The organism is Saccharomonospora sp. NPDC046836 (genome assembly GCF_040645195.1).
Lineage (GTDB): Bacteria > Actinomycetota > Actinomycetes > Mycobacteriales > Pseudonocardiaceae > Prauserella_A.
Genome location: NZ_JBEYXW010000007.1, coordinates 1 through 54,247, shown reverse-complemented (window position 1 = coordinate 54,247; position 54,247 = coordinate 1). Strand labels below are relative to the sequence as shown.

Sequence of the window (54,247 nt, the reverse complement as noted above, 5' to 3'; positions counted from 1 at the left end):
CTGCCGGATCTCGACCACCCCGGTGCGCGGGCGTCGAAGCTGCTGGGACCGGTCACCGGCGGGCTGTCCTGGCTGCTGCGCAAGGCCTCCGCGGGCCTGTACGCGATCACGAAGGGCCCGCGGGACGAGCGGCGCGTGGGCAGCCATCGCCACCTTTCCCATACCGTGCTGTTCGCTGCCGCGCTCGGTGCCCTGACCTCGGCGGGCACGGCGGCGGGCGGGCCGTGGGCGGTCGCCGGCGTTGTGGTGTTCGGACTGCTGCTGGCCGAGGACGCCCTCGGTGACTGGCTGCTGCCGGTGTCCGGTGGCGCGATCATCTGGTGGGTCTACGAGAACAGTCCCGACCCGCTGGCGCAGCTCGACGGCGTCACTGGCCTGCTCGGCATCGCGGTCGCGCTCGGCTGCGTCACGCACTGTCTCGGCGACGCGCTCACCGAGTCCGGCTGCCCGTTCCTGTTCCCGCTGCCCATCGCGGGGGAGACCTGGTACGAGCTGAGGCCGCCGCGCTGGCTGCGTTTCCGTACTGGTAAGCGGGTCGAGAACGGACTGATCTTCCCGGTGTTCACGGTGCTCGCCGTCCTGCTGGTGCCGGGCGTGTGGCCCGCGCTCGTCGGTTTCGTGCAGGACACCTTCGGCGGTACGACGCTCGAAGCAGGCCACTAGTCCAGATAGGACAGTGTGGTCATCATGCCGGCCTGTGCGTGGTAGGCGTTGTGACAGTGCAGCATCCAGTCGCCGGGGTTGTCCGCCACGAAGTCGATGTCGAGTACCTGCCCCGGTAGGACGAGCACGGTGTCCTTGCGCGGGCCCGGACCGCTCGGGTGCGCGAGTTGCCCGCTCGGGTACGCGAGTTCCCCGCCCAGGTCGGCGAGTTCCCCGCCCAGGTCGGCGAGTCCCCCGCTCGGGTGCGCGAGTTGCCCGCCCAGGCCGGCGAGTTCCCCGCCCAGGTCGGCGAGTTTCGACTGACCCACCCGGCTCCGCATACGCGAGTCCCGCGGTCCGGTCCGCGAGTCCCCCGGTCTGGACGGTGAGTTGCCCGGTCTGGACGGTGAGTTGCCCGGTCCGGCACACGAGTCTCCTGGTCCGGCGGGCGAGTTGCTCGGTCTGGACGGCGAGTCCCCAGTTGCGGTGGCCCGGGCGGGTTGCCCGGTGCGGTCGCGCCCCCGGCTACCTGGGCGGGCATTTCGCGCGCTCGGGTGGGGTATTCGCGAGCCCGAGTGGGGGACTGGCGTGCCCGAGCGGGCCACTCGTGCGCCTGGGTGGGCAACTCACGTGCCTGGGTGGGCAACTCACGTGCCTGGGCGGGCAACTCACGTGCCTGGGCGGGGGACTCGCGAGCTGGAGTGGGGGACTCGCGCGTGGAAGATGTGGTCGGGGTGGGGGTGGCTGAGGAAGTCGTGGTGGGAGATCTCCCAGCCGTAGGCTCCGGCGTAGGGGAACTCCAGGACATCGCCGGCCCGCAGCCTTTCGACCACAACGTCCCGGGCAAGGACGTCCTTGGGGGTGCACAGCTCCCCGACAACGGTCACCGGTTCGCTACGCACGTACGGCCGGGGGAGATCGGCAGGCCATTCGTCAACGGCACGAACACTGAACGGGTGGCTGTGCTGCCATGAGGCGGGTAGCCGGAAGTGGTGCGTCCCACCGCGCACCAGTACATAGTGGACACCGTGGTTGCGCTTGACGTCCAGCACCTCGGTCAGGTAGCTGCCACACGCCGCCACGAGGAACCGGCCGCATTCGAAGTCCACCTCGCGCCAGTGCGCGGGAAACGTCCGCACCAGCTGCTCGAGGCCCGTGGTGAAGCGCGCCCAGTCGAACTGGGCAGCGAGGTCGGCGTAGTTGACGCCGATTCCACCGCCGACGTTCACCACCTCACAGTGCACCCCGAACTGCGCCTCCCAGCGAACAACGGTGCTGCGGTACAGCTCCAGCAGGTCGAGATGCGCCTCGGCGGAGAGGTTGTTCGACAGCGAATGCAGGTGGAAGCCGGTGAACCTTACGCCAGGAAGTTCCACCGCGGCCCGTACCGCCTTGGGCAGCTCGGACTCATCGATGCCGAACTGTGTCGGCTTGCCCGCCATCGCAAGCGTTGCCGGTGGAAACGGGCCGGCGAGGTTGACCCGCAGCAGCACATCGGCGACCTGGCCCGCACGGGTGGCCGCCGCGGAGACACGGTGCAACTCCAGCACGCTCTCGACATGCAGCCGCGTCACGCCCTGCCGCAACGCCTGCGCGATCTCGCTCGGCGTTTTCGCCGGGCCGCCGAACAGTACGGGTATGTCGGCGGACACCGCACGGGCTTTCGCCAGTTCGCCGCCCGAAGCGACCTCAAACCCAGCCACCAGCGGCGCCAGCGTGCGCAGCACCGGCTGCGCACTGTTGGCCTTCATCGCGTAGAACATGCGACAGCGCTCCGGCAGCGCCGCGACGACTTTCGCAACGTGGCCGGCAAGCGCGTCGAGGTCGTAGACGTACCGGCACACCGGCTCCCGGCCGTTCATGACCGGGACAGTGGGTTCGGCACCTGGTGCACCCGCAGCTCGGTGTCCGGCAGCAGGCGGCGGCTAGTGAGCTTCTCCACCGCGACCGTCGGTGCGAAGACGTCGAACAGCGGATCGGGGAACCGCTCCAGATAGGCACGGATCGTCCTGCGCATGATCGCCCAGAAGTCTTGCTCTGCCAAGCCGTATGCGTCGGCGAGAAAGATCGCCAGCTCGCCGATGTTGATGAAGAAGAACGCGTCCAGCATGAAATCCGCCACCAGAGCGGGATCGTCGGTCTCGACGAAGGAGTTGCGATTCTGGTGGTACGCAGGCGTTTGTCGTAGCGGTGGGCAACGGTGCGGCTCGGCAAGGTGTGTGCGGGAAAACCTGATGCCGTCATGAAAATCGCGCAACGCCACCCGGCTCGGCCAGCCGTCACGGTGTAGCAGAACCATGTTCTGCGCGTGCGCTTCGAGTGCGAAACCATGCCAGCACAGTAGGTGCACGATCGGGACCACGGCCACCTCGGCGAGCTGCGTAACCCAGTGAACGAGCCCGTGCTGCTGTACCCAGCCGTCGATGAGCGGGGTGCCGTCGAGTTCGCGTGCGGTGAGCCCGGTGAACGGCACGGCGCCCTCATCCGGGTCCAGGTGTGGATGCAGGCTTTCCCGCCAGATGCACGCGAGCGTGCCGTAGGTCTCCTGCCGCAGCAGGTCAGCTGTTGGTGGCGGGTTCGCTGCGACGCCAAGCACCTCGCCGAGCAGGACGGTACGTAACTCGTTGCGCAGGAACGGGTCCTCGCCAACGAGGCCGCGCAGCCAGTCGGAGATCAACGGTGCGTTGTGGACGGTGTGTGGTGCAAGTACCCGGCTGGTCGAGGTGTTCACCAGCGACATCGCGAGCTTGAGGTACGGCCGCCGTGGATCGTCCACACACGACAACGTGCGGATCGACTGCTGCGCACGGAACTCGTGCGGGTCGGTGCCGAGTACCACCAGCTCGCCGGAGCGCAGCTGCTCGGCGAAAGCACGTGCCACATGTTCACGCCACTGCCACGGATGCACGGGCAGCAACGTGTATTCGGGCGCTGGCGCGGTGAGTGCACCGCCGAGCTGACGCTCGAGGAAGTCCGTCTCGCGAATGCAGGCAGAAGCGGTGACCTCCGCGATGTCGCGGTGCACGGCGAGCCACAGTGGACGGATGGGATGTGCGAACTCCGGGCCGTAGGCGAGATTGTCGGTGAGGTCGAAACCGATGCGCGACTTGTAGGCCGGGTGGTAGGGGTGCCCGTCGGTGATCGCTCCTTCCAGTGTGTCGAAGTCGGCGTCGGCCAGCGTGCCGCGGCGGGCGTACTGCGCGATCGTGTCCTTGACGAGCGTTTCCTCCAGTTCACGCGCGAAACGTGCCAGGAGCTCCGCGTCGGCATCGAGACCGTCCCGGATCTCGCCGAGGAAACCGGTGATCGATGACGGCTCCACCCCTTCTCGCAGCACCTCGTCGACGGTGATCCTGTCGAATGTGTACCGTCGGCGGCTGGTGACGGTGTACCGCACGCCCTCCTTGCACTCGATGACATTCCCGTTCGGCGCCCGGAGCGCACCCTCGTAGAGCAGCGATTCGAGCAGTTGGCGGAACACCCTGCGGCGGACGTGCCGGAAGCTCGGTGCCGTGAGGGCCCGCTGGAGGAGGTCTGGGGTCATGGCAGCTCCCGCAATGGGTTGGGGACGTCGACGTACAGCGGCCGCTCGCCGTGGCCGGCGAACCGGCTGATCAGGTTGGCCTTGGCCGGCAACACCGGCGCTGCCAGCAGCTCTGCCGCCTCCGGCCAGCTGGAAGCGACCTCGCGTGCCACCGCCCACAACTTCTCCTCGCCGGCCGTGGTGTACCGGCCGAGCACGTGGATCACGTGACCGAGCTGGTTGGTGACAGCGTGGTACTGCAGCCGCAGCCACGCCTCGGCGTCGTCGTAGAGGGCAGGGCTGTGAGCGGCGAGCAGGTCATGCGCCAGTCGTGTCCGGCTGACCGCCGCGCCCTCCAGGTCACGTACCCAGAACTGCACTGGCCAGCCGCCGTCAGTGCACAGCAAGGAGTTCTGCACGTGTGCCTCGAAGCTCATGCCGTCACTGGCGAAGACGGCGAGCAGCGGCCGTAGCGCGATGTGAAGGTAGCGGCGCAGCCACTCGAGAACGTCACCAGCTTGCTGTACACAATGGATCAGCTCGGCTGGATCGTCGAGTAGACCGGCGAGTACGCGCGGTGAGGAACCATTGTGGACAAACGGGTTCTCCCGGTAGAGCACAGCGAGCTCCGCGGCGAGCTCCGCGCCGACCACGCGTGGATCCACCGTGCGGTAGCCGGTCTCGCGCAGCACACCGAAGCCTGGGTGAGCCGGTAGGTGCCCGGCGAGCAGGCTTGCGTCGGTGGCGCGGCGCAGCTGCTCGGACGGGTTGTTGCGGATGAAGTTGGTGACGCGTACGTGCAGGGGCAGCTTCCACGCGGTCGGGAACTGGGGATCGCACACGGTACGCACCGAGGACGTCGGGTAGACGGGTCGGCCGAGCGGCCCAAGCGGCACCAGACCGCCCTCCCGAACCAATGCCGTCACAGCCGGCCGGCGAAGCAGGTGCGCGGCCTGCCACGGATGTGCGGGCAGCGCCGCGTATCCGTCCGGTATGGACGTTGCGACCTCGTCCGGCACCCACGGGCCCGGTGTCACCCGCACCTCGGCGACCAACTCGCCAGCCACCGCGAAGTAGTGCGGTACGAACTGTGCACCCAGTTCCGGCGCGTAGCGGTCGAGATCGTTGTCCGCGAAACCCTCGGCGCTCTTCGGCGTGGGATGGAACGGGTGACCGAACAGGACGTTCTGCTCGGCGCGCCGGGTGATCGCGTGCGGAGTGATTGCCGGGGCGGGCCTTCCGTGCGCGAGGTAACGGGCGGTGCGGTCGACGCTGTTGCGGATCGCGCCGGTGAGCTCGGCCGCGCCCGGATATCCGGTCGTGGCCTCCAGTTCGGCCAGCAATGCCCTGATCAGGTCCTCATGGCCGGGGACGGTGACATCGGCGTAGGCATGGTGGCCGAACGGCGATCGGTGGCACACCTGGACGATGACCGTCTGCCCCGTCGCCGGCAGCAGGATCGGGAGTTCGCCGAGTGGCACGTCGTGCACCCCGGTCTCGCGCAGGTAGGCATTGAGCAGGCGCTGCCGCGCCGCGCGCTGGGCAGCGGCCAGTGCACTCACGGCAGGAGCGGGTTCGGAACCCGGCCGCTGCCCGCGGGCATGCTCACGCCCGCCGAGCGGCCCTGGCGCAGCAGCGGGCCGAGGACGTGCCGGCTGGGCCACGTCGGGGAACGCAGCAGCAAATGTGCCACCTCCGCCGGCAGCTCGATGCGGTCCAGGCAGACGTCCAGTGCCAGGCGAAGTTGCGTCCACAGCACGTTCTCCGTGATCCCGTAGTGCAGGGACAGCGCATCGGCGATCCCGTAGAGGTTGACCTGGAAGCCGAGCGTCTGCAGGTAGCCGACGAGCTCGGCAGGCTCGTCGAGGCGCAGTGACTGGCGGGTGCCCGGCTTCACGCGGTAGCCGGGGTCCGGAATCCCCGCCACGTCCATCCACTGTGGAGTGATGCGAAGCGTGTCGTGATCCCGCAACACGAGCCGATCGGGCATTCCGTCCCGTAGCGTCACGGCGACATTCTGGCCGTGTAACTCGGGAAGGACGCCGTAGCGCAGAAAGCCCAGCGCCATGGCGCAGAACCGCTCAGCCAGCCGCCGGAAGAACGCCACGGGTGCGCAATGCCAGCCGCTCGCGTAGAGCACGGGCGCGGCGAAGGCGCCCATGGGCACCGGATCGCCCGCATCGCGCGGGTAGTCGCGGACCTGCGCGGCAAGGTGCCCAGGCCGGTCGGCGAACTCGTCACCTGCCCAGCCGCACCAATTGCGTTCGTCGCAGATGGCCACCAGTTCGGCCAGTGCCGCGTCGCGCGCGAGGATCGTGCGCATCGTCCGCTCGGCACGTGCACCATTGTCGAGGTAGCGCGGCGGCAACAGCCGTGCGGCGCCGAGGGTGGCGATGCCCAGCGGGAGCTTGACATGCCGTACCGGGTCGGCGCTGACGAGTGTGCGCAGGGATGCCGTCGGCCAGAACCGGCCTACCCCGCGTGCGACGGGGCGGATCACGTCGGCCGACAGCTCGTCGGCGAACTCGCGCGGAAGTACGTGCTCGAACTGCCACGGGTGCACGGGTAGCACGCGGTACGCCGGGTCCAGCCCGGCGGTGACCCGCGCCCGGTCCGCTGGGGAGAGCAGGAGCGTCGGCAGATCGCAGTGGGTGTCCCCGAATCGCAGCCGTTCGGCGGGGACGGCGACCCAGTCCAGGCCGAGCGGTTCCCTGCGTGCTGTGCCGTACCGCGCGAGCTCGGCCGCCGTCCAGCCGACAGCGGCCCGTGAGGTCGGGTGGAACGGGCGATTTCTGGTGGCAGCCAGGCGTTCCCCGGCGAGCAGGCCCAGCGGCTCGCCGGGGAACGTGGTGGTGACCACGGCCGCATGCTTGCTCGCCGTGTGCACGTCGGCGGCTACCTGTGCCGCGTACGGTTCGTCACTGGCGACGAGCCGGACCAGCTCCTCCGCCGTGACCACGCTGTTCCGATGCCGCACCTCGCCGGCGAAACGTACTCTCTGCAGTGCACCGCCGTCTCGCACGCGGACCCGGATCTCGCCGACGCGGTACCACTCGCCTTCCAGCACCCCGTCGCCGAACCCGCACAACCCTTCCCGGATCAGCGCGTCGACCAGGTCGCCCAGCACCTGATCGGCAAAGTCGGTACCTAGTAGAGGTTCAGCCATGTGCCGATGCCCCTGGCCTTGGCACGGGTGTAGACCTCGGCGGCGCACGCGATGTCCTCCACCGCCATGCCCATCGGGTTGAGCAGGATGATCTCGTCGTCGCTTTCTCGGCCAGGACGGGTACCGGCTAGCACCTCGCCGAGCTCGGCATGCAGCTGCTGACGTGAGAAGGCACCCTCCAGCACCAGCTGGTTGATGATCTTCTTCTCCCGGTTGCATTGGTCCCAGTCGTCGACAACGACCTTGTCCGCGTTCAGGAACACGTCCTTGTGTACGTCCATGATGGACACATTGGATAGGAAGGCGCCAGGTTTGAGCCAGGAGAAGGCAAGGTAGGGCTGGTCGGTCACCGTGCACGGAACGACGACGTCGCCTGAACGGACAGCGTCCTCCGCGCTCGGCGCGATGCGGACGTCAGCTCGGTCACCGATCCGTTCGGCGAGCGCGTGAGCTGCCTCGGGGCGTTGGTCGTACAGGTGAATGGTCGCGATATGGGGGAACAGCTGCAGCAGCGCGGTGAGTTGTGTGCTGCCGATGACGCCGCAGCCGATCAGCGCCACGTCGGTGAAGTCGCGCCGCGCCAGGTGCCGTGCCGCCAGGCAGGTCACCGCGGCGGTGCGCCAGGCACTGATGAGGCTGCCCTCGAGAATGGCGATCGGGTAGTTCGTGGCGGGATCGTTGAGCACGATCACGGCGCTGGCCCGCTCGCGCCCGGACGCCGGGTTGGCTTGCTTGCTGCCGATCCACTTCAGACCGGAGATGCCGGGATCCCCGACGTAGGCGGGCATCGCGATGATCCGGTCGGCGATATGGCCCTGGCCGACACGCAGATACGGCTTGAGCGGTTGTACCGTCCTGCCCGCGGCATGGGCAACTAGCGCGGTGTGCAATGCGCCGACGTAGAGCTCGGCGTCCGCGCCGCCGACGGCGGCGACGTCGCCGCGGGTCAGGTACAGCAGGCGGGGATCGTTGTCAGGCAACGGTTTCTCCTTGGCGGTCGTCCCGGCGGGCACGGGCGGCGGCCAGCCAGTCGTCGTCGTAGACCAGGTCGAGGTAGCGATCACCGCGGTCAGGGAAGATCGCGACGATCCGGCACGGCTTCGGCAGGTCGGGCAGTGTTCTGGCGATCGCGGCGACCACCGAGCCCGTCGAACCGCCCGCGAAGATCCCTTCCCTGGCGAGCAGTTCCCGGCAGCCCAGTGCGGCGTCCACGTCGTCCACGTGTACCACCTTGTCGATCTCGGACGGCCGGCACAGTTCCGGTATCCGGCTGGAGCCGATGCCGGGAATGTCGCGCCTGCCCGGCTTGCCGCCGAAGATGACCGAACCCGCTGCGTCGACCGCGACCACACGCAGCGCCGGGAACCGTTCCCGCAGCCTGCGTGCACAGCCGAGGATGCTGCCGGTGGTGCTGACGGCGGCGAACAGGTAGGCAGGCGGGCGCACGAGCTGGGCGGCCAGTTCCGCGCCGGTTCCGTGGTAGTACGCCTGCCAGTTGCGGTCGTTGGCGTACTGGTTGATCCAGACGGCGTCCGGGTCAGCGGCGAGCAGTTCGCGCACCCGGCGGATGCGGGTCTCCAGGTAGCCGCCCGCCTCATCGACCTCGGACACCTGTTCCACCTCGGCGCCGAGCCTGTGCAGCAGGGCGAGGTTGGCGGTGGTGGTCTTGGGATCGACCACGCACGTGAACCGCAGCGCGTGCACCCGCGCGGCGATGGCGAGCGCAATCCCGAAGTTGCCCGAGCTGCTCTCGATCAGCCGGGTTCCCGGCCGGATCGAACCGTCCCGCAGGCCGCTTTCGACGATGTAACGGGCCGATCGGTCCTTCATGCTCCCGCCGGGGTTCATCAGCTCCAGCTTGGCGATGACCTCGACGTCCGGGTCGGGAAACAGGCGCCGCAGCGCCACGACGGGGGTGTTGCCGACACAGTCGAAAACGGATTCGCCGACGGACTCGGTCACGGACGGGGCTGCGGTCACTGGACTCCTCGGCTCGGCAGCGCACACTCTATAAGGCAAGTCTTACCTTACTGGCGGGCTCACTGTCGATGAAAGGCTCGACACAGACTGTCACCAGATCAAGCGCGGACGCGGATGCCGTCGAACGCGATCCGGGCAACGGCTTCGGCGATGTCGGAATCGCCCCGGCCCGGCCGGTACCACTCGATCAGCGAGTTGACCATCCCGAAGAGCAGCCGGGCGGTGACCGCCGGGTCGACGTCCGGCCGGATGTCGCCGTCGTTCTCGGCTTCCGTCACCAGGTTCGCGACGATCCGGTCGAACTCCCGCCTGCGGGCCAGAGCCGCACGTTCCACCTTCGTGTTGCCGTGCACGCGCAGCAGCAGCGTGACGAACGGCAGCTGCTCGACGAGCACCGCCACGCTGCCCCGCACCAGGTACTCCAGCCTCTCGATGGCGCGCCCGTCGATTGCCTCGGCCCGCGCGACGACACCGAACAGCCGGTCCAGGGCCCGGTCGACCGCGAGCCGCAACAGCTCCTGCTTGCTCGGAACATGGTGGTAGATGGCCGACTTGGTGATGCCGAGCTTGCGGGCGAGGTCCTCCATGCTGGTGCCGTCGTAGCCGCGCTCGTTGAACAACCGCACCGCGATCTGCAGCACCGACTCCAGGTCGTGGCCCGGTCTGCCTCTGCGAACGGTCCTGGCCTGCGGTGTGGTGGTCATGTGCGCGGCAGTTCAGTCGCCCCGCAGGTCGATCACCCTGCGTATCTTGCCCACGGAGCGTTCGAGCGTTTCGGGGTCCACCACGGCGACGTCGACGGTCACCCCGATTGTCCCCCTGACCACGGTGACGATCTCGGCCGCGGCCTCGCGCCTGCGCTCCGGCGGGGTGTGCTGCTCGGACTCAACCTGCACCGTCATGTGGTCCAGTCTGTCACGTTTGGACAGTACTAGTTGGAAATGCGGGGAGAGGCCCTCGATGCGCAGCACGATCTCCTCGATCTGGGTGGGAAACAGGTTGATCCCGTGCAAGATGATCATGTCGTCGGAGCGGCCGGCGACCTTTTCCATGCGCCGGTGCGCCGGGCGTGCGGTGCCGGGCCGCAGCCGGGTCAGATCGCGGGTGCGGTAACGGATGATCGGCAGCGCCTCCTTCGTGAGCGAGGTGAACACCAACTCGCCGTGCTCGCCGTCGCCCAATATGTTGTCATCCAACGGATCCACGACCTCGGGCAGGAAGTGATCCTCCCAGATGTGCAGGCCGTCCTTGGTCTCCACGCACTCCTGCGCGACGCCAGGACCCATCACTTCGGACAGTCCGTAGATGTCGACGGCATCGAGCGCCGCGCGCTGCTCGATCTCCAGCCGCATCAGCTCGGTCCACGGCTCGGCGCCGAAAATGCCGACCTTGAGCGAGCTGTCACGCGGGTCGATGCCTTGCCGCTCGAACTCGTCCAGCAGCGTGAGCATGTAGGACGGCGTGACCATGATGATCTCGGGGCGGAAGTCGGCGATGATCTGCACCTGGCGAGCGCTCATGCCGCCGGAGGCGGGGATGACGGTGCAGCCGAGCTGCTCTGCACCGTAGTGTGCCCCGAGCCCGCCGGTGAACAGGCCGTATCCATAGGCGACGTGCACCTTGTCGCCTGGCCGCCCGCCGGCCGCGCGGATGGACCGCGCCATCAACGCGGCCCAGTTGCCGAGGTCGCCTTCGGTGTAGCCGACGACGGTGGGCTTGCCCGTCGTGCCGCTGGAGGCGTGTATCCGGCGTACCTGGTCCTGGGGTACCGCGAACATGCCGAACGGGTAGTTGTCCCGCAGGTCGTTCTTGGTGGTGAACGGGAACTTCGCGATGTCGGCAAGCTCCCTGCAGTCGTCGGGATGCACACCGGCGGCGTCGAACTTCTTCTGGTAGCTGGGCACGTTCTGGTAGGCGTGCCGTAACGTCCACTGTAGACGGCGAAGCTGCAGTGCCCGCAGCTCGTCGATGCTCAGCCGTTCGCCGGCATCCAGCTCGGTCATGAGGATTCCCTGTCGATGACGCGGCTACGGCCGCGAAACTCGGCGATCACGGTACGACCCTGCTCGTCAACGCGGTGGACAGTGACGTCGTAGATTCCGTTACGCCCGAAGCGGGTGCGTTCCTCGGCGGTCGCGACGAGCCGGTCGCCGAGCCGGGCGGAGGTGACGAAGGAGATCTCGGCGCCCGCGGCGACCGTCACCGGCCCATGGCTGTTGCACGCGCATGCGAACGCGGTGTCGGCGAGCAGGAACACGTAGCCGCCGTGGGCGATGTCGTGCCCGTTGACCATGGTGGGCGTGACCCGCATCGTGGCGACTGCCCGGCCGTGGCCTGCCTCGGTGAGCTCGATCCCGAGCGCGCGAGACGCCTCGTCGACGGCGAACATCCTGTGAGCAGCGTTGCTTGTCACCGGCTCCACCCTGCGAGCTGACCGATCGGACGGTTAATACTGGGTTCGCTTCGCAGGCGATGTCAAGGGGAGACCCTTAGGGGACGCCCGGGTCCATCCCCGATGTCCAAAACAGTCGCACTCTGTCATGGTTTTCCCATGTCGATCGGTCTGTCGTCACGGGCCCGGGATGCCGGCCTCGTACTCGGGGTGGGCGTGGTCGTCGTCGCAGGTACGGCGGTGCAGCCCGGGGCCGCCGGGCTGTCCAGCGTGTGGTCGTGGGTGCTCGTGGTGGGTGCGTGCGCCGCGCTGGCCGTCCGGCGGCGCTATCCCGTGACCGTCGCGGCCACCACGCTGCTGTCGTGCGTCCTTGCCTACGGCGTCGTCGGCGCGGACGGTCCGATCTTGTTGACATTCGTCGTTGCGCTCTATGCCGTCGCCGCGCGGGGCCGCACGGTGGTCGCCGCCGCGCTCCTGCTGCTCGCGCTCGGTGCCGTGGTGCTGGGCGAGACGGCCAGCCCGCAGCGGCACATCGACGATCCCGGGTTGCTGATGCTCACCGGGTGGCTCGTCGCGAGCATCGGTCTCGGCCGTGCCCGGCACACTCAGCTGGCCTACGCGCGTGAAGCCGAGCAGCGTGCCGCGACGGAGGAGCGGCTGCGGATTGCCCGCGAACTGCATGATGCGCTGGGCCATAACCTGTCGCTGATCAACGTCCAGGCCGCGGCGGCCCTGCACCGCCTCGACCAGAACCCGGAGCAGGCAGGGACGGCGCTGGGGGCGATCAAGCAGGCCAGCAAGGAGTCCCTGCGGGAGCTGCGTTCGACGCTGGGCGTGCTACGCGAGGTCGACGCCCAGCTGCCCGGCCTCGCCCACCTCGACACTCTCGTCGAGCAGGCCCGTGCGGGTGGCCTCGCCGTGGTCACCGAGGTGGCCGGTGAGCGCAGGGAGCTCGCGCCGGAAACGGACCTCACGGCGTACCGGCTGGTGCAGGAGGCGCTTACCAACGTGCGCAGGCACGCGGGCGCGCGCAGGGCGACCGTGCGGATCCGGTACAAGCCGAAAGAACTGCGCGTCGAGGTCATCGACGACGGCAAGGGGGGCCAGGCCGAGGCGGGATACGGCATCGCGGGGATGAGCGAGCGCGTGCGGGCGCTCGGCGGCGATTTCACCACGCACAGCCAGGCCGGCGGCGGGTTCCGGGTGAGTGCCCGGCTGCCGCAGGGGGTTGGCGCGTGATCAGCGTCCTGCTGGCCGACGATCAGACCCTCGTACGCGCGGGCTTCCGGTCCATTCTGGACGGTGAGGGTGACATCGCCGTGGTGGCAGAGGCCGCTGACGGCAATGCGGCCGTCCGGCTCGCCCGCGAGTACCGCCCCGACGTCGTGCTGATGGACATCCAGATGCCCGGTGTCGACGGTCTGGAAGCCACCCAGCGCATCGCCGTCGACGAGCGGTTGGCGGGGGTAAAGGTCGTCATCCTGACCACTTACGACGTCGACGACTACGTCTACGGTGCGCTCCGGGCCGGTGCCAGCGGTTTCCTGGTCAAGGACACCGAGCCCATGGAGTTGCTGCATGCGGTGCGGGTGGTCGCGCGCGGGGACGCGCTGCTCGCGCCATCGGTCACCCGCAGGCTCATCGCGGAGTTCGCCGGCCGGGTCGCGCCGCCGGCGCCGAGCCCGAAGCTCAACTCGCTCACCGAGCGCGAGCGTGAGGTCATGGTGCTGGTGGCCGCCGGGCTGTCCAACGACGACATCGCTGCGCGCCTGGTGCTCTCGCCCGCGACCGCGAAGACACACGTCAGCCGCATCATGACCAAACTGCAGGTCCGTGATCGCGCACAGCTCGTGGTGCTGGCCTACGAGTCGGCGATGGTGACGCCCGGCTGGCTGTCCTGAGCATGCGGCGTCAACTACGGGCTTACGGGATGGTCCCCAGGGGACAACTCCGGTCGTAGCGCGGATCGGTACCCGCGCGGGACGCGGCCGGGCGGACCGGCGCCGCACGCTACCCGGCATGGATACACGCATCACGCCCCAAAGCCGCCTGCATCGGGTAGCTGCCTGGGCGCAACGGCGGCATTGGCTCGCGCTCGGACTGTGGATTGCCGTGCTCGCCGCGATCACCGTCACCTCACAGGCCCTCGGCACCGACTACCGCGACGACCATTCCTTGCCTGGTACCGAATCCCAGCGGGTCATCGACACCTTCGCCGAGCGGGCGCCCGCGTCGCAGGGCGAGACGGTGCAGCTGGTCCTCGCCCATGACGGCGGCGTGGAGCAGGTACGCGGGCGAGTCGACGCGCTGCTGGCTGAGGTCGGCACGCTCCCGCAAGTCGTGGCGGTGCAGAGCCCGTACGACACGCCAGGCGCCATCGCGGAGGGTGGCGGCATCGCCTACGCCACGGTGGCGCTCGACGCGGACACCCCGGCCGAGGACGTCCGGCGGCTCATCGACGTTGGGCAGGCCGCGCAGGGGGATGGGCTGCGCGTCGCGCTGGGTGGTGATGTCATCCGTGCGGCCGAGGAAGGTGGCGGCGGTGCCGCCGAGGGAGCCGGAATCCTTGCCGCACTCGCGATCCTGGTCCTCATGTTCGGCTCGCTGCTCGCGGCGGCCGTTCCGGTGCTCACGGCGATCTTCGCGGTGGGCAGCACGATCGGCGCGATCGCGCTGGTGTCCTTCGTCGTGGACATGCCCTCTTATGCGCCACCGCTGATGATGCTGGTCGGCCTCGGTGTCGGCATCGACTATGCACTGCTGATCTTCTCCCGGTACCGCGGCGAACTGCTCGCCGGTCGCGACCGTGACGAGGCGGCCAGGACCGCACTCGATACGGCGGGCAGGTCGGTACTGTTCGCCGGCTGCACCGTCATCATCGCGTTGCTGGGGCTACTGGCGCTCGGGCTCGGCTCGCTGCGTGGTGTGGCGTTCGCGGTCGCGCTGACCGTCCTGGTCACGATGATCGCGTCCCTTACCCTGTTGCCTGCGCTGCTGACCGTCTTCGGGCGCCATATCGAGCGCGTGGTCCGGAAGCGGGCCGCACGCCGGGCCGAGGGTGAGCGGTGGCGGCGGCTCGCCGCCGCCGTGCAGCGCAGGCCGTGGGCACCGCTGGTGGTGGGCGTGGCGGCGCTGGGTGCGCTGGCGCTTCCGGCGCTCGACATGCGGCTTGGTTTCGCCGATGCCGGAACGGAAGCCGAGTCGTCGACCACCAGGCAGGCCTACGACCTGCTTGCCGAGGGGTTCGGCCCCGGCGTCAACGGGCCGCTGATCGTGGTGTCCGAAGGGGACAGTGGGCAGCTGCGGGAGGCCATCGAGGCCACGCCCGGTGTCGCGAGCGCGACGCGGCCGCAGCCCGTGTCCGACGACCTCGCCACCGTGCTGGTGTTCCCGGACAGTGCCCCGCAGGACGCGGCAACGCATGACCTGGTCGACAACCTGCGTACGGACGTATTGCCGACGCTCGCCGCGCAGACCGGGGCCACCTACCTCGTGGGCGGTTCGGTCGCCGCGGCCGACGACTTCGCCGCCGCGGTCAGCGACCGGCTGCCACTGTTCATCCTGGTCGTGGTGGGGTTGTCGGCGTTACTTCTCGCCGCGGTGTTCCGCTCGTTGCTGATCCCGTTGAAGGCGGCTGTGCTGAACCTGCTGAGCATCGGCGCGAGCCTCGGTGTGGTGACGCTGGTCTTCGGGCAGGGACTGTTCGGTGTGCAGCCCGGTCCGGTGGAGGCCTTCGTTCCGGTGCTGATCTTCGCGATCGTGTTCGGGCTTTCCATGGACTACGAGGTGTTCCTGGTGGCTCGCATGCACGAGGAATGGCGGCGCACCGGCGATGCGGCGCATGCGGTGCGCGAGGGCCTGGCCACAACCGGCGGTGTCATCACCGCGGCGGCGGCGATCATGATCGTGGTCTTCGGCGCCTTCGTGCTCAGTCCTGATCGGATGCTCCAGCAGTTCGGGCTCGGTCTTGCGGTGGCGGTGCTGCTCGATGCTTTCGTCATCCGCTGCCTCATCGTTCCTGCCGTGATGCGGCTCTTCGGCGAGCGGGCGTGGTGGCTGCCGCGGGCGCTGGATCGCGTCCTGCCGCGCGCGGAACTCGAACGGGTTCGGAACTAGCGGCTGTTGAACTCACGCAGAGTCCGCATGGCCTCGGCCAGCGCCACCGACGCGTCCGGGCCGAGTGGCGCCAGCACGGTCTCCCGCAGGATGTCGGCGCAGGCCTTGCGGGCCTGCTCGGCGACCTCGCGCCCGTGCTCGGTCAGGCAGGCGTAGGTGACCCGGCGGTCGTCGGCGCTGGGTACCCGGCAGATGAGGTCGGCAGCGGCGAGCCGGTCGGCGACCTTGGTGAACCCGCCGCTGGAGAGCGCGGCCTCCTTGGCGAGGCGGGTCATCGGCATCCGGTAGTCGGGCGAGCGCACCAGCCGGATGAGGATGTCGAACGAGGCCGGTGCGAGGCCGAAACGTTCGGCGATCTCGCCCATCAGGCGGTCCTGCGTGGCCAGGTAGCCCTCGATCACGAGGCCCCACCAGGTCACGATCTCGTCGTCGTCGGGTTCTGTCGGCACCTCACGAGTCTACCCGCAAATAGCTCTCGGGAATATATCTTGCGTGCAAGAGGTTTGCTGGTTAGCGTGTTAGTCAGAGCCTCGAAGGAGAGATGGCCATGTCGTTCAAGACCAGCGGCCTGCACCACGTCACCGCGATCGGTGGCGACCCGCAGCGCAACGCCGACTTCTACCTGCGCACGCTCGGGTTGCGGCTGGTGAAGACCACCGTCAACTTCGACGACCCGGGCACCTACCACCTGTACTACGGCGACGAGTCGGGCAAGCCGGGCTCGCTGCTGACGTTCTTTCCGTGGCGGGACGCGCCGAGCGGCCGGCTCGGTACCGGGCAGGCCACCACCACGTCGTTCTCCGTGCCGGAGAACTCGATCGGCTGGTGGAAGCAGCACCTCGAGATCTCCGGCATCGAGACCAGCCAGGTCAGCACCCGCGACGGCGAGGAGGTGCTCACCTTCCGTGACCCCAACGGCCTGGTGATCGCGCTGGTCGCGCATCCGCAGGGCGACCCGCGTAACCCATGGGACACCCCGCTCGTCCCCGGCGAGCACGCCATCCGCGGCCTGCACTCGGTGACCCTGTCGGTGTCGCGCGAGGAGGCCACCGCCGGCATGCTCACCGAGGACCTCGGGCTGACCTTCACCGGCCAGGACACCAACCGCTTGCGGTTCAGCGCAGGCGAAGGCGGACCTGGCGCGATGGTGGACGTGCTCGTCACGCCGGATGCACCGCGGGGCCTGGTCGCCGGCGGCACCGTGCACCACGTCGCGTGGCGCGCGCCGGACGAGCAGACCCAGGTGGCCTGGCGCGCGGAGCTGCTGGACCGTGGCGTCGGTGTCACCTCGATCATGGACCGCCAGTACTTCCGGTCCATCTACTTCCGGGAGCCGGGCGGGACGTTGCTGGAGATCGCGACCGACCAGCCGGGCTTCTCGATCGACGAGCCGCTGCTGGAGCTGGGCCGCGCGCTGAAGCTGCCGCCGTGGCTGGAGCCCAATCGCGAGCAGATCCAGGCCATGCTGCCGAAGCTGAACCTGCCCGCCGAGAACAACCCGGTGCACCAATGAACAGGCTCTTGCTCGACCACCGTTACGTCGAAGGTGATGCCGAGGCGCCGGTGCTGTTGCTATTGCACGGCACCGGCGGCAGCCCCGACGACATCCTGCTGCTCGGCAAGGAGCTGAGCCCGTCCTCGCCGATGCTGGCGCCCGCGGGTCCGGTGTCGGAGTTCGGTGCGGCGCGTTGGTTCCGGCGGCTCGCCGAGGGTGTCTTCGACACCGAGGACGTGATCGCGCGGGCGGGTCAGCTCGCCGATTTCGTGGTCGCCGCGCAGAAGCACTACGGCCTTGCCGGGCGCAAGCTCGTTGCCGCCGGGTTCTCCAACGGTGCCAACATCGCGGCCGCCGTTGCGCTGCTACGGCCCGAGGTGCTCACGGATGCGGCGCTGTTCGCCGCGATGCTGCCGGTGCCCGATCCGCCAGTGCACGACCTGAGCGGCACGCGGATCTTCCTGTCGAACGGGCGGCACGATCCCATGGCGCCGCTGGCGTCGAGTGAGCGGCTGGTGTCGGTGCTGCGGGAACGTTCAGCCGAGGTCACCGAGCACTGGCATCCCGGCGGGCACCAGATCACGCTGCCCGGCCTGGAAGCCGCCCGCACCTGGCTGACCGTTCAGCCGGGCTAGTTGGGGACCCTGGCGCTGCTCCATGTGGGTGGCTGCTCACTGGGTTTGGGGGACCTTGTCGGCGTGGAAGAGGGCCTCGGTGAGCAGGCGCCGGACGTGGTCGTCGGCTGCCGTGTAGTAGATGAATGTGCCCTCGCGGCGGCCGTGCACGAGTCCGGCGAGACGCAGTTTCGCGAGGTGCTGGCTGACCGCGGTCGGCGCAGAGCCGACCAGTTCGGCAAGGCAGGCGACGGACGTCTCACCCTGGAGCAGGGCCCAGAGGATCTTGACCCGCGTCGGGTCGGAGAGCAGGCGAAAGGCGTCGGCTGCCCGGTGCACTTGACCGTCGTCGGGCATCTCGAAATCCGGCAGCGACGTGTGCATGTGACGAGTGTAATGGTCCACTGGTTGCGTATCTGCGTGAATGCGCAGATAGTGTGTCGTCGTGACCAAGATGTGGCGACTCTCCGAGATCCGCTGGGCCGCGCTCGCGACGGCCCTGTTCGCGGGGGGCGGCGTGACTCAGCTGGCCGGGGCGCCGGCCTGGACGTGGTGGACGCTCTACCTGGCGTGTTACCTCGCGGGTGGCTGGGAACCGGCGCTCGCCGGGTTCCAGGCACTGCGGGAGAAGACGCTCGACGTTGATCTGCTGATGGTCGTCGCGGCCATCGGCGCCGCGGCCATCGGTCAGGTCTTCGACGGCGCACTGCTGATCGTCATCTTCGCGACGTCGGGCGCGCTGGAGGCGTATGCGACCCAGCGCACCGAGGACAGCGTGCGTAGCCTGCTCGACCTGGCGCCACCGCGCGCCACCAGGCTCACCGACGACGGTGAGGAGCAGGTCGACACCGCCATGCTGCAGGTCGGCGACCTCGTCCTGGTGCGGCCGGGCGAGCGGATCGGCGCCGACGGGATCGTCGTCGACGGCGAGAGCGAGGCCGACCAGTCCACCATCACCGGCGAGCCCTTGCCCGCGGCGAAGGCGCAGGGTGACGAGGTCTTCGCGGGCACGCTCAACGGTGCAGGGGCGCTGACCGTGAAGGTGAGCAGGCCCGCTGCTGAGACCGTGGTGGCGCGGATCGTCGCCATGGTCGAGGAGGCTTCGGCCACCAAGGCGCCGACGCAGCTCTTCGTCGAGAAGATCGAGCAGCGGTACTCGGTCGGCGTCGTGGTCGCCACGCTCGCGTTGTTCCTGGTCCCGCTGGCGTTCGGCGCCGACCTGCAGTCGGCACTGCTGCGTGCGATGACCTTCATGATCGTGGCGTCGCCGTGCGCTGTCGTGCTCGCGACAATGCCGCCGCTGCTCGCGGCGATCGCCAACGCTGGACGGCGCGGCGTGCTGGTCAAGTCGGCCGTCGTGATGGAGCGCCTCGGTGAGGCCACGACGGTGGCCTTCGACAAGACCGGCACGCTGACCACCGGCGTGCCGAGGCTCGACGACGTTCGGCTCGCCGAGGGAGTGCGGCGGGAGAAGCTGCTCGCTCTCGCCGCAGGTGCCGAGTACCCCAGCGAGCACCCGCTGGCCAGGGCGATCGTGGTGGCCGCGCGTGCCGAGGGTGTGCGGGTGCCGCGCGCCGAGTCGTTCAGCGCACTGCCCGGGCGCGGTGTGCGGGCGCGGGTGGCCGGCACGTTGGTCGAGGTCGGCAGCGTGACCCATCTCGGTGGCACGCAGCTCGCCTCCGGCATCGAGGACGCCGGCTCGACCGCGGCTGTGGTGCGCGTCGACGGCGAGGTGGCCGGGGTGCTGGCGCTCTCCGACCAGCCGCGACCCGACGCCATGGCCACGATCGCCAGGATCGGCGAGGTCACCGGCCGCTCGCCGGTGCTGCTGACCGGTGACAACCCGCGCGCGGCTGCCCGGCTCGCGAGCGGGGTCGGCATCGGTGATGTCCGGGCCGGGCTGCTGCCCGACGGCAAGGTCGCCGCGGTCCGAGAGCTCGAAGCCGCCGGGGAACGCGTGCTCGTCGTGGGTGATGGGATCAACGACGCGCCTGCGCTGGCCGCCGCGCATGCCGGTGTCGCCATGGGCCGGGCGGGGGCGGACCTCGCACTGGAAACCGCTGACGCCGTGATCGTGCGTGACGAGCTGGCGACCGTGCCCGCGATGATCGAGCTGTCGCGCCGCGCGCGCCGCTTCGTGAAGGCCAACCTGGCCATCGCCGGCACCTTCATCGTGGTGCTGGTGGTGTGGGACATCGTCGGTTACCTGCCGCTGCCGCTCGGCGTCGCGGGCCATGAAGGCTCCACGATCATCGTCGCGCTCAACGGCCTCCGGCTGCTGTGGACCAAACGCTCGTAGCTGCTGGGCCGCGTGGAGCAGGAAAGATGCACGCGAATGTCGGAATGCTAGGGCGAATGGAGCAAGCGATACTAGGCCTGGCGGACGGTCGCGCCGGGTGCGATCTATGCTGTTTGCACTTTCAACCGTCAGGGGGAAGGTGCTCGATGTATTTCGGTGACATGGTTGACTGCCCGCGCTGTCACGGCTCCGGGCTCGCTCCCAACCGGAAGGACCCCTGTGGCAACTGCGGAGGGCTCGGGCAAGTCCCCAAGTGACGCCAGTGGTGACTGTGCACTCTGCCGCGGCAGCGGCACCCTGTCCTGGCAGCAACCACAGTCTGGCTCCCAGGTCCTGCGCACTGTCGAAATGCCGTGCCCCAACGGGTGCGGGGAGTCGTGGAAGCACCCGCATGCCGAACGCGATCGGGTGGTCGAGTTGCCGGACGATACCCCGGATCGGGTGACTGGCAACGCCGGTGAGGCCAACCGTATCGGTGCCGACTTCATCCGGAGAGCCCTACAGAACTGGGGTTTTCTGGGTACGGAGCAGGATCGGCCAAGATAGTTACGGCGCAGTAGCATCACCGCCGTGGACTCGCCAGACCTGGTGTACCGTGCTGGCCGGCTCGCCGGCAGGGCCGCGCGAACCGGCTACGCCATCGGCAGGCGCCTGCCCGGTGCCGACAGCGCAGAGCGGAGCCTGCGGACGCTCGAGCAGAAGGCGCTCGCCGAGCTACGCAGACGGCTCGATGGCGTGGCCGACTCGTACCAGGATGCCGAGCCCGAATCTCTTCGTACCGGCATGGCGGAGCTGTTGCACCGTTCCACCACTATGGACGCCGACCGCGCCCGCGACTACCTCTACGCGACCATCCTGCGCCAGCTGACCCCGGACGAAGCCCGCATTCTCTCCGTGTTGTCCGACGGCTCGCCGTTCCCGCTCGTCGACGTCGTCGAGCGGGCGAGCCTGGGTACCGCGGGCCGGGTGGTGCTGCGCAACGCCTCGACCGTCGGCAAGGCAGCCGGTGTGTCCCTTCTGGACCACGTGCCCGCGTACGTGACCCGGCTCGTCGGACTCGGCCTCGCCGAGATCGACGCGGAGGAGCCCGAGTTGAGCACCCAGTACGAGATCCTGCTGACCGACGACGTCGTGCGCGCGGCCGAGCAGCTGGTCAAACGTGCCCGCTTCGTGCGCCGGACCGTGCGGGTGTCCCCGTTCGGCCTACGGTTCTGGCAGGCATGTGAGCCGAGCTAGACACCGCACAGCCAGTCCAGTACCACCGCCGCGGTCCACGACTGGTTCGTGCTGCCCAGCGGGCGCCCCGTGAACGGTTCGTAGTACTCACCGAATGATCCTTCGGAGACCAGGTGCACGCCCTGCGCGCGGAACTCGCTGGCATGCCGGGGCCAGTCACGCTGCTCGAACGCCCAGCCGAACAGCCAGGTGATCACCGGCCACTGTGGGCCCCGCCAGTACAGCCGGGGGTCGAAATCCGGCGAGGACGGTGAGACCGACGGTGGCACGGCAGCCAGCAGATCCGGATGCCCTGTCCAATCCGGACCGTCCAGCGTGGACATCAGTTGCCGTTCGACGTCTGCGGGCAGGCCACCGCAGAGCAGCGGCGCGAAACCGGCGAGTGTCTGTGTCGTCAGCCAGCGGCCCCGCCGGATGTCGCGGTCCCTGGCCATGCCGGTCTCGGGATGGCAGCTCATCGCCACCGCGGCTCTCGCCTTCTCCGCCCACGTCCGCAACTCGGCGATCTGGTCGTGCGGGCTGCCGAGCTCCTCGCCGAGCCCGGCCAGTGTGTCGCTGGCCAGCGCGAAGACCGCCGTGCTGAACACGTCGCCGACCAGGAAACTCGACGTCTGCACCACCTTGTCCGGGTGGTATCCGGCCCGCCGCATCTGCTCGATGAGCCACAGGTAGCGGTCGTACTCGACATCGCTCGGCCGCTCGCCCGGGTCGTCCACCTGTAGCAGGTCGAGGCGGACATACGGCGGAAGATCCGGTCCGGGCACAACTGCCGCGTACGGCTCGTCCCAGCGCGGCGAGTTGTCCATTCCGGACTCCCAGCCGTGCACGATCGCCAGCAGGCCGCTCGCGTCGGGCATCCGGTGCCGGACGATCCAGCGGTGCCAGCGGTAGAGCGCGGGCCATGCTCGCTGGGCGAACGTCTCCGCCAGTTCGCCGTCGGCTCGTGAGGTGCGTCGTGCGATGTCGACGATGCGCCGGACGGCGATTGCATGCACAGGCGGCTGGCAGATACCGGACGTCCGCACGCCGTCCGGGCGCTGTGGAGCGGCGTCGGTGCCCCACCTGTCCGGCCCGGGGAAGTAGTCGGTGTCGGTGGTGAAGACGATGTGCGGGATCATCCCGTCGCGCCACTGAGCGGCGAGCAGCGTGTCGAGTTCGGCGGCGGCACGCCCCACGTCCAGGTGCGCGAGCCCGATCGAGATGAACGCCGCGTCCCAGCTCCACATGTGCGGATAGAGCCTCGGGGAGGCGGTGACCAGCCGGCCGGTGTCGTTGTCACGCAGCACGAGTGCCGCGCGGGCCGCCAGGCTGACGGGTTCGAAGTGGACATCGCGGTCGCCCGCGGCGGTGATCACCGGACCTCCAGTAGCAAGCTCGTCTCGGGGTCGTACCAACGGCAGGCTTCGGGCGGGATGCGCAGGCTCAAGCGCTCGGCGGGATCGGCGCGGAAGCTCGGCGGTGCCTGCACCTTCACCGTCTGCCCGTCGATGTCGGTCGTCAGCAACGCCGACGAACCGAGCGGTTCCAGTACCTGGAGCTCACCGGTCAGCGCACCATCGCCGTCGGCGACCTCGATGGCTTCCGGCCGGATGCCGAGTGTGAGCGGCTTGCCGGCGTAGGCCGACAGCGCGGCGGGCACGGTGAGCGACTGGCCGCCGAGGTCGAGGCGGGAGCCTTCCGCCGCCTGCTCGACGGTGCCGGTCAGGAAGTTCATCGGTGGGCTGCCGAGAAAACCGCCGACGAACTGGCTGGCCGGATCGTCGTAGACCGCGGTGGGTGCGTCGCACTGGGCGATCTCGCCGTTACGCATGACTGCGACCCGATCACCGAGGGAGAGGGCCTCGACCTGATCGTGCGTGACGTAGAGCGTGGTGGTACCGAGCTCGCTGACGAGCTTCTTCAGCTCGGCGCGAAAGGACAACCGCAGCAGGGCGTCCAGATTGGACAGTGGTTCGTCCATGAGCAACACGTCGGCGTCCATCACGATGGCCCGCGCTACGGCCACGCGCTGGCGCTGACCGCCGGACAGCTTCGCCGGGTACCGGTCGAGATATGGGGTCAGCTGCAGCAGATCGGCGGCCCACTCGACCTTGCGGCGGACCTCGCCGGCGGGCACGCCGTGGACCTGCAGTCCGAAGCCGATGTTGTCGGCGACCTTCTTGTTGGGGAATACCGCATAGGACTGGAAGACCATGGACAGGTTGCGCCGCCTTGGTTCCAGGTAGGTGACGTCCTTGCCGCCGATCACGATCTGGCCCGCGTCGGGCATCTCGAGCCCGGCGACCATGCGCAGCAGCGTCGTCTTGCCGCAGCCGGACGGGCCGAGCAGCACCATGAACTCGCCGTCGGCGATTTCGAGCGAGACCTCGTCGGTCGCGCGCGCCGTCGCGCCGGGATAGGTCTTGACCAGGTCCCGCAGGACAACCTCAGCCACCTCAGTACTCCCTCATCGCAGCGTCGTTCCCCACATGTTCACCAGGTAGCGCCGCATCACGAAGATGAACAGCAGTGCGGGCAGGATGAGCGCGAAACCGCCCGCGAAGCGGTAGGCCGTCGACGCCTCGTCGAGTGCGGTGAGCACCTGTGCCGGCAAGGTTCGGTGGCCGAGTGTCACCACGGTCGCGCCGAGAATCTCGTTCCAGGACAACACGAATGTGAAGATCGACGATGCCGCGAGGCCGGGCAGTGCGAGCGGGACGACCACCTTGCGTGCCGCCTGCCAGCGCGTGCAGCCGAAGACCTGAGCGGCCTCCTCGACGTCTGTCGGTACGGCCACGAAGATGCTCGCCGTGATGAGCACCGTGGTCGGCAGGGCCAGCGTGGTGTGCACCAGCGTCACCGCGAACACTGTGTCGTAGACGTCCAGGCGCAGGAACATCGTGGCCAGCGGTACGGACAGCACCACGATCGGCAGCGCGCGCACGAGCAGGACGAACACCTGGTAGACGTCTTTGCCGCGGAAGGCGTACCGGGCGAGGGCGTACCCGGCCGGGGCGCCGATCAGCAGCGACCACACCACGGTGTAGATGCCGACGAGCAGGGAGTTGCCCAGCGCCGGGAACGTGCCGGTCGCCTGGAAGAAGGCGAGCAGTGTCTCGGTCGAGTACTCGCTGGGCAGCAACGGTTTCGGGAACTGCACCAAAGCGTTGCGGGATGACACGGCAGCGAGTCCGATGAGGACGATCGGCAGCGCCATGAAGACCGTCACCGCGATGCAAGCGGCCTGTACCCAGGCGGCGCGGACCCGGCGCCGCCGCAGTGGAGCCAGATCCACCGGTGGCAGCGTGGCCGCTGCGCCCGTGCTTTCGACCGGTTGCCGTAACTCCGTTGTCATCGGGCACCCTCCGGCTGGCGGACGGTTCGCAGGTACAACACCGCTGTGCCGAGCGAGATCACCAGCACGACGAGTGCGACAGCGCTCGCGACGGCGGGGTTCTGCAGGTTCACGTACCACTCGTAGGTCTCACCGACGAGCAACGGGAAATCCCGCCCGGTGAGCGCCTGTGCCACGGCAAAGGCCTGCAGCGCCAGTATCGTCCGCAGGATCAGCGCGACCTGCAGGCTCGGACCGAGCAGCGGCAGGGTGACGTGCCGCAGGCGCTGCCAGAAACTCGCGCCGAACACCTGCGCCGCCTCGTCGTACTCGCGCGGGATCATCTGCACCCCGGCGACCACGATCACGAACACCAGCGAGGTGGCCCGCCAGATCTCCGCGATCACGACGGTGAGCAGCATCGTCGTGGTGTTCTCGTAGTTCAGCCACTGCACACCGTTCTCGGAAAGGCCGAGCCCGACGAGTAGTGAGTTCAGGTACCCCCGGTTGTCGAAAATGGACAGCCACACCAGGCCGGCCGCCAGTTCGGAGATCGCCAGCGGAATGCACCACAGGTAGAAGTGCCCGCCCGCGAACTTCGGCCGGGCCTGCATGAGCAGGGCCATGCCGATGGCCAGCGCGAGCTGGACCGGTACCACGATGACGATCAGCAGCAAGGTGTTGCGTAGCGCGCGCCAGAAGTTCGCGTCGGCGAAGAGGCGTTCCCAGTGGGCCAGTGTGAAGCCACCGTCGTCGCGGAAGGCTTCGAGCACGCCCTGCACGAGCGGCCAGCCGAACAGTGCCACCAGCAGCACGATGGAGGGCAGCAAAAGCAGCCACGGGGGACGCAGTCGCATGCTCGTCACGTCAGGCCACCTCGCAGCGGTCGGCGGCGGGATCCGGTGCCCAGCAGGGCACCTGGAGATCGTCCATAATGCCCTGCAGAACCCGGGCCTGTGAGTCCAGTGTGGATCGGATGTCGGCGCCGTCGAGCACGATGGAGCGGAACGTGTCCTGGAAGACCTTGCTGACCTCACCCTCGCGCGTGCCGAGCCCGACCGGGGGCAACGAGAGGATGGCGCCCTCGGCCGCCTGTTGCCGTCGCACCGCATCGGCCTCCAGCTTGATGGCAGGCGGCAGGTCGTCCGGAATCCGCGCGGCCACGGCGGGGAAGAAACTGTTGGACCGCAACAGGTCCACCTGGGTCTGCGGGCGGCACAGCGCGTCGATCGTCCGCCGTGCCAGCTCGGGATCAGTGCTGTCCTTCGGGACCGCGAGCCCGGCGACGACCGCCATGTAGCCGAGGCCCCGCGGGCCACGTGGCGAGGGGAGCATGCGCCAGTTCTGCGGGTCCCGTTCCGGAGCGGACACCAGTCGCACGACGTGGTCCCACGCCATGCGCACCTCGCCGCTGTCCAGCGGCTCCTGCATGAAGTCGTAGGTGGTGCTCGACGGTGTGCAGTTGGCCCACAGTTCCCGGAAGTACCCCCATGCCGTCACGGCCTCCGCCGAGCGGAACGTGGTGATCTGGCCGCCGGTGAAGGACGGCAGCAGATAGCCCTGAGTGAAGCGGTGCAGCAGTCCCTTGGGGCCGGCGGGCAGCCCGAGCATCGGCCGGTTGCCGTTGGCGCGGCGGGCCGCGATGGCCCAGTCCAAAAACTGGTCGTAGGTCAGCGCGGTGGCGTCCGCGCCGGAAGGCAGGTGTTGCAGTGCGTCGGCATGCGCGGCGAGCACATAGCTGGCGTTGGCCCAGGGGACGTACCAGGTGCGGTCGGTGCCTGCCTTGGCGAGCCGGAGGTACTCGGCGGGCCAGCCGCGGTCACCGAGATCGACGAGGACGTCGGTGAGGTCCTCCAGGTAGTCGCCCGCGAGTGGGGCGAGGTCGCCGTGCAGCCCGCCGAGCAGGCCGATCTGCGTTGCGCCCGCGTCGATCTGGCTGCGGACCTGGCCGCTGAAGGGACCGTCCTCAATGGTCACATAGCTGACGCCGGCGGGCCCCGAGCGCGAGAGCAGCCCGCGGAAGCGTTCGGCCTCGTCGACCGGCCGGAACTGGGTCGACAGGAACACCATCCCGCCGTTGCCCGTGGTGGCGAAGCCGGTACAGCCCGCAGACAGTGCGAGGGCGCCGAGTCCGGCCGCGCGTAGCACGGAACGGCGGGTGAGGCCCGCACCCCGCATCCCCGGCATCGGCAGCCCCCTGGAAATGTTACGTACTTTTGTCAGGTTGGTTAACATAAGTACTCTGCGAGATATTGTCAACGTGCTCGTGACCAAGGAGACGCCGACGAGTCCCACCTCACCGGGACACGTCCTCGCCGTGCTGCGCGCCGAAGGGCCGCTGACCCGGCTGGAACTGCAGGAGCGGGTGGGGCTCTCGCGTGTCACGCTCGTCGAGCGGCTCGACCTGCTGCGCCGGCTCGGGCTCGTGCGGCAGGCAGGTCACCGCGAATCCAGCGGCGGGCGGCGTGCCGAGATGCTGGAGGTCAACGACACCGGGCGGACCGCGCTCGTGGCCGACCTCGGCCAGAGCCACGCGACGCTGGCCGTCGTCGATCTGCGGGGCACGGTGTTCGCGCGCGACGACCACCGGCTGGCTGTTCGACACAGTCCGCAGGAGGTCGTTCCCATGCTGCTCGACGCCGGAAAGCGGCTGCTGGAACGCACCGGGCGGGCCGACACGCTGTGTGCGATGGCGCTGTCGGTGCCCGGTCAGATCGACCACGAGCGGGGTGTGACCGTCGCGCCGCCGACCATGCCCGACTGGAACGGCACGCCGCTGCGCAGGCCGTTCGCTGAGGTTTTCGGGGTGCCGGTGCTGCTGGAGAACGACGCCAACGCGCTCACGCTCGGTGACTACTACGCCATGGGCAGGCCGGACGCGACGCTGGTCGGCGTCAAGGTCGGTACTGGGATCGGCACCGGTGTCGTGATCTCCGGGCGCATCCATCGCGGGGAGAGCGGCTCAGCCGGCGAGATCGGGCACATGCGGATCGAGGGCAGCGAGCAGCAGTGCAGCTGCGGACGGCGTGGTTGCGTGGCGGCCAGCGCGAGCGGGCAGGCGCTGACGCGGATCCTCCGGTCGACCGGTGTGCGCACGATCGCCGACGTCGTGCGCAGGGTCGACGAGGGGCGGGGCGACGCCGTCCGCGCGGCCGCTGAGGCCGGGCGCCTGGTCGGCACGGTCCTCGCCACGATGGTCACGATCATCAACCCGCGGTACGTGCGGGTGGGTGGTGCGATCGGCGTGCTGCCGCCGTTCCTCGAAGCGCTACGGCGGACAGTGGAGGCCAACGCGCATGCCAGCGCGTTGCGCAGCCTCGACATCGAGCCGTCCCAGCTGGGGGAGAACGGTGCCTTCGTCGGCCTCGCCGGCCTGGTTGCAGACGAGATGCTGTCCCCTGCCACCGTCGACGCCCTAGCCGCCGCCCTACCGCAGTCGTGAAACAACCGCAAACGTTTGCTAGGTGGAAGTGCGGTAGGCGTGCAGGCGTTCGGCGAGCTCCTGGGGGCGGGCCAGCGCGGGCAGGTGGCCACCGTCCATCTCGTCGGGCACGATGCCTAGCCGCTCGCGTACCACGCGGCGCTGGAAGTCGGCGGGGAAGAGCCGATCGTCACGGCACAGCAGGAACCTGGTCGGCACGTCGGGCCAGGCTTTCAACGGCCAGGGCTGCTCGAACGGTGTGCCGGACTGCCGTTTCTCGCCGAGGGCGAACGCCTCCGCGCGCACATCAGCCGGAACGTCGTGGAAGAACAGTTCGACGAGGTCCGGTTCCCCGGCGGTGGCCCTGCCCTCGCGTTCCGCCTGCTCCCGCTGCGCCTGCGGCTGCCCGGTGTTGGCCCACCAGTCGCCGGGTGACTCGTCTGGTGCCGGCGTCATCCCCGCGACGAGTACCAGCAGGTCCACCGGCACCCGCTCGCACACCAGCGGGGCGGTGAACGCGGCCATCGACTGCGCCACCAGCACCAGACCGGTGCGCTGCCCGATGGCGGCCACCACCGTGTCGGCGTACTCGGCCAGCCCTGCCGAGTCGTCGCCGCACGGCAGGTCGGGTGTCAGCACGCCGTAGCCGTATGCGCGCAACTCCGGCACCACGCGGTGCCAGTACCACGAATCGGACCCCGCACCGGGTAGGAGCACAAATGTGGTCACGATGCCGCCAGTACGCCGGGGAACCGGGTCCGGAAGTCCAGCACGCCGACCCAGGTGGGCCGCACGGCGATACGGGCCATCCGAGTGCCCGGACCGTCGACCTCGGCCAGCGCCGCCGCTGCCTGCTCGTCGCCGTAGTAGCGGCGCTGGGCCAGCGCGTACTCCTCGACGACGCCGTCCACGTCGGTGACCACCGCACGGCCCCGGATCAGTAGCACCTCCGGCGGTATTGCCGACGTGTCGATGGTCAACGCGACGTCCGGCCGGGCCCGTAGCGCGGCGATCTTGTGCGCACCGGCGAACGTGGACATCACCACCTCGCTGCCGGTCCAGTGGAACAGCATCGGCAGAACGCGGGGTGTGCCGTCGGCTGCCGTGTAGGCGAGCCGCGCCAGTTCGGTCGAATGCAGCAGCCGTTGCGCGACTTCGGTTTCCAGCAGGCCGACGTCTCCCTGTGGCAGTGCGGACATGAGGGCCCTCCCTTCAGGCTTGGTCCTAAATTAGTGCGGTGTCGCGCGTGCACTCGACCTCGTTGGTGAGCGATGGGCCCTGCTGGTGGTGCGAGAACTGCTGCACGGCCGAAGCGCTTCACCGACCTGCGTGCGGGGTTACCCAGTGCGAGCCAGGGTGCTGCTGGCGCTTCGGACCACGTTCGATCAGCAGCGCGCGGCAGGGCGCCAGATTGCCTGCGAGCTCCGCTTCGGCGCCGACCGGTTCCACGTGCGCGTCGACGGCGGCACCCTCACGCTCAGCCCGCGTCCTACACCATCCACTTAGGACCGTGGCGGAATCTGCTGCGTGAAAAACTCGTCGGGCAGCCGCTCGCCGACCGCCTCGATGGTGACGTCGTGCCCGGCGCCCGCGCGGGACCCGCCGAGCTCCTCGGCGTAGACGCATACGCCGGTCGCCACGTCCAGCCGGACCAGGTACGCGTCGGCATAGCGCAAACCGGGATCACGTTCGCGCAGCAACGGCCCGCCGCCGCTGGCCTCCTTGTCCTCGCCAGACGCGGGAGAACAGCAGCGGACAGCACGAGCAGCGCGGGGCGTACGCCGCCGTCGGCCGCACGGTCGCCTGCCAGGCCGGTCGGCCATGGTGCTCCACCGCGGCGAGCTCACCGAACTCGAGTGGACCTGGCGCCGGCTCGCCCCATTCGCGTCCAGCAGCTCGCCGTCGAGCGTCTCCACCCGGAGGCCGTCGGGTCGCCGTACCCATGCCCGGACCGCGGGAAAGCCCCAGTCCGGCAACCGCCAGCTCACTGTGAACCGCAGCGTTCGCCACCGCCACGGTGACGAGCGGGCCAGCGCAGTGAACTGCTGCGGTGTCGGTGAACTCCCCACGAACGCAGTGTCCGGCAGGGTCCTCCGGAATCAAACACAATTACCGCATGGGAAGTGCTGAGCTACTGGCCGATGCGTTCGGCCGTATCCGGGAGGTCGTGCACGACACCGTCGAGGGGCTCGATGCGGAGGCGCTGGCCTACCGGGTCGACAGCGCCGCCAACTCGATCGGCTGGCTGGTGTGGCACCTGACCCGGGTCGAGGACGACCACATCGCCGAGGTCGCAGGGTTGGACCAGGTATGGCTGGCCAAGGGCTGGGCCGAGAGCTTCGGTCTGCCGCTATCGCCCCAGGACATCGGCTACGGCCACTCCAGGCGCGATGTCGACCAGGTGCGGGTCTCCTCGCCGCAGCTGTTGACCGGCTACCACGATGCGGTCTACGAGCAGGCCGTCGACTACATCGGTGGCATCACCGACAGCGATCTCGACGTGATCGTCGACGAGCGCTGGGACCCGCCGGTGACACTGGGCGTGCGCCTGATCAGCGTCGTCGGTGACGGCCTGCAGCATGCCGGGCAGGCCGCATTCGTACGGGGCATCCTGCTGCGTGGGCGCTGAGCCACGGGCTCGCGGTATGCGAAGGTGAGCTGGTGACGAGCCTTGCCCAGCTGCGAAAGACCGCGCTGTCCCTCCCCGAGACGGCCGAAAAGAACGGCCGCCTCGGCACGGTCGCCTTCACCGTCTGCGAGAAGCGGTTCGCCTTGCTGGACAAGGACAAGTACGTGCAGCTCCGGCTCCCCGAGACGGACGTGGACGAGCTACTCGCGCAGCACCCGACCGCTGAGCGACCGGCCAACGGCGTCCGTGTCCCGATCGGGGACATCAACGGTCAACAGCTGAACTACTGGGTACGTCGCGCCTGGCTCTCGTGTGCGCCGGAGCGGCTGGCGGCGCAGCTCGCCGCCGCGGACTCTGCTGCTGCGGGTGACGTCGGTGACCTGCCGAGGGCCATCGGAAGGCCCGCCACACAAGCGCTGACCAGCGCCGGCATCACCACTCTCGACCAGGTCACCGAACTGACCGATGCCGAGTTGCTCGCGATGCACGGAGTCGGCCCGAAGGCCGTCCGCGTTCTTCGCGGCGCCGCTCCGGTGTCAGCGAAGTCGGTCGAAGGCGGCTTCGACAGCGGCGACTAGGCGCTTGGGGTCGTTGTCGGTTGCGGTCCGACCTGCGGAGAAGCAGGCCATGCCGAGTTCGGCGGCGAGTGCCGCGGTCGCCCGGTCGGCTCCGTGTTCGATGAGCAGTTCGGTGATCTTGTCGACGTAGCCGCGCTGCTTGAGGAGACTGCGCGCGCGTAGCTCGGGTTGTTCGGCGACCAGCTGTTCGTGCAGGCGGTACTCCTTCGGCCGCTGGACAAGCCGGCTGACGAAGGTGACGACGAACGCACGCACGTAGCCGAGCGCGGCGGGAAGCGAGTCGCCGATTGGCGTGTCGAGCGACGTCTGCGCGACTTCGGCCACGGCAGTCGCGATCTCCTGGCCGTCGCCGTTGAAAACCACTTCCTGCTTGTCGCCGAAGTAGCGGAAGAACGTGGCCCTGCCGACCTCGGCTCTGGCAGCGATGTCCGCGACGGTGACCCGGTCGAATCCACGTTCGGCGAACAACTCGTGCGCCGCCTGGACAATCGCCTCTCGCGCGCGCTGCTGCTTGCGCTCGCGAAGCGGTATCGCTGGGCGGTCCGGACGACTCACAATGCCAGTGTAGCCGATCTGGACTCAATCTCGTATGATACCGAGTATCAGTAGAGACTTGGTATCGAAAGGAATGGGTCTCATGCGCAAACGCACCTCTTTCGCACTGATCGCGGCCACCCTGGCAGTGACCATCGCGGCAGGCATGGGTTTCGACTCGGCGCCTGCGAGCGCTGGACCGAAGCAGCGCGCCGAGGAGAGCACCCGCGCGTTCCTCGCCGCGCTCGAACGCAAGGACGTGGCTGCCGTCAACGCAACAATCGACAAAGACGCGACGCTCACCATCCCGCTGTCTTTCTCCGGCGCGCAGCAACCCGAGGCTCACTTCGTGGGCAAAGAACAGGTTGCCGGTTACATCGGGCAGGTGTTCGCCACCATGGAGACGATCCGGTTCACCGATGTGCGGGTCAGCGTGACCGATCGCGGGCGAACCGCTTTCGTGCAGGCCAATGGGGACTTCACCACGGCCGACGGGCGCTCCTACCGCAATGTGTACGTATTCCGCCACGATTGGAAAAACGGCCGGATCGTGCGCACCGAGGAATACGGCAACCCGGTCACCTTCTGCAAGACATTCGGCGGCCCGAACTGCTGAGCTGCCCTTATCGCGTAGCCGGAGGGGTGAAACTCCCTCCGGCTACGCGACTTGACCGTCAGCCCTTTGCCGCAGCCTTCGCTGCCTTCTTGAAGCTGCGGACCTCGGCGAGCGACTCGGGACCGGTGACGTCGGCGATCGAGCGGTGGGAGCCCTCCTCGCCGTAGGCGCCTGCGGCCTCCCGCCACCCCGTCGGCTCGACCCCGCGCTGCTTCCCGAGCAGGGCAAGGAAAATCCGTGCCTTCTGGTCGCCGTAGCCCGGCAGCGCCCTGAGTCGCTTCAACACCTCTTTGCCGTCCGGATCGCCCTCGGTCCAGATGGCGTCGGTACGCCCGTCGTAGTGCTCGACGATGTACTGCGCCAGCGCGTGGACCCGGCGGGCCATCGAACCGCCGTAGCGATGGATGGCCGGCTTCTGCACGCACAGCTCGACGAACTCGTCGAGATCGGTCTCGGCAATCCGGGTGACACTGAACTCGCCCATCCGCTCTGCGATCTTCTTCGGCCCCGCGAACGCGATCTCCATTGCGATCTGCTGGTCCAACAACATCCCCGTGAGCAAGGCGAACGGGTCATCGGACAGGAGCCGGTCGGCATCGGCATCGCCGGTGAGGTGCAGCTTCTCGGGCATGCGCCTCATCCTCGCACGTCAGCTCGGTCGGCGACATTCCCTGCTGGTCACGCGTTGAGGGGCTTGATCCCCTCGAAGATCGCATCGAGGGTTATCGCGCCATTACCGTCGGCGACCTGGCGGTCGACCAGGGCCTTGATCGGACCGATGACCTCCAGTCCCACACCGGCTTCCCGGCTCGCCTGGACGATGGTGTCGAGGGCCTTCTTGGTGAAGTCGAGGGTTTGCCCAACGGTGTCGCCAGGGGAGTCGATGTATTCGGCGAGCACTGGAAATGCCTGCGTCATGGCCGTGAGCCAGGACACCGCCCGCGGCGCGTACTCGGTGGCCGAGACACCCGCTGCGCGCATCATGGCCGCGCCGTGCGAGAACGCGGCGTACATGATGTACATGCCGCCCAGTAACGCGAAGTCGTACAGCGAGGCCATTCCGGCGTCCTCACCGAAGTATTCGGCGGACCCGAGTAGTTCCAGCGCCGGGGCGTGCTCATCGAAAACCGTCCTCGATCCGCTGTACAGCAGGGAGGACCCGGGCTGCCCGATCATGTGCGGGATGGCCATGATCCCGCCGTCCAGGTAGTCGATGCCGTGGCCCTTCGCCCACGTGGCCAGCTCGCGCGCGGCGTTCGGCGAGGTGGTGGTCAGGTTGACGACCGCCCGCCCTGCCAGGTCGTTGACCACAGGATCGAGCACCTCGTGCACGGATTTGTCGTCCAGCAGGCAGACGATGATCAGCTCGCCTGCCCGGATCGCCTCGCCGGCTGTCGCCGCACCGGTGGCTCCGGCAGCGACGGCCTCGGTGTCCTTGCCGGGCGTGCGGTTCCACACCGTGGTGAGGTGGCCACCGCGCAGGAAAGCCAGTGCCAGCGCTCGGCCCATCGCACCGAGACCGAGAACGGTGATCGGGGTCCGAGAGGACTCCGCCATCGTGGATCACTCCTTGGAAATCGTCACGTTCAGTAGCAAGGAAATGGTTACCGCTGACCGTCTATTCGGCAAGTACCGACTATTTTGTAGGGTACACACCAAAAGGTAACCAGTTAGAGGAGGCGCTGTGACCAGCGCGCGCAAAGTGGGTCCCTATTTCTGCGGTATCGATGCCGCGATGGACGTCGTCAGCGGCAAGTGGAAGGCGCTCATCCTGTGGGAGCTCCACAACAACGGCACACGCCGGTTCGGCGAGCTCAAGCGCGGCCTGGCCGGCGTTTCCGAGAAGGTGCTCATCCAGCAGTTGCGCGAGTTGGAGGAGGACCAGATCGTGCACCGGGAGGTCTACCGTGAGGTGCCGCCGAAGGTCGAGTACTCGCTGACAGAGCACGGCGTGTCCCTGAACGCTGCCTTGGCGCCACTGGGCGAGTGGGGCAGGCGCCGTGTCACGCGGATTGGTGCCGAGTGGGTTCCGCACTAGCAGTCCTTGCTTATATAAGCTAAGACTGTCATAGTGTTACGCGCTGTCAGCGGAGGGAGACAGGCTCATGATCGACATCATCAACCACCTCAACTCGGTGTCTCGGCGTGTCGGCGCGCGTACCCGCGATGCCCGTGAGATGCGCAGCGTGGTCATCAGTCAGACCTATGCCGCCGACAGCGGCGATGTGTGGGATGCCTGCACCAATCCCGAACGCCTTCGGCGATGGTTCTCGCCTGTTTCCGGAGAGCTGCGCCTCGGTGGCCGGTACCAGCTCGAAGGCAGTGCGAGCGGCACGATCGAACAGTGCGATCCACCGAAACATCTCGCCGTCACCTGGGAGTACGACGGCGGCATGAGCTGGGTCGAGGTCAGCCTGACACCGGTCGGGCAGGGCTCGACGCGATTCGAGCTCGAGCACACGGTCCCCAGCGACGAGCATTGGGCGGAGTTCGGCCCCGGTGCGGGCGGTGTGGGCTGGGACATCAGCCTGTTGAGGCTCGCGACGGATCTCTCCGGACGGCACCTGGAACCGGAAGAGAAATGGGCCGTGACCGAAAGCGGTATCGAGTTCATGACTGTCAGCAGCCAGCGGTGGGGCGAGGCCGGCATTGCCGCCGGTGCCGATCCTGCTCAGGCCAAGGCAGCAGCCGATCGCACGACGGCCTTCTACACCGGTGCTCCCGCAAGCGATTGAGGCCCGGCCGTAGCCAGGATGAGCCGTACCCGGACCTCCTCGGCGAACGGACGGTGCGGCTCCACGGCTTCACGGATCAGCTCGGCGAACGCCGGACGCTGCTCGGGGCTGGGCAGCCTGTTGCGCGGCAACGCCGAGTACACCCCGCCAACGATGTGCTCCAGAGCCAACTCGCCGGTGTAGTCCACGCTCGCCGTCCGCACGGCGAAGCCCGCGCGCGTGAGGCTTTCCTTGTACCGCCGCTGGCTCACCTCATCGGTGCCACACTGACGGCTGACCACCGTGCCCAGCCAGCGGGACAGCATGTCGCGCAGTGCCATTGACCAGCCGGTGTCCTGCAGCCACAGCGGTCTGCCGTTCGTGACGACCGCGATTCCGCCGCCGGGCCGTAGCAGCGGGGCCAGTCCGCCGAACAGTGCGTCGTGGTCCATCCAGTGCAATGCCTGAGCGATGGTGACGGCACCGAGCGTGCCCGGTCCGAGCAGGCCCTCGAGCGAGGGCAGGTCGGAGTCCCCGCCGAGGAGCCAGGTCGTGTTCGCAACTCCCTGCTCGCGCGCGGCGACGCGGGCCCGGGTGAGCATGTCCGGCTCGGGGTCCATACCGATCGTCGTGCGAACCCGCCGCGCCAGCGGCAGCGTGAGCTGTCCTGTTCCGCAGCCCAGGTCCAGGACGACGTCCTGGTCGTTCAGCTCGAATGCACTCATCAGGTGCTCGATAACGGCAGGCGGATAACCACGCCGGTACCGGTGGTAGAAATCGGTCACCTCACCGCCGAAGCCAAGATCCATCCGGTCAGCGTGGTCGGGCGCGGCACGCCGCGGCAAGCGGTTCCGTTCTCGGCGAACACCTGGATCGCGAACTCCGATGTGATCGACCTCTCGCGCGCGGCGGCTCCTGCCACTACCGTGCTAGGCAGACCGCTGCGGAGATCAGCGGCGGAGGGCGCTGCCTGCGCATAGCACACTCGGCAGCTTGATCGGTATATTTTTGTCTGCATTATCACATGTGTTTCTGTGTTGTTGCAGGTAGCCAGCCTGTGTGATGGGCCTTGGGCTGAGCGCTGTAACGCACTCTGTTACGTTGCATGAATATGTCCGGAAAGCACTCAATGCGTGCCAACGGCGACAATGAATCGGCAGCCCAGGTGGTGATCGAATCGCCGTCGAGGGATGACGGTGCGGCCCTCTGGCGAATAGCGCGTGATTCACAAAAGCTGGATCTGAACTCGTCGTACGCGTATCTGCTGTGGTGTCATGATTTCGCTGACACGTCTGTCGTCGCTCGGGTGGGCGGAAATGTTGCAGGGTTCGTCATCGGTTATCGCAGACCCGGTGCGCCCGAGGCCGCCCTCGTATGGCAGGTTGCTGTCGACGATGCGCAGCGTGGCCGTGGCCTGGCAGGCAAGATGTTGGACGCCTTGTTCGGTCGCCTGGTGAGACAGGGCGTGCGGTACCTGGACACGACCATCACGCCGGACAACGAGGCATCCCACCGGCTGTTCGAGTCCTTTGCCAAGAGATGGAATGCGTCGCTGGAGCGGTCGGAAATATTTGCTGCCGACCAATTTCCCGATGAGCACGAGCCGGAGGAGTTGTTCCGTATCGGCCCGCTCGTGCGCCCCCAAAGCCACTCCGGGTGATAGCCGGTGCGTATTGCCCGGTAATTCACCCGATAAATCCAGGAGATAGAGCAAAGTGACCATCTTCGAAACGCTCGAATCCGAGGTTCGCAGCTATAGTCGCGGCTGGCCGACCGTGTTCGATCGTGCACAGGGCAGCTGGCTCTACGCCGAGGACGGCAAGGCCTACCTCGACTTCTTCGCCGGGGCCGGTGCGCTCAACTACGGCCACAACAACCCCGTGCTGAAGCAGGCGCTGCTCGACTACATCGCCCGCGACGGGGTGACGCACGCCCTCGACATGTTCACGGTGGCCAAGCGGGACTTCCTGGAGACCTTCAACGAGGTGATCCTGAAGCCACGCTCGCTGAACTACAAGGTGATCTTCCCTGGGCCCGGCGGGGCCAACGCGGTCGAGGCCGCGCTCAAGCTGGCGCGCAAGGTGACCGGCAAGGAGTCGGTCATCAACTTCACCAACGCATTCCACGGCATGACGCTGGGTGCGCTGTCGGTGACCGGTAACTCCATGAAACGTGGTGGTGCCGGCATCCCGCTGGTGCACGCCACCCCGATGCCTTACGACCGGTACTTCGACGGCGCCTACCCCGACTTCCTTTACTTCGAGCGACTGCTCGAGGACTCCGGCAGCGGGCTCAACGAACCCGCCGCGGTGATCGTCGAGACAGTGCAGGGCGAGGGTGGCATCAATGTCGCCCGCACCGAATGGCTGCAGGGCCTTTCCGAGCTGTGCAAGCGGCACGGCATTCTGCTCATCCTCGACGATGTGCAGATGGGCTGCGGTCGGACCGGTCCGTTCTTCAGCTTCGAGGAGGCGGGCATCGAGCCCGACATGATCTGCCTCTCGAAGTCGATCGGCGGCTACGGGCTGCCGATGGCCATCACGCTGATCCGTCCCGATCTGGACGTGTGGGCACCCGGTGAGCACAACGGCACCTTCCGCGGCATCAATCCCGCCTTCGTCACCGCCACCGAAGCGCTGCGCACCTACTGGCGCGACGTCGAACTCGAGAAGTCCACGAAGACCAAGGGTGAGCGGGTCGCCGCCGTGTTCGGCGGGCTCGTCGAACGCCACCCCGACGCGAACCTCACGGCCAAGGGTCGTGGCCTGGCGCGTGGTCTGGAGTTCCCCAGCGGCGAGATGGCCGGGAAGGTCTGCGCCGCGGCGTTCGACCGCGGCCTGCTGATGGAGACCTCCGGTCCCGACGGCGAGGTGGTCAAGCTGCTGCCCGCGCTCACGACCACCGATGCCGAGATCGAGCAGGGGCTCGAGATCATCACGGACTCGGTCCAGTCCGTGCTGTCGCGCTGACGACCAGTGAAAAAACGAGAAAGGGGAACACTTTGATCGTCCGTAGCCTCGACGAGATCACCGATACCGACGCCGACATCAAGACGCCGAACTGGCGGAGCAAGCGTATCGTCCTTGCCAAGGAGCAAGCCGGCTTCTCGGTACACGAAACGACGCTGTACGCGGGCACCGTCAACGATTTCTGGTATGCCAACCACATCGAGGCGGTCTTCGTAGTCGAGGGCGAGGGCGAAATCACCAACAAGGACACCGGCGAGACCTTCCAGCTGAGGCCGGGTTCCTTGTATCTGCTCAACAATCACGACAAGCACCAGGTGCGGCCGAAGACCGAAATGCGCACGGTGTGCGTGTTCAACCCACCGGTCACCGGCAGGGAGGTGCACGACGAGAACGGGGTGTACCCGCTCGTCGTGGAAGAAGTCTGACGACCTGACGAACTGACGCCGAACCACTCGCGGACGAACGAATCCAGTACTCGGTAGGAGGCGAGTCACGTGACCCTGGCAGAGAGCCGGATCGAGGACACCTATCCAACCCGCATCACCGGCAAGGCGAAACTGCTCGACAGAACGGACCCGACAGTGTGGGGCGGTGAGCACGACGGTCCGCTCGATGCGGCCCAGCTCGCCTCGCACGACACCAAGGGCTACACGATCATCGAGGGATTGCTCTCGCCTGCGGAGGTACAGGGCTACTGGCAGGAACTCGTGCGGCTCTCGTCGGACTCGGGACTCAAGACCGACGAGCGCGTCATCACCGAGAAGCAGGCCGGCGAGGTCCGGTCGATCTTCGAGGTGCACAAGATCAGCGAGCTGATCAGCGAGCTGGTTCGGGATCCGCGGATCCTTGACAGGGCAAGGCAGATACTGGGCTCCGAGGTGTCCATCCACCAGAGCCGGGTCAACTACATGCCTGGCTTCCGGGGCACCGGGTTCTACTGGCACTCCGACTTCGAGACCTGGCATGCCGAGGACGGGATGCCGAAACCGCGTGCGGTGAGCTGCTCGATCGCGCTGACCGACAACTACCCGTTCAACGGCGGCCTGATGGTCATGCCCGGCTCGCAGCGCACCTTCGTGCAATGCGTCGGCGAGACACCGGACGACCACTACAAGGACTCGTTGCGGGAGCAGGAGATCGGGGTGCCCAGCGAGGACGACATCACCCGGCTCGCCACCGAATGCGGCATCGACCAGTTCACCGGAGCCGCCGGGTCGGCGTTGTTCTTCGACTCCAACATCATGCACGGGTCCGGCAACAACATCACGCCGTACCCGCGGTCGAACATCTTCCTGGTGTTCAACAGCGTGGAGAACACGCTGGGCGAGCCGTACGCGGCCGGCAGGCCGCGGCCGACGTTCATCGCCAGCAGGGACTTCACCCCGGTCAGTCGCTGATCCGCGGGTGATCGACTGGTAGCAGACTGTGTGGGGGCGGTTGTAGTCGCCTCTGCGCAGCCTGTTACTGTGTCGCCACCTCCTCGCGTTGCCGATGGAGGTAGTCGTTGTCACAGCGAGCGGGCGACTTCTTGCTCGGGGTGAGCCTCGCGTGCTGTCGGCGACGGCGATGAGTTCTACCGAGTACGGCTCCGCGCCATCAGAATCGGGACTGATGGCACGGGGCCGTATTCGTGTCAGTCGAACAGACTCGTCTCCGAGTGGATCTCCAGCAGTTCGTACACCGGGCGGCCGCGGCGGCCGTCGATCGTTGTCGTCCGTACCACCCGCAGCCGAGCCGTCACGGGGCGGTCCAGGTTCAGCTTGATCTCGTCGAGCAGGTCGGGCGCCACAGCGCCCTGGATCGTGCTGCCCGTTTCGCGTTCGAGGTAGAAGATGCGCCGCCGCGTGCGCACACCGTCGAGCCTGCCGGTCACCGTCTCGTAGCCGACGTCCTCGCGTGACTCGCGCAGGCTGCCCTGCAGCACCCGCGCCTGCTCGACGGTCATGCTGCGCATGACCTCCTCGCCGGCGGTGGTCGTCAGCGCCAGCCCGAGGCTGGATGTCTTCATCACGGCGTTGACGATGTCGCTCACCGCATTGCGCACGGTGTCGCGCTGGAGCAGTACCGCGTCGAGCGCGCCGTCGTCGGAACCGTTGGCAGGCAAGAAGTCGCACAGCTCCTTGACAGCTCGCTCCGACAGCGTCTCGATGCCGTCGTTGATGAGTGCGTCCGGCGCCGCCGTTTCGGGGAACCCGAAGAACATCGCGTTGCCTGCCTGCCCGCGCTGGATCAGTGGCGCCTTCTCGCGGTCCGCCGGCTGCACGTAGGTGATCTCGCCCTGCGGGTTGCGGACGATGTGGCCGATCTTGGCGGTCGCGTCCTGCAGTGCCTTGCTGATGTCGGAGAAGGTGTACGCGTCGAGCTGCGAGGGACCCAGCAGTGAAACGCGCAGCAGTGGTGAGCGCGAGGTCCGCTCGAACTTGGCGTACGCGGCCATTGCCGACGCTCTCGCCAGATCGTCGAGCCAGGTACCACCGGGAATGTTCTCGGCGATCTGCCGGAAGCTCACCACGTCACCTCTGCGAAGCCTTTGACCGTGCCGTCCACCGGGTTGTGGGCCCATAGTTGCGCCCACACCTCCTCGTCGCCGGGATGGCACAGGAAACCGTCGAGCAGGCCGCCAACCGGCTGCACTTGTTCCAGGTACATCGCCGGTTGTTCGGCGATCACGCCGCGCAGCGTCAACATGCCGCACAGTGCGTCGCGTGCGGGCCCGCCGAGGCGCTTGAGGCTGCCCCAGTCGTCAGGGACCAGTACCACGTCCACGTCACCGGGCACATGCTCGGTGCGCAGCGTGATGCCACCGCCGACCCACGCGCGGCCGGACGGGACCAGCCGGCACACGACACCCAGGTAACCACTGAGCGCACTGAAAAGGATCTCCCGCTCATTGCGGTGCGGGGCGTCCCACACGAACCGCTCGTAGATGTCAGAGAGGTCTGCGGGGTGCCGCCCTGGAGGCAGAACGTTGTCCGAGGTCCAGTGCGGGAGCGGCATCCACGTTCCTTACCTACCTGCCGTATGAGCGGGTGGAGCGAACCTATCAGCAGCCGGTCGGCACCAGGTCAGCCACCTCGGCGGTGGCGCCCACCCTCTTCTTCGCGCAGATCCTGCTCATCCGGCCATTCGTTGCGAGCATGCCATTCTCGCCGAGACGGTAAGGTTTCCTGCTCGTTCACGTGCCTTGGCGGGCGGGATTCCTCCTGCTGGGTGAACGCGAACGCAGCTCCCGCTGCCGGGAAGTACAGGCTTTCCTCCGCCGCCACCGGAGGCGGTACAGCAGTCGGTGCCGGTGGTGCGCTGCCGGCTGTGCCGGGGCGCCGGGCGCTGGTCAGCACCAGCGCGGTGAGGCCTGCGCCGAGCGCGAACGAGATGATCAACCACAACCAGATCTGCCCGAACAACCACAGCATTCGTCTGCTCCCCTGACTACCGCACGGTGATCTCCACCCGCCGGTCCACACTGGTGTCGCCGTCCGGGGTCAGGGGACGCGTATCGCCGTAACCTACCGAGGTCACCCGGTCGTTGGCGATACCCGAGGCGATCAGTTGCCGCGCAACCGCATCGGCGCGCTGCTCGGACAGCAGGCGTGCGGTCCGCGGGTCTCCGCCGCCGATGCGCGCGACATGCCCGCCGACCTCGAACGTGACGCCGGTGGGCGTACCGGCGAGAAGTTCGCCGACCGCGGACACCGCCGCCGAACCCTGCTGGGTGAGTACGGCGCTGTTCGGTTGAAAGGTGATGGGCCTGCCGGCCAGCAGGCTGTCGAGCTCGCTTTGCAGTCGTTGCGGCACGTCCTGGGGCGAGTCCTGCTCCGCCGTGGGCTCCGCGGAAACGACGGCGACTGCCCGTACCCCCTCGACACCGCGGACGACCTCGGCCGCCCACTCGGTCTGTGCCAGCGGGACGCCGTACATGGTCGCGTCCCGCCCGTTGAAGCTGACGCCATCGACAGGCAGTCCCGTACCGGCGAGTGCGGACCGGGTCCTGGCGAGCAGGTCGGACTCGATCCGGTCCACACCCGTCCAGGTCGCCGCGAACGCGAGCATGCCTGTCACCAGCAGTACGAGCGGTACCAGCCACAACCGGCCGCGGTTACCGGACATGGATTCGACTGTAAGGGCGCCTCAGGCGCCGCGCGAACCAGCTGATCCGCCCTGGAGGTCACGCAGAGGGGGAACGTTCGGGCGGGCGGCGCCCAGGCGGCGCTGTGTCCCGCAAGACGCTGCCACTTGGATCGCCGCCACGCCTCGGGGTCCGGGGTGTCCCCGAAATTCAGCCGAGACCCCTATCTGCGCGACCTCTAGTTCTCGCTGCGTTTGGCCAGGGCGTGGCTCGTTGACCGCTCGGCCAGCGGTGCCAGCCGTGGCCGTTTCGGCAGCACCCCGTCGCCCATCGACTCGCCCCGCAGATGACGGCGGATCCAAGGCAGCAGGTGCATCCGCGTCCATTCGAGGTCGGACCTGCGCAGCGTCAGCCACGTCGGGTGCTCGGCGGTCTCCGGCCACGGCTCGCGCCAGTCCTCGGCGGTGGGCACCCCCAGCACCTCGGCGGTGCGCAGGGCGATCCGGCGGTGGCCTTCCGGCGTGAAGTGCACGCGGTCGTCGCTCCAGGCGCGGGGGTCGTGCAGCGGCTCCATGGCCCACATGTCGACGACCTTGGCGCCGTGCCGCTCCCCGATGGCCCACAGGTGGGCGTTGTAGATGCCGACCTTGCTACGGAGGATGCTCATCAACGACATCTGCTTGGTGTCCGGCCCGGTGAAGATGACCACCTCGATGCCGGCCTGCCGCAGTGCGGCGATTCCCTCGTCGAAGGCGGTGGCGACGGCATCGACGTCCGCTCCGGGAACCATGATGTCGTTGCCGCCGGCACAGACGGTGACCAGATCGGGTCTGACGTCGAGTGCGACCGGCAGCTGTTCGGTCATGATCTCGGCGAGCAGCTTGCCGCGGATGGCGAGGTTGGCGTAGGCGAACTCGGGGCTTCCGTCGGCGAGGATCTCCGCGAGCCGGTCCGCCCAGCCGCGGAAGGTGCCGTCGGGCAAGGGGTCGTTCAGGCCCTCAGTGAAGCTGTCCCCGATTGCGACATAGCTGTTGTATCCGGTCACGAGGTCCCCTCCGCCCAGCGCCCTGTGAATCCCTGCCGACTCGATCAACAACCGAAGGCGTCCGCGCAATCCCTGTCACCGCCGGTTTGATCGGATGTCATAGTTTCTTCCCCTCCGGTCGTCCGCGCAGCCGAATTACCAGATCGTGCCCTGCGGTGTGGTGAACCTAACCAGCCAAGGGGGACCTAACTTTCGCGTTTGAGGCACTCTGGACACGTGACAGAGCAGGAGAGCGCGACAGGGGAGACGACCCCGGCCCGGGAGTCACTGGCGAGCCTGCTCGGTGGGCGGAAGGGCGCACTGGACGCGAGTCTGCCGCCCGCCGCGTTCGTCGTCGGCTGGCTCGTCAGCGGCTCCTCGATCGGCTGGGGTGCGGCCACCGCGATCGCCCTGAGTGCAGGCGTCTGCGCGTTCCGGTTGCTCCGCGGAGACAAGGCCAGGGCCGTGGTGGTCAGCCTGGCGGCGGTCGTCGTTGCGGCACTCATCGCCCTCTACACCGGGCGGGCCGAGGACTTCTTCCTCATTCAGCTGCTGACCAATGTGGCCAGTGCACTGGCCTGGGCCGCGAGCATCGTCGTGCGGTGGCCGCTACTGGGCGTGGTGGTGGGGTTCGCTCTCGGGCAGAAGACCCGCTGGCGCGCTGATCCAGACCTGCTGCGTGCGTATTCGCGGGCGAGCTGGGTGTGGGTGTTCCTGCAGTACACCCTGCGTGTGCTCGTGTACGGATCGCTGTGGTGGGCAGGTGAGGTGCTTGCTCTCGGGGTCGCGCGCACGGTGCTGTCGTGGCCGCTGATCGCGTTGACGCTGGCTGTCAGCGGCTGGGTGCTCCACCGCACGCTGCCCGCCGACCACCCGGGCCTGCGGCACCCACGAGCCGACCGCGCGTGATGGCGTGGGACGGCCCCCGGCGAGGGGGAGGTCCGGGGGCCGAGTTCTACGGTACTCGCTTCGGGTGAGATACGTGTTCGCCGAAGGCCGCGACCGCGGCCAACCAGGCCGCACCGAGCACCCCGTCGGAACTGGCGAGCACGTCGAGGCCGGCCAGACCAGCACGAACGCGCCTGCCGACAGGGCTCCCCTGCCCGAGGACACTGCCGACGAGGACGACCGGGCTGCGCTCGCCCGGCTCCCGCGCCGCGAGCGCGGTGTCGACCAGTAGCCGGGCCGCGTCCTCGACAATGGCGCAGGCCACCGGATCGCCGGCCACGGCTGCTGTGCTGACCAGCGGCGCGAACCGGGCCAGCCGCACCGGCAGGTCGCCGTTCGCCGCAGCGATGAGGCGGTGGAACGCGCGTGGTTCGCCAGGGTCCACCCCGGCTTCGGCCAGCACCGAGCCGGCGAGCGGGCCGGGCTGCCCGCCGCGGCTGAGCACGTCGAGGGCGGCGCGCACGGCCTCCCTGCCGATCCAGAAGCCGGAGCCCTCGTCGCCGAGCAGCCAGCCGTAGCCGCCTGCCACCGCCACCATCCGCCTGCCGCGGATGCGGCCCGCGATCGAGCCGGTGCCGGCGATGAGCACGGTGCCGTCCGGTTCCGGGGTCGCCGCGGCGAAGGCGGTCACGGCATCGGAGACCACCTCCGGGGTCACCGGCAACCCCGCGCGTCGCCAGGCGCGCTCGAACATCTCCGCAATGGCGGGGTCGGTGAGCTTGCTCGTGCCGGCCATGCCGACCACGCACGCCCGTAACCCCGCCGGGTCCAGACCGTCCAGTGCCGCCGCGATGGCCGCGGTCATGGCGCCGGCTGCCTCCTCCGGCGGCACCGAATTCGGATTGGCCCCACCGGCGAGACCGGCGCCGAGCTGCGTGCCGTCAGCGGCCATCGCCATGGCGCGCGTCGCCGTCCCACCGGCATCCACTCCGACGACGTAGCTCATCGGGTCTTCGTCACCTTCCGCAGGCCGCGCGGGGCGTCCGGATCGCCACCCCTGGCCAGCGCCAGCCCCAGCGCGATCCGCTGCACTGGTAGCACCTCCAGGATTGGCGCGACCTCCTCGGCCGTCTCCGGCACGTCGATGCGCACCGCGCCCGGCATGCCGGCGGCTGCCGAGCCGATCGTGAGGACGTCGGCGCCGCGCTCGGAGACAGCGCCGAGCACCTCTCGCATGGCCGCACCACCCTTGCCCGCGCTGGTCACAGCCAGCACCGCCGTCTCCTCGTCGATCGCGGCCACCGGGCCGTGCAGCAGGTCAGCCCCGCTGTAGGCCCGGGTGGCCAGGTAGCTCGTCTCGGCGAGTTTCAACGACGCCTCCAGCGCGGTGGCGTAGGAGTAGCCCCGCGCGGCCGCGATGACCCGGCTGGCGAAGCGGTACCGGTCGACCGCGCGAGCCACTCCGCTGTCCGTGCCCTCCAGGGTGCGCCGCGCGAGTTCACCGATGGCGTGCACCTCCCGCCCTTCACCGCCGCGGACCGCGTCGACGAGCAAGTAGAGCGCGAGAAGTGTGGCCGTGTAGGTCTTGGTCGCCGCAACCGCGTGTTCGGTGCCGGCACGGATGTCGACGGCGAGTTCGGCCACCGAGCACAGCGGTGAGGACGGCGTGTTCGTGACGGCGATGGTGCGGGCGCCGCGCCTGCCCGCGGCCTCGGTGACCTCGACCAGGTCGGGGGAGCCGCCGCTCTGACTCACCGAGAGCAGCAGCACGTCCCGCAGGTCCGGCTCGGCGCCGTAGAGGGTCGTCGTCGATGCCGACACGAGACCGGATGGCAGGCCGAGGAGGACTTCGATCAGATATTTGGCGTAGAGCGCCGCGTGGTCGCTGGAACCGCGAGCCGCCAGCAGGACGAACCGGGGCGGCCGGCGGGCGATGGCACGGGCCACCTCGGCGATGGCGGCACGCTGTTCGAGGAGTCCGGACAGGATGTCGGGCTGTTCCGCGATCTCGGCCGTCATACTCCGGCCCGCTTTGCCCTCTATCACCATGGTCCTCTCGTCACCAAGTTAAGGTCTAGACCAATACTAGACAGGTTCAACGCGGTGTGCGAAGGGTAGCGTTGCAGGTGAAGCAGTATTGCGTGTAATGAAGGAGTCGGTCATGTTGGAGGCGGTTTCCGGGGGTACGTCGGGTTCGGTATCCGGCACACGTGGCCAGCGCGAGCCGAAGTACTGGGCGCTCAAGCAGCATCTGCTCGATCTGCTCGAAGCATTGCCGGCCGGTTCACCCATTCCCACGGAGCGGGCACTTGCCGGCGACTTCAACGTGTCGCGCACGACGGTCCGCCAGGCGCTCGCCGATCTGACGGCCGAGGGCAGGCTGCATCGCGTGCAGGGTAAGGGTACGTTCGCCGCCGAGCCCAAGGTCGCCCAGCGGTTGCAACTGTCCTCGTACACTGAGGACATGCGGGCGCAGGGCCGCGAGCCGTCCTCGCGGCTACTGGAAGTCGAGGAAATCGTTGCGGAAGGTGAGTTACCGAAACTGCTCGGTATTCGCACCGGCGCGAAGGTGCTCAAACTCAAGCGGTTGCGGCTCGCCGACGGTGAGCCTATGGCGCTGGAGACAACGCACCTTCCGCTGGCCCGTTTCCGCGGGATGCGTAAGCACATCACCGAAGGTGGCTCACTCTACGAAGCGCTGCGTGAGCGGTACGGAATCGAACTGGACCGTGCGGAGGAGACAATCGAGACCTCCCTCGCCGGCCCGCAGGAGGCCGAGCTGCTTGGTGCGGACGTCGGTATGCCGGTGCTGCTGTTGTCCCGGCATTCCTTCGCGACCGACGGCAAGCCTGTCGAGTTCGTGCGTTCCATCTACCGTGGCGACCGCTACAAGTTCGTCACCACGCTGACCAGGCCGTGACGCTTCGGCTGGGCGCGGGTCGCCGGCCACCACCATCCTCGGCCAGGGGATGGTGGTGGAGGGCGGAGTCGTCCATGTGATGCTGCCCTGCATCGGCCATTCCGATCCGCTCGCGTTGTGGGTATGTGCCGTTTGGCCGTTTTCGACGCCCTTTTTCAAGGTCCACTGTGGACATCGTGGCAGTGCTCACTCTTGGCGACACGGGGAGCGATTGGCGCGTTCGGTTCGTTGAGGGCCTGGAGACAGGAGAACCTGCGCGAGCGATCGGAATCATGGCTGAGGAGAAGCAGAACGATACGGAAGAGAAGTCGGAGAAGTCCGGTCTCAGGCCCGCACAGGTGATCGCGGCCGCGCTGGCTGCCGTCACCGCGGCGTTTCTCGGGTCGTTCCTGGGGGTTTACGGCACCGTGCTCGGCGCGGGTGTGGTCAGTGTGGTGACCACTGTGGGCAGCGAGATCTACCTGCGTTCACTGCAAACGACGAAGGCGGCGACAAAGAAGGCCAAGGCGCTCGCCGTCGCCATCACCGATACCAGGGCAGGACAGACGAGAACCGGACCGGCACTGTCGGTGAGCGAGCAGCCGACGGTGCGGTTGCCGGTGCCTGGCGAGGACAAAGACAAGACGGTGTACCTGGCGAAGCCGGACACCCCAGCCGCCGGGCAACGTACATGGTGGCGCCGCCGCTGGCCGTTGGTGCTCGCCACGAGCGTCGCGGCATTCGTGATCGGCATGTTCGTCGTGACCGGGTTCGAGCTCGTGAGTGGCAGCTCGTTGTCCGGGCAGGGGGCCAGCACAGTCGGCGAGCTGGTCGGCGACCGGCTGAACCAGCCAGGTGACCAGGAGCAGCCGACGCAGCAGCCGTCGACGCCGGCTCAGCAGCAGGACCAGCCCACCGCGCCGCCGGCCACCACCACCGAGACGAGCGTGCCGCCGGAGACGACCGCGCCGACCGGCAGCGCGGAACAGCAGCCGACGTCCGAGTCGTCGCGGCCGAGCGAGACCACGAGCGTGGCACCGACATCGGAGCCGAGCCCGACAACCGGCGCCGGCGATGAGGTCACGCCGAGCGCGCGGCCGTGAGTCCCGCACGCAGGGTGGCCGCGGCCGCACGCGGGTTCTCGGCCTCGGTGATCGCCCTGACCACTACCGCACGCTGGGCACCTGCGCTGAGGACCTCGGGCAGGCGTACCGCGTCGATGCCGCCGATGGCGAACCAGGGCCTGGCCGTGCCGATACCGGTGGCGACCGCGCTGATGAGCTGAAGCCCGGGTGCTTCGCGTCCGGGCTTCGTCGGCGTCGGCCAGCAGGGACCGACGCAGAAGTAGTCCACACCAGGCTCCGCGGCGGCCGCGCGCGCCTGCGCCAGCGAATGGGTTGAACGCCCGATCACCGGAGCGTCACCGAGGACGCGCCTCGCCACGGACACCGGCAGGTCGTCCTGGCCGAGATGCAGCACATCGGCCTCGACCGCGAGCGCCATATCGGCGCGATCGTTGACCGACAGCAGCGCGCCGTGCCGTGCGCACGCCTCGGCGAGCACTTCCAGTGCGGCGATCTCGTGCTTGGCTTCCAGTGGCGCGCCGCCGGTCTTGTCCCGCAGTTGCACGATGTCGACACCACCCGCCAGTGCAGCGTCGGCGAACTCGGCGAGATCGCCGCGGCCGCCGCGGGCGTCGGTACACAGGTACAGCCGCGCGTCGGCGAGGCGTTGCCTGATCTGGTCACCGGTGAGGCCTGGCATGGCGTCACCGTAGTACGGCCCTGTACCGTGGTGGCGTCCGCACGGGAGCCCGAGGCACGGGCTGAGAGGGAGCCGCCGCTCCGACCGTGGAACCTGATCCGGATCATGCCGGCGCAGGGAGCGTGATAGTCATGACCGCTGAGCCCACTGTCGCCGTGATCGGCGCCGGTGTGATCGGCCTTGCCGTGGCCTGGCGGCTCGCGGCCGCTGGGCACGCCGTCACCGTGTTCGACCCCAATCCCGCCCGCGGCGGAGCCTCATGGGTGGCCGGCGGGATGCTCGCACCGGTCACCGAGGCCTGGCCCGGCGACGAAGCGGTACTCGAACTGGGCGAGGAGTCGCTGCGCCGCTGGCCTGCGTTCGCCGCCGAGCTGAGCGCGGCCGGTGCCGATCCTGGCCTCTCCCGCGCTGGCACGATCGTTGCCGCGTTCGACCGCGCCGATGCCGAGCAGTTGGAGATCCACGCCGGGTACCTGCGTGAGCTGGGGCGCGAGGCGAGCTTCGTGACCGGTCGCGAACTCCGCCGTGCCGAGGCGGGCCTGGCCGGTGCCGTGCGTGGCGGCCTGCTCGTGCCCGGCGACCTGGCTGTCGACAACCGCAGGCTGCTGAACGCACTGGTCGGGGCCGCCCGCCGGCATGGTGCCGAGTTCGTCCGCGAGGAGGTTGTCGAGCTCGCGCCCGGGTCGGTCCATACGGCAGGTGCTGTGCACCGGGCCGACGCGGTGGTGCTGGCCGCCGGTGCGTGGAGCGCGGGCCTCGCGCCTGAACTGGCCGGTGCGGTCCGCCCGCTCAAGGGCGAGATCCTGCGGCTGCGCGCCCGTCGCACGACCCTTCCGCCGCCGCACCGCACCGTGCGCGCCGTCGTCGAGGGCAGGCCCGTGTACCTGGTGCCGCGGCAGGACGGGGAGCTGGTGCTCGGCGCCACGCAGTACGAGGCCGGATTCGACACCACGGTGACCGCGCGCGGGGTTCGCGAGCTGCTGGAGGGCGCCGAGCGGATCTTCCCGGCGATCGCCGAGTACGAGCTCACCGAGACCGCGGCCGGGCTGCGTGCCGCGAGCGCGGACAACCTGCCCTACCTCGGTGAGCTCGCCGACGGGCTGTTCGCGGCAACGGGTCACCACCGCAACGGGTTGCTGCTCGCCCCTGTCACGGCTGACGCGGTGCTGGCCTGGCTCGCCGGTGCGCCACCACCACCCGGAGTCGCCGCAGCCCACCCGAGTCGAGTTCGCCGTGAGGAACGAGTCTGATGCGGATACAGGTCAACGGGAACGAGCGGGAGTTTCCCGATGGCAGCACGGTCGCCGACCTGCTCGCCGTACTCGGTACCGCCCAGCGGGGCGTCGCGGTGGCGCTCGACGGCGAGGTGGTGCGGCGGGCGCGCTGGGGCGAGGTCGTTGTGTTGGACGGCGCTCGGCTGGAAATCCTCACCGCAGTGCAAGGAGGGTAGCGATGATCGACGAATCCGGTGACCAGCTCGTCATCGACGGCCACAAGCTGAGCTCGCGGCTGATCATCGGCACCGGTGGGGCCGCCAACCTCAGTGTGCTGGAGCGGGCGCTGGTGGCGTCGGGGACCGAGCTGACCACCGTCGCCCTGCGGCGTGCCGACGCCGAGGGCGGTTCCGGGGTGCTGGAGCTGCTGCGGCGGCTCGGCATCACCCTGCTGCCCAACACCGCGGGCTGTCGCAGCGCCGCGGAGGCCGTGCTCACCGCGCAGCTCGCCCGCGAGGCGCTGGACACCGACCTGATCAAGCTCGAGGTGCACGCCGACGACCGGACGCTGCTGCCCGACCCGGTCGAGACCCTGGAGGCCGCCGAACGGCTCGTCGCCGACGGATTCACGGTGTTCGCCTACACGAACGACGACCCGGTGCTGGCGCTACGCCTCGAGGAGGCGGGGTGTGCCGCGGTCATGCCACTCGGCGCGCCGATCGGTACCGGGCTCGGCATCCGCAACCCGCACAACATCGAGCTGATCGTGGCCCGTGCGAGCGTGCCGATCATCCTCGACGCCGGGATCGGCACCGCGTCCGACGCTACGCTGGCCATGGAGCTGGGCTGTGCTGCCGTGCTGCTGTCGACGGCGGTCACCCGGGCACAGGACCCCGAGCGAATGGCCTACGCCATGCGCTCGGCGGTGATCGCGGGCAGGCTGGCGCGGCAGGCGGGGCGTGTTCCGCAACGCTTCTGGGCGCAGGCGTCCAGCCCACCACGCTGACCACCGCCTGCCGCCACGTATCGTGAACGGCAATTTTCGGCGCGTACGCGAAGGAGCGCTAGGTGAGCAGGTCGTCGCAGGACGTACCCGGCAGGCTGTTTCTCGCCATCGGCCGGTTGTCGCGATCGTTGCGCCAGGCCGGCACCCCCGGCCCCGGCCACGGCTCGATCTCGGCGCTGGCGACGTTGTCCGCGTACGGCCAGCTCCGGCTCGGCGACCTTGCCGCGAAGGAGGGCGTCGCGGCGGCGACGATGTCGCGTATCGTCGCCGCGCTCGTCGATGCCGGGTACGTGCGCAGGGAACCGGATCCGGCTGACCGGCGTGCCTGGCTGGCCACCGTGACCGAGGAGGGCGAGCGCATGCTCTCCGGCCTGCGTTCCACGCGCATCCACGAGCTGAGCAAGCGCATTGACCGCCTGTCACCGGAACACCGCGACGCGCTCGCCGCCGCGCTGCCCGTCCTGGAGGCGCTGCTCGACGACGAGCCGGAGCGAAAGGGCAGTTGAAGTTCCCTTGGGGACCTAACTCGGGTCTAGTTGGCGCTCGCGTAGTTGGGCGACCTCGGCCCGCAGCGCGCGCAGTTCGGTGAGGATCTCCGCGTTGGCCGCTGCCTGCTCGGCTGCCTGTCGTTGTTCTTCCTCGCGGATCTCGTCGCGCAGCTGGTCCTCCATCGCACTCACCACGACGGCGATGAACAGGTTCAGCACCGCGAAGCTCGACACGAGGATGTAGACGATGAAGAAGATCCACGCCAGCGGCGCCTGTTCCATGATGCCCTGGGCGATGTCCGGCCACGACTCACCGGTCATCACCTGGAACAGCGTGAACAGCGATGTGCCCAGGTCACCGAAGTCCTCGGGTGCGATGCCGCCGAACAGCTTCGTGGCCATCACACTGGCCACGAAGATGATCAGCCCGAGCAGCGCGGCGATCGACGCCATGCCGGGGATGGCCGCCAGCAGCCCCGCGACCACCTTGCGCATGGACGGCACCAGCGACACCAGGCGCAGCACCCGCAGAATTCGCAGCGCCCGCAGTACCGCGAACGGGCCCGTGGCAGGCACCAGTGCGATACCCACCACCACGCTGTCGAAGATGTTCCACGGGTCGCGGAAGAAGTCGCCGCGGTAGACGTAGACCTTCGCGAGCAGCTCGAACACGAAGATCGCGAGAGCGATGTAGTCGAGCGTGTGCAGCAGTGTGCCGTAGGAGTCGACCATGCCCCGCGACGTCTCCAGCGCGAGCGTTCCGGCGTTGAAGATGATCATCGCGATGATGAAGTTCTGGAAGCGCTGGTTCTCGACCAACCGTTGTAGACGTTCGCGCGAGGTCACCGGCGCATCTTATGGGTGACGTTCAGGGGCGAGTCGCCAGAATGCTGATACTGGTCCGACCTTGGCGCCCATCGGATAGGAGTTCTCGACCGCGTTGCGCACGAACCACTTGCCGAACCGGGCGGCATCGGCCACCGGCATGCCCCTGGCGAGCCCCGCGGTGAGCGCCGAGGCCATCGCGTCACCGGCGCCGTGCGTGTGCGGCGTCGCGAACCGCGGACCGGGCAGCTCGGTGAACGTCTCGCCGTCGTAGAGCAGGTCCACGCATTCGGGGTCCTCGACCAGGTGGCCACTCTTGACCAGCACGTACCGCGGCCCGAGCGCATGCAGTGCGACCGCGGCCTCGCGCATCAGCGCCCGGTCGGTGACCTCGATCCCGGTGAGCAGGCGCACCTCGTCCAGGTTCGGGGTCAGCACGGTGGCGCGTGGCAGCAGTTCCTCACGCAGCGCGGCGAGCCCCCTGCCGTCGAACAGCGGGTGGCCGTGCATGGACGCGGCCACCGGATCGACCACGAACGGCACTTCGGCGTCCCGGCCGACGCCGGCCTTGTCGCACGCCAGCGCCACCGCCTCGATGATCTCCGCCGACGCGAGCATCCCGGTTTTGGCCGCCTGCAGCCCCATGTCGGCGGCGACGGCTTCGATCTGCCCCGCGACGATGTGGGCCGGGATGTCGCTGCGGTCGTGGACGCCCAGCGTGTTCTGCACGGTCACGGCGGTGACGGCGACCAGGCCGTGTACCCCGCAGGTCAGGAAGGTCCGCAGGTCGGCCTGCAGGCCGGCGGCACCACCGGAGTCGGAGCCTGCGATGGTCAGCGCGGCGGGTGGTCGGGCTTCGCTCATGGCACACAGTGTGGCTGGTGATCCCGGTGTCACTGGAGCAGGGACGCGACCCTGCTCACGTAGTCCGTACGCCCGATGAAACCGCCGACGCGGCCGGGTGGCACGGCGAGCCCGTCCAGCAGACTGTCGAGCGAGCGACCGACCCGGCCCACCGCATTGGTGTGGGCGTAGCGCAGCACATCCAGATCGCCTGGACGCAGCGAGCCGTGGTTGAGGTGCCACGCCGCCGACTTCAGCAGCACGTCGATTCCGTACAGGCAGCGCACCGCGTCCATCGCCTCGCGCCATGAATCCTCGCCCGAGGCGATCGCCTCGTCGAACTCCTCCAGGATGCGGCGCGTGATGTGCACCCTGGCGAGCTCCTCCAGTTGCGGCAGGTGGGGATTCCAGCCGTGTACGTCCAGCCGGCCGGCGCCACCGGCTCGCTCCACCCGCGCGGCCAGCTCGCCGGTCAGCATGCGCTCGTGCCGCGACACGAGCCGGAGTGCGGAGCGGGCGTCGCCGATCCCGGTGCCCAGGGCACCCGGCAGCGAAGGCACTCCCGCGTCGGCGCCGAGTAGCTGCTTTCCGGCTTCCAGGAGCAGCAGGCGGCTGTCACCCCCCGCGGCGTGGAACGACCGCGCCATGTCCTCGAACACGGACAACCGGTTCGCGTGGAGCACACCCTGGAACCCGCACAGGCGACGGCATGTGGCCGCGACCGCTTCCAAGGTCTCCGCCGCCGCGACCTTGACCAGGGTGCGTTCCCGGTAGGCCGCGACCCAGGGCGCGTAGTCCGCCGAGATCGCCGCTTTGGCGGGCTTCGGAGTGCTCTCCCCGCGCCGTTCGGCGATGAACTCGCGGCGCACCCGCTCGGTGAACAGCTGGGTCGCATACACCCGTGCCAGTGCGGAGTACAGTTCGGACTGATGGGTGACGAAATCCAGTGCCCGCGTACCGGATTCGCCGATGACGCGCTGGATGTTGAATCTG

At 68.5% G+C, this 54,247-nt stretch carries 62 protein-coding genes, 1 pseudogene and 1 riboswitch (1 of these 64 cut by a window edge); of the genes and pseudogenes, 28 read left to right on the top strand and 35 right to left on the bottom strand.

All coding sequences use genetic code 11. The annotated features are described in order from the left end of the window. Positions 1-663, top strand: the 3' portion of a protein-coding gene (locus tag ABZ863_RS11520; protein ID WP_358534081.1) for a metal-dependent hydrolase. Its footprint begins 123 nt before the window's first position; 663 of the gene's 786 nt are visible here — the last part of the coding sequence; its start codon lies off the left edge, out of view; the stop codon is at positions 661-663. Here ABZ863_RS11520 and ABZ863_RS11515 read toward each other — a convergent pair. From ABZ863_RS11515 to paaI, 10 genes are all read right to left on the bottom strand, one after another. Beyond that, positions 660-983, bottom strand: a complete 324-nt coding sequence (locus tag ABZ863_RS11515; protein WP_358534078.1) for a multicopper oxidase domain-containing protein — start codon at positions 981-983, stop codon at positions 660-662. The two genes, ABZ863_RS11520 and ABZ863_RS11515, sit on opposite strands and share 4 nt — an antisense overlap. A gap of 327 nt (positions 984-1,310) precedes the next feature. Next, entirely contained in the window at positions 1,311-2,504 is a 1,194-nt protein-coding gene (locus ABZ863_RS11510; protein ID WP_358534076.1) for a type III PLP-dependent enzyme, read from the bottom strand. Then, positions 2,501-4,186 carry an IucA/IucC family protein gene (locus tag ABZ863_RS11505; RefSeq protein WP_358534074.1) on the bottom strand — a complete coding sequence of 562 codons (1,686 nt, stop codon included), beginning with the start codon at positions 4,184-4,186 and terminating at the stop codon, positions 2,501-2,503. The genes ABZ863_RS11510 and ABZ863_RS11505 overlap by 4 nt, the downstream gene beginning before the upstream one ends. Further along, positions 4,183-5,727, bottom strand: coding sequence for an IucA/IucC family protein (locus tag ABZ863_RS11500; RefSeq protein ID WP_358534072.1), 1,545 nt, complete (start codon positions 5,725-5,727; stop codon positions 4,183-4,185). Before ABZ863_RS11500 ends, ABZ863_RS11505 begins: the two co-directional genes overlap by 4 nt. Continuing rightward, complete coding sequence (locus ABZ863_RS11495; protein WP_358534070.1) at positions 5,724-7,331, bottom strand: IucA/IucC family protein; 1,608 nt, start codon at positions 7,329-7,331, stop codon at positions 5,724-5,726. Before ABZ863_RS11495 ends, ABZ863_RS11500 begins: the two co-directional genes overlap by 4 nt. Next, positions 7,313-8,311 (bottom strand): 2,3-diaminopropionate biosynthesis protein SbnB, encoded by a 999-nt coding sequence (sbnB, locus tag ABZ863_RS11490; protein ID WP_358534067.1) that lies wholly within the window; start codon positions 8,309-8,311, stop codon positions 7,313-7,315. The genes ABZ863_RS11495 and sbnB overlap by 19 nt, the downstream gene beginning before the upstream one ends. Next, positions 8,304-9,311 carry a 2,3-diaminopropionate biosynthesis protein SbnA gene (gene sbnA / locus ABZ863_RS11485; RefSeq protein WP_358534064.1) on the bottom strand — a complete coding sequence of 336 codons (1,008 nt, stop codon included), beginning with the start codon at positions 9,309-9,311 and terminating at the stop codon, positions 8,304-8,306. Before sbnA ends, sbnB begins: the two co-directional genes overlap by 8 nt. Before the next feature lie 98 nt (positions 9,312-9,409). Next, entirely contained in the window at positions 9,410-10,015 is a 606-nt protein-coding gene (locus ABZ863_RS11480; protein ID WP_358534061.1) for a TetR/AcrR family transcriptional regulator, read from the bottom strand. A gap of 12 nt (positions 10,016-10,027) precedes the next feature. Continuing rightward, a complete protein-coding gene (gene paaK, locus ABZ863_RS11475; RefSeq protein ID WP_358534058.1) occupies positions 10,028-11,314 on the bottom strand; it encodes a phenylacetate--CoA ligase PaaK in 1,287 nt (428 codons plus the stop codon). Then, positions 11,311-11,700, bottom strand: a complete 390-nt coding sequence (paaI, locus tag ABZ863_RS11470) for a hydroxyphenylacetyl-CoA thioesterase PaaI (protein ID WP_358534389.1) — start codon at positions 11,698-11,700, stop codon at positions 11,311-11,313. The genes paaK and paaI overlap by 4 nt, the downstream gene beginning before the upstream one ends. A gap of 162 nt (positions 11,701-11,862) precedes the next feature. Between paaI and ABZ863_RS11465 the strand changes: the two genes are divergently transcribed. The 3 genes from ABZ863_RS11465 to ABZ863_RS11455 all read left to right on the top strand — a co-directional run bounded on the left by ABZ863_RS11465 (position 11,863) and on the right by ABZ863_RS11455 (position 15,819). Then, positions 11,863-12,942, top strand: coding sequence for a sensor histidine kinase (locus ABZ863_RS11465; RefSeq protein WP_358534055.1), 1,080 nt, complete (start codon positions 11,863-11,865; stop codon positions 12,940-12,942). Continuing rightward, entirely contained in the window at positions 12,939-13,604 is a 666-nt protein-coding gene (locus ABZ863_RS11460) for a response regulator transcription factor (RefSeq protein WP_358534052.1), read from the top strand. The genes ABZ863_RS11465 and ABZ863_RS11460 overlap by 4 nt, the downstream gene beginning before the upstream one ends. Before the next feature lie 118 nt (positions 13,605-13,722). Then, a complete protein-coding gene (locus ABZ863_RS11455) occupies positions 13,723-15,819 on the top strand; it encodes an MMPL family transporter (RefSeq protein WP_358534049.1) in 2,097 nt (698 codons plus the stop codon). On the opposite strand, the gene ABZ863_RS11450 is transcribed toward ABZ863_RS11455, so the two are convergent. Further along, complete coding sequence (locus ABZ863_RS11450) at positions 15,816-16,268, bottom strand: MarR family transcriptional regulator (protein ID WP_358534046.1); 453 nt, start codon at positions 16,266-16,268, stop codon at positions 15,816-15,818. The genes ABZ863_RS11455 and ABZ863_RS11450 overlap by 4 nt on opposite strands. A gap of 98 nt (positions 16,269-16,366) precedes the next feature. Here ABZ863_RS11450 and ABZ863_RS11445 point away from each other — a divergent pair, with 98 nt between their 5' ends. After that, the gene (locus tag ABZ863_RS11445; protein ID WP_358534045.1) at positions 16,367-17,332 is read left to right on the top strand and encodes a ring-cleaving dioxygenase; all 966 of its coding nucleotides are present in this window, start codon (positions 16,367-16,369) and stop codon (positions 17,330-17,332) included. Beyond that, the gene (locus tag ABZ863_RS11440) at positions 17,329-17,949 is read left to right on the top strand and encodes an alpha/beta hydrolase (RefSeq protein WP_358534043.1); all 621 of its coding nucleotides are present in this window, start codon (positions 17,329-17,331) and stop codon (positions 17,947-17,949) included. Before ABZ863_RS11445 ends, ABZ863_RS11440 begins: the two co-directional genes overlap by 4 nt. Positions 17,950-17,985: 36 nt before the next feature. Here ABZ863_RS11440 and ABZ863_RS11435 read toward each other — a convergent pair whose 3' ends face one another. Further along, the gene (locus ABZ863_RS11435) at positions 17,986-18,312 is read right to left on the bottom strand and encodes a metalloregulator ArsR/SmtB family transcription factor (RefSeq protein ID WP_358534040.1); all 327 of its coding nucleotides are present in this window, start codon (positions 18,310-18,312) and stop codon (positions 17,986-17,988) included. A gap of 70 nt (positions 18,313-18,382) precedes the next feature. Here ABZ863_RS11435 and ABZ863_RS11430 point away from each other — a divergent pair, with 70 nt between their 5' ends. The 3 genes from ABZ863_RS11430 to ABZ863_RS11420 all read left to right on the top strand — a co-directional run bounded on the left by ABZ863_RS11430 (position 18,383) and on the right by ABZ863_RS11420 (position 21,463). Next, positions 18,383-20,227, top strand: a complete 1,845-nt coding sequence (locus ABZ863_RS11430; RefSeq protein ID WP_358534387.1) for a heavy metal translocating P-type ATPase — start codon at positions 18,383-18,385, stop codon at positions 20,225-20,227. A gap of 219 nt (positions 20,228-20,446) precedes the next feature. Further along, entirely contained in the window at positions 20,447-20,773 is a 327-nt protein-coding gene (locus ABZ863_RS11425; RefSeq protein ID WP_358534038.1) for a hypothetical protein, read from the top strand. Between the two features lie 24 nt (positions 20,774-20,797). Then, complete coding sequence (locus ABZ863_RS11420) at positions 20,798-21,463, top strand: Abi-alpha family protein (protein ID WP_358534036.1); 666 nt, start codon at positions 20,798-20,800, stop codon at positions 21,461-21,463. Here ABZ863_RS11420 and ABZ863_RS11415 read toward each other — a convergent pair. From ABZ863_RS11415 to ABZ863_RS11395, 5 genes are read right to left on the bottom strand one after another with little or no spacing between them, the layout of a single operon-like run. Further along, positions 21,460-22,818 carry a glycogen debranching protein gene (locus ABZ863_RS11415; RefSeq protein ID WP_358534033.1) on the bottom strand — a complete coding sequence of 453 codons (1,359 nt, stop codon included), beginning with the start codon at positions 22,816-22,818 and terminating at the stop codon, positions 21,460-21,462. The genes ABZ863_RS11420 and ABZ863_RS11415 overlap by 4 nt on opposite strands. Further along, entirely contained in the window at positions 22,815-23,897 is a 1,083-nt protein-coding gene (locus tag ABZ863_RS11410; RefSeq protein ID WP_358534030.1) for an ABC transporter ATP-binding protein, read from the bottom strand. Before ABZ863_RS11410 ends, ABZ863_RS11415 begins: the two co-directional genes overlap by 4 nt. 12 nt (positions 23,898-23,909) lie before the next feature. Then, positions 23,910-24,797 (bottom strand): carbohydrate ABC transporter permease, encoded by an 888-nt coding sequence (locus ABZ863_RS11405; RefSeq protein WP_358534027.1) that lies wholly within the window; start codon positions 24,795-24,797, stop codon positions 23,910-23,912. Continuing rightward, positions 24,794-25,633 (bottom strand): sugar ABC transporter permease, encoded by an 840-nt coding sequence (locus tag ABZ863_RS11400; RefSeq protein ID WP_358534385.1) that lies wholly within the window; start codon positions 25,631-25,633, stop codon positions 24,794-24,796. Before ABZ863_RS11400 ends, ABZ863_RS11405 begins: the two co-directional genes overlap by 4 nt. A gap of 10 nt (positions 25,634-25,643) precedes the next feature. Then, complete coding sequence (locus tag ABZ863_RS11395; protein ID WP_358534024.1) at positions 25,644-26,963, bottom strand: extracellular solute-binding protein; 1,320 nt, start codon at positions 26,961-26,963, stop codon at positions 25,644-25,646. Positions 26,964-27,036: 73 nt separating this feature from the next. Between ABZ863_RS11395 and ABZ863_RS11390 the strand changes: the two genes are divergently transcribed. After that, positions 27,037-28,218: an ROK family protein gene (locus ABZ863_RS11390; protein ID WP_358534021.1), complete on the top strand. Its 1,182-nt coding sequence runs from the start codon at positions 27,037-27,039 to the stop codon at positions 28,216-28,218. 18 nt (positions 28,219-28,236) lie between these two features. Here the strand turns inward: ABZ863_RS11390 and ABZ863_RS11385 are convergent, their stop codons facing one another. Both ABZ863_RS11385 and ABZ863_RS11380 read right to left on the bottom strand, forming a co-directional pair. Continuing rightward, positions 28,237-28,926: an alpha/beta hydrolase gene (locus ABZ863_RS11385; RefSeq protein WP_358534018.1), complete on the bottom strand. Its 690-nt coding sequence runs from the start codon at positions 28,924-28,926 to the stop codon at positions 28,237-28,239. Then, on the bottom strand, positions 28,923-29,396 hold the full coding sequence (locus ABZ863_RS11380) for a pyridoxamine 5'-phosphate oxidase family protein (protein ID WP_358534016.1): 474 nt from the start codon (positions 29,394-29,396) through the stop codon (positions 28,923-28,925). The genes ABZ863_RS11385 and ABZ863_RS11380 overlap by 4 nt, the downstream gene beginning before the upstream one ends. On the opposite strand from ABZ863_RS11380, the pseudogene ABZ863_RS11375 reads away from it, so the two are divergent. Next, a pseudogene (locus tag ABZ863_RS11375) lies at positions 29,395-29,549 on the top strand (winged helix-turn-helix transcriptional regulator); the annotation flags it as partial. The gene ABZ863_RS11380 and the pseudogene ABZ863_RS11375 overlap by 2 nt on opposite strands. Further along, entirely contained in the window at positions 29,527-29,703 is a 177-nt protein-coding gene (locus ABZ863_RS11370; RefSeq protein WP_358534409.1) for a hypothetical protein, read from the top strand. The pseudogene ABZ863_RS11375 and the gene ABZ863_RS11370, both read left to right, overlap by 23 nt. Here the strand turns inward: ABZ863_RS11370 and ABZ863_RS11365 are convergent. Further along, a complete protein-coding gene (locus ABZ863_RS11365; protein ID WP_358534407.1) occupies positions 29,700-30,266 on the bottom strand; it encodes a hypothetical protein in 567 nt (188 codons plus the stop codon). The genes ABZ863_RS11370 and ABZ863_RS11365 overlap by 4 nt on opposite strands. 47 nt (positions 30,267-30,313) lie before the next feature. Here ABZ863_RS11365 and ABZ863_RS11360 point away from each other — a divergent pair, with 47 nt between their 5' ends. Beyond that, entirely contained in the window at positions 30,314-30,826 is a 513-nt protein-coding gene (locus ABZ863_RS11360; protein WP_358534013.1) for a DUF664 domain-containing protein, read from the top strand. Between the two features lie 32 nt (positions 30,827-30,858). After that, positions 30,859-31,404 (top strand): hypothetical protein, encoded by a 546-nt coding sequence (locus tag ABZ863_RS11355; RefSeq protein ID WP_358534010.1) that lies wholly within the window; start codon positions 30,859-30,861, stop codon positions 31,402-31,404. Here the strand turns inward: ABZ863_RS11355 and ABZ863_RS11350 are convergent. Further along, positions 31,363-31,959 (bottom strand): TetR family transcriptional regulator, encoded by a 597-nt coding sequence (locus ABZ863_RS11350; protein WP_358534007.1) that lies wholly within the window; start codon positions 31,957-31,959, stop codon positions 31,363-31,365. The genes ABZ863_RS11355 and ABZ863_RS11350 overlap by 42 nt on opposite strands. A gap of 82 nt (positions 31,960-32,041) precedes the next feature. Here ABZ863_RS11350 and ABZ863_RS11345 point away from each other — a divergent pair, with 82 nt between their 5' ends. Continuing rightward, positions 32,042-32,554, top strand: a complete 513-nt coding sequence (locus ABZ863_RS11345) for a nuclear transport factor 2 family protein (RefSeq protein WP_358534004.1) — start codon at positions 32,042-32,044, stop codon at positions 32,552-32,554. 58 nt (positions 32,555-32,612) lie between these two features. Here ABZ863_RS11345 and ABZ863_RS11340 read toward each other — a convergent pair whose 3' ends face one another. Together ABZ863_RS11340 and ABZ863_RS11335 are read right to left on the bottom strand one after the other, a co-directional pair. Continuing rightward, the gene (locus ABZ863_RS11340; protein ID WP_358534001.1) at positions 32,613-33,185 is read right to left on the bottom strand and encodes an HhH-GPD-type base excision DNA repair protein; all 573 of its coding nucleotides are present in this window, start codon (positions 33,183-33,185) and stop codon (positions 32,613-32,615) included. Between the two features lie 47 nt (positions 33,186-33,232). Then, positions 33,233-34,111 (bottom strand): NAD(P)-binding domain-containing protein, encoded by an 879-nt coding sequence (locus ABZ863_RS11335; protein WP_358533998.1) that lies wholly within the window; start codon positions 34,109-34,111, stop codon positions 33,233-33,235. A gap of 178 nt (positions 34,112-34,289) precedes the next feature. On the opposite strand from ABZ863_RS11335, the gene ABZ863_RS11330 reads away from it, so the two are divergent. Both ABZ863_RS11330 and ABZ863_RS11325 read left to right on the top strand, forming a co-directional pair. Beyond that, positions 34,290-34,592 carry a winged helix-turn-helix transcriptional regulator gene (locus ABZ863_RS11330; RefSeq protein ID WP_358534383.1) on the top strand — a complete coding sequence of 101 codons (303 nt, stop codon included), beginning with the start codon at positions 34,290-34,292 and terminating at the stop codon, positions 34,590-34,592. Between the two features lie 67 nt (positions 34,593-34,659). Then, a complete protein-coding gene (locus ABZ863_RS11325; protein WP_358533995.1) occupies positions 34,660-35,289 on the top strand; it encodes an SRPBCC family protein in 630 nt (209 codons plus the stop codon). Here ABZ863_RS11325 and ABZ863_RS11320 read toward each other — a convergent pair. Continuing rightward, a complete protein-coding gene (locus ABZ863_RS11320; protein ID WP_358533992.1) occupies positions 35,262-36,077 on the bottom strand; it encodes a methyltransferase domain-containing protein in 816 nt (271 codons plus the stop codon). The two genes, ABZ863_RS11325 and ABZ863_RS11320, sit on opposite strands and share 28 nt — an antisense overlap. Before the next feature lie 302 nt (positions 36,078-36,379). Between ABZ863_RS11320 and ectA the strand changes: the two genes are divergently transcribed. The 4 genes from ectA (at position 36,380) to thpD (ending at position 39,634) form a co-directional block, all read left to right on the top strand. Beyond that, positions 36,380-36,928: a diaminobutyrate acetyltransferase gene (gene ectA, locus ABZ863_RS11315; RefSeq protein WP_358533989.1), complete on the top strand. Its 549-nt coding sequence runs from the start codon at positions 36,380-36,382 to the stop codon at positions 36,926-36,928. A gap of 55 nt (positions 36,929-36,983) precedes the next feature. Beyond that, a complete protein-coding gene (gene ectB / locus ABZ863_RS11310) occupies positions 36,984-38,237 on the top strand; it encodes a diaminobutyrate--2-oxoglutarate transaminase (protein WP_358533986.1) in 1,254 nt (417 codons plus the stop codon). A 32-nt stretch (positions 38,238-38,269) separates the two neighbouring features. Then, on the top strand, positions 38,270-38,662 hold the full coding sequence (locus ABZ863_RS11305) for an ectoine synthase (RefSeq protein WP_358533983.1): 393 nt from the start codon (positions 38,270-38,272) through the stop codon (positions 38,660-38,662). A 69-nt stretch (positions 38,663-38,731) separates the two neighbouring features. Next, positions 38,732-39,634, top strand: a complete 903-nt coding sequence (gene thpD, locus ABZ863_RS11300; RefSeq protein ID WP_358533980.1) for an ectoine hydroxylase — start codon at positions 38,732-38,734, stop codon at positions 39,632-39,634. A 236-nt stretch (positions 39,635-39,870) separates the two neighbouring features. On the opposite strand, the gene ABZ863_RS11295 is transcribed toward thpD, so the two are convergent. From ABZ863_RS11295 to ABZ863_RS11275, 5 genes are all read right to left on the bottom strand, one after another. Next, the gene (locus tag ABZ863_RS11295; RefSeq protein WP_358533977.1) at positions 39,871-40,800 is read right to left on the bottom strand and encodes a hypothetical protein; all 930 of its coding nucleotides are present in this window, start codon (positions 40,798-40,800) and stop codon (positions 39,871-39,873) included. Continuing rightward, the gene (locus ABZ863_RS11290) at positions 40,743-41,234 is read right to left on the bottom strand and encodes a hypothetical protein (protein ID WP_358533974.1); all 492 of its coding nucleotides are present in this window, start codon (positions 41,232-41,234) and stop codon (positions 40,743-40,745) included. The genes ABZ863_RS11295 and ABZ863_RS11290 overlap by 58 nt, the downstream gene beginning before the upstream one ends. A gap of 68 nt (positions 41,235-41,302) precedes the next feature. Continuing rightward, positions 41,303-41,650, bottom strand: a complete 348-nt coding sequence (locus tag ABZ863_RS11285) for a hypothetical protein (RefSeq protein ID WP_358533971.1) — start codon at positions 41,648-41,650, stop codon at positions 41,303-41,305. Positions 41,651-41,666: 16 nt separating this feature from the next. Beyond that, positions 41,667-42,344, bottom strand: a complete 678-nt coding sequence (locus ABZ863_RS11280; RefSeq protein WP_358533968.1) for an OmpA family protein — start codon at positions 42,342-42,344, stop codon at positions 41,667-41,669. A gap of 197 nt (positions 42,345-42,541) precedes the next feature. After that, on the bottom strand, positions 42,542-43,348 hold the full coding sequence (locus tag ABZ863_RS11275) for an SGNH/GDSL hydrolase family protein (protein ID WP_358533965.1): 807 nt from the start codon (positions 43,346-43,348) through the stop codon (positions 42,542-42,544). A 216-nt stretch (positions 43,349-43,564) separates the two neighbouring features. Here ABZ863_RS11275 and ABZ863_RS11270 point away from each other — a divergent pair, with 216 nt between their 5' ends. Beyond that, entirely contained in the window at positions 43,565-44,236 is a 672-nt protein-coding gene (locus ABZ863_RS11270) for a DUF3159 domain-containing protein (protein WP_358533962.1), read from the top strand. 46 nt (positions 44,237-44,282) lie between these two features. Here the strand turns inward: ABZ863_RS11270 and ABZ863_RS11265 are convergent, their stop codons facing one another. Both ABZ863_RS11265 and ABZ863_RS11260 read right to left on the bottom strand, forming a co-directional pair. After that, positions 44,283-45,221, bottom strand: a complete 939-nt coding sequence (locus tag ABZ863_RS11265) for a BadF/BadG/BcrA/BcrD ATPase family protein (protein WP_358533959.1) — start codon at positions 45,219-45,221, stop codon at positions 44,283-44,285. Then, a complete protein-coding gene (locus tag ABZ863_RS11260) occupies positions 45,218-46,234 on the bottom strand; it encodes an SIS domain-containing protein (protein ID WP_358533956.1) in 1,017 nt (338 codons plus the stop codon). The genes ABZ863_RS11265 and ABZ863_RS11260 overlap by 4 nt, the downstream gene beginning before the upstream one ends. A 142-nt stretch (positions 46,235-46,376) precedes the next feature. Between ABZ863_RS11260 and ABZ863_RS11255 the strand changes: the two genes are divergently transcribed. Both ABZ863_RS11255 and ABZ863_RS11250 read left to right on the top strand, forming a co-directional pair. Continuing rightward, on the top strand, positions 46,377-47,135 hold the full coding sequence (locus ABZ863_RS11255) for a GntR family transcriptional regulator (RefSeq protein ID WP_358533953.1): 759 nt from the start codon (positions 46,377-46,379) through the stop codon (positions 47,133-47,135). A gap of 272 nt (positions 47,136-47,407) precedes the next feature. Continuing rightward, positions 47,408-48,217: a hypothetical protein gene (locus tag ABZ863_RS11250; RefSeq protein ID WP_358533951.1), complete on the top strand. Its 810-nt coding sequence runs from the start codon at positions 47,408-47,410 to the stop codon at positions 48,215-48,217. Here ABZ863_RS11250 and thiE read toward each other — a convergent pair. After that, a complete protein-coding gene (thiE, locus tag ABZ863_RS11245) occupies positions 48,195-48,878 on the bottom strand; it encodes a thiamine phosphate synthase (protein ID WP_358533948.1) in 684 nt (227 codons plus the stop codon). The two genes, ABZ863_RS11250 and thiE, sit on opposite strands and share 23 nt — an antisense overlap. 31 nt (positions 48,879-48,909) lie before the next feature. After that, a riboswitch (TPP riboswitch) is annotated at positions 48,910-49,015 on the top strand. Here thiE and thiO point away from each other — a divergent pair. The 4 genes from thiO (at position 49,010) to ABZ863_RS11225 (ending at position 51,604) form a co-directional block, all read left to right on the top strand. Continuing rightward, the gene (gene thiO / locus ABZ863_RS11240; RefSeq protein WP_358533946.1) at positions 49,010-50,128 is read left to right on the top strand and encodes a glycine oxidase ThiO; all 1,119 of its coding nucleotides are present in this window, start codon (positions 49,010-49,012) and stop codon (positions 50,126-50,128) included. (Overlaps the previous riboswitch by 6 nt.) Beyond that, the gene (gene thiS / locus ABZ863_RS11235) at positions 50,128-50,328 is read left to right on the top strand and encodes a sulfur carrier protein ThiS (RefSeq protein ID WP_358533944.1); all 201 of its coding nucleotides are present in this window, start codon (positions 50,128-50,130) and stop codon (positions 50,326-50,328) included. The genes thiO and thiS overlap by 1 nt, the downstream gene beginning before the upstream one ends. 2 nt (positions 50,329-50,330) lie before the next feature. Beyond that, positions 50,331-51,098, top strand: a complete 768-nt coding sequence (locus ABZ863_RS11230; protein WP_358533943.1) for a thiazole synthase — start codon at positions 50,331-50,333, stop codon at positions 51,096-51,098. Between the two features lie 62 nt (positions 51,099-51,160). Next, positions 51,161-51,604 (top strand): MarR family transcriptional regulator, encoded by a 444-nt coding sequence (locus ABZ863_RS11225; RefSeq protein ID WP_358533942.1) that lies wholly within the window; start codon positions 51,161-51,163, stop codon positions 51,602-51,604. A 15-nt stretch (positions 51,605-51,619) separates the two neighbouring features. Here the strand turns inward: ABZ863_RS11225 and ABZ863_RS11220 are convergent, their stop codons facing one another. From ABZ863_RS11220 to ABZ863_RS11210, 3 genes are all read right to left on the bottom strand, one after another. Next, on the bottom strand, positions 51,620-52,432 hold the full coding sequence (locus ABZ863_RS11220) for an ion transporter (RefSeq protein WP_358533941.1): 813 nt from the start codon (positions 52,430-52,432) through the stop codon (positions 51,620-51,622). Between the two features lie 9 nt (positions 52,433-52,441). Then, on the bottom strand, positions 52,442-53,275 hold the full coding sequence (thiD, locus tag ABZ863_RS11215) for a bifunctional hydroxymethylpyrimidine kinase/phosphomethylpyrimidine kinase (protein WP_358533938.1): 834 nt from the start codon (positions 53,273-53,275) through the stop codon (positions 52,442-52,444). 29 nt (positions 53,276-53,304) lie between these two features. Continuing rightward, positions 53,305-54,247 (bottom strand): acyl-CoA dehydrogenase (locus ABZ863_RS11210; protein ID WP_358533935.1); only part of this gene is annotated, 943 nt, incomplete at its 5' end.

Bases quoted from the DNA above. Each gene is read 5' to 3' on its own strand.
- ABZ863_RS11330 (WP_358534383.1), top strand. From the start codon at position 34,290: ATGGACGTCGTCAGCGGCAAGTGGAAGGCGCTCATCCTGTGGGAGCTC.
- ABZ863_RS11465 (WP_358534055.1), top strand. From the start codon at position 11,863: ATGTCGATCGGTCTGTCGTCACGGGCCCGGGATGCCGGCCTCGTACTC.
- thiE (WP_358533948.1), bottom strand. From the start codon at position 48,878: ATGCCAGGCCTCACCGGTGACCAGATCAGGCAACGCCTCGCCGACGCG.
- ABZ863_RS11445 (WP_358534045.1), top strand. From the start codon at position 16,367: ATGTCGTTCAAGACCAGCGGCCTGCACCACGTCACCGCGATCGGTGGC.
- thiD (WP_358533938.1), bottom strand. From the start codon at position 53,275: ATGAGCGAAGCCCGACCACCCGCCGCGCTGACCATCGCAGGCTCCGAC.
- ABZ863_RS11505 (WP_358534074.1), bottom strand. From the start codon at position 4,186: ATGACCCCAGACCTCCTCCAGCGGGCCCTCACGGCACCGAGCTTCCGG.
- ABZ863_RS11250 (WP_358533951.1), top strand. From the start codon at position 47,408: ATGGCTGAGGAGAAGCAGAACGATACGGAAGAGAAGTCGGAGAAGTCC.
- ABZ863_RS11400 (WP_358534385.1), bottom strand. From the start codon at position 25,633: ATGCGACTGCGTCCCCCGTGGCTGCTTTTGCTGCCCTCCATCGTGCTG.
- ABZ863_RS11295 (WP_358533977.1), bottom strand. From the start codon at position 40,800: ATGGGCCCACAACCCGGTGGACGGCACGGTCAAAGGCTTCGCAGAGGT.
- ABZ863_RS11260 (WP_358533956.1), bottom strand. From the start codon at position 46,234: ATGACGGCCGAGATCGCGGAACAGCCCGACATCCTGTCCGGACTCCTC.
- ABZ863_RS11395 (WP_358534024.1), bottom strand. From the start codon at position 26,963: ATGCCGGGGATGCGGGGTGCGGGCCTCACCCGCCGTTCCGTGCTACGC.
- ABZ863_RS11480 (WP_358534061.1), bottom strand. From the start codon at position 10,015: ATGACCACCACACCGCAGGCCAGGACCGTTCGCAGAGGCAGACCGGGC.
- ABZ863_RS11510 (WP_358534076.1), bottom strand. From the start codon at position 2,504: ATGAACGGCCGGGAGCCGGTGTGCCGGTACGTCTACGACCTCGACGCG.
- ABZ863_RS11335 (WP_358533998.1), bottom strand. From the start codon at position 34,111: ATGGCGGAGTCCTCTCGGACCCCGATCACCGTTCTCGGTCTCGGTGCG.
- paaK (WP_358534058.1), bottom strand. From the start codon at position 11,314: ATGACCGAGCTGGATGCCGGCGAACGGCTGAGCATCGACGAGCTGCGG.
- ABZ863_RS11360 (WP_358534013.1), top strand. From the start codon at position 30,314: ATGGGAAGTGCTGAGCTACTGGCCGATGCGTTCGGCCGTATCCGGGAG.
- ABZ863_RS11435 (WP_358534040.1), bottom strand. From the start codon at position 18,312: ATGCACACGTCGCTGCCGGATTTCGAGATGCCCGACGACGGTCAAGTG.
- ABZ863_RS11265 (WP_358533959.1), bottom strand. From the start codon at position 45,221: ATGAGCTACGTCGTCGGAGTGGATGCCGGTGGGACGGCGACGCGCGCC.
- ABZ863_RS11440 (WP_358534043.1), top strand. From the start codon at position 17,329: ATGAACAGGCTCTTGCTCGACCACCGTTACGTCGAAGGTGATGCCGAG.
- ABZ863_RS11380 (WP_358534016.1), bottom strand. From the start codon at position 29,396: ATGTCCGCACTGCCACAGGGAGACGTCGGCCTGCTGGAAACCGAAGTC.
- ABZ863_RS11255 (WP_358533953.1), top strand. From the start codon at position 46,377: ATGTTGGAGGCGGTTTCCGGGGGTACGTCGGGTTCGGTATCCGGCACA.
- thiS (WP_358533944.1), top strand. From the start codon at position 50,128: ATGCGGATACAGGTCAACGGGAACGAGCGGGAGTTTCCCGATGGCAGC.
- paaI (WP_358534389.1), bottom strand. From the start codon at position 11,700: ATGTTCGCCGTCGACGAGGCGTCTCGCGCGCTCGGGATCGAGCTCACC.
- ABZ863_RS11320 (WP_358533992.1), bottom strand. From the start codon at position 36,077: ATGGATCTTGGCTTCGGCGGTGAGGTGACCGATTTCTACCACCGGTAC.
- ABZ863_RS11285 (WP_358533971.1), bottom strand. From the start codon at position 41,650: ATGCTGTGGTTGTTCGGGCAGATCTGGTTGTGGTTGATCATCTCGTTC.
- ectA (WP_358533989.1), top strand. From the start codon at position 36,380: ATGTCCGGAAAGCACTCAATGCGTGCCAACGGCGACAATGAATCGGCA.
- ABZ863_RS11495 (WP_358534070.1), bottom strand. From the start codon at position 7,331: ATGGCTGAACCTCTACTAGGTACCGACTTTGCCGATCAGGTGCTGGGC.
- ABZ863_RS11345 (WP_358534004.1), top strand. From the start codon at position 32,042: ATGCGCAAACGCACCTCTTTCGCACTGATCGCGGCCACCCTGGCAGTG.
- ABZ863_RS11230 (WP_358533943.1), top strand. From the start codon at position 50,331: ATGATCGACGAATCCGGTGACCAGCTCGTCATCGACGGCCACAAGCTG.
- ABZ863_RS11280 (WP_358533968.1), bottom strand. From the start codon at position 42,344: ATGTCCGGTAACCGCGGCCGGTTGTGGCTGGTACCGCTCGTACTGCTG.
- ABZ863_RS11340 (WP_358534001.1), bottom strand. From the start codon at position 33,185: ATGCCCGAGAAGCTGCACCTCACCGGCGATGCCGATGCCGACCGGCTC.
- ABZ863_RS11455 (WP_358534049.1), top strand. From the start codon at position 13,723: ATGGATACACGCATCACGCCCCAAAGCCGCCTGCATCGGGTAGCTGCC.
- ABZ863_RS11515 (WP_358534078.1), bottom strand. From the start codon at position 983: ATGCGGAGCCGGGTGGGTCAGTCGAAACTCGCCGACCTGGGCGGGGAA.
- ABZ863_RS11405 (WP_358534027.1), bottom strand. From the start codon at position 24,797: ATGACAACGGAGTTACGGCAACCGGTCGAAAGCACGGGCGCAGCGGCC.
- ABZ863_RS11430 (WP_358534387.1), top strand. From the start codon at position 18,383: ATGTGGCGACTCTCCGAGATCCGCTGGGCCGCGCTCGCGACGGCCCTG.
- thiO (WP_358533946.1), top strand. From the start codon at position 49,010: ATGACCGCTGAGCCCACTGTCGCCGTGATCGGCGCCGGTGTGATCGGC.
- ABZ863_RS11290 (WP_358533974.1), bottom strand. From the start codon at position 41,234: ATGCCGCTCCCGCACTGGACCTCGGACAACGTTCTGCCTCCAGGGCGG.
- ABZ863_RS11325 (WP_358533995.1), top strand. From the start codon at position 34,660: ATGATCGACATCATCAACCACCTCAACTCGGTGTCTCGGCGTGTCGGC.